This window comes from Vibrio furnissii CIP 102972 (genome assembly GCF_000176175.1).
In the GTDB taxonomy this organism is placed as follows: domain Bacteria; phylum Pseudomonadota; class Gammaproteobacteria; order Enterobacterales; family Vibrionaceae; genus Vibrio; species Vibrio furnissii.
In genome coordinates, this window is the sequence record NZ_ACZP01000021.1 from 1 (window position 1) to 57,671 (window position 57,671).

50 protein-coding genes, 1 other RNA gene and 1 pseudogene (1 of these 52 running past the window's edge) are annotated in these 57,671 nt (G+C 50.3%); 19 read left to right on the forward strand and 33 right to left on the reverse strand.

Annotation, left to right across the window (positions count from 1 at the left end; all coding sequences use genetic code 11):
- Positions 1 to 275 precede the first annotated feature (275 nt).
- Together ykgO and VFA_RS21595 are read right to left on the reverse strand one after the other, a co-directional pair.
- Positions 276 to 401, reverse strand: a complete 126-nt coding sequence (gene ykgO / locus VFA_RS21590; RefSeq protein WP_038152722.1) for a type B 50S ribosomal protein L36 — start codon at positions 399 to 401, stop codon at positions 276 to 278.
- Positions 402 to 659, reverse strand: coding sequence for a type B 50S ribosomal protein L31 (locus tag VFA_RS21595; RefSeq protein ID WP_004729223.1), 258 nt, complete (start codon positions 657 to 659; stop codon positions 402 to 404).
- A gap of 239 nt (positions 660 to 898) precedes the next feature.
- Here VFA_RS21595 and tsaA point away from each other — a divergent pair, with 239 nt between their 5' ends.
- The 5 genes from tsaA (at position 899) to VFA_RS21620 (ending at position 4,713) form a co-directional block, all read left to right on the forward strand.
- Positions 899 to 1,594, forward strand: coding sequence for a tRNA (N6-threonylcarbamoyladenosine(37)-N6)-methyltransferase TrmO (tsaA, locus tag VFA_RS21600; protein ID WP_004729226.1), 696 nt, complete (start codon positions 899 to 901; stop codon positions 1,592 to 1,594).
- Positions 1,595 to 1,740: 146 nt separating this feature from the next.
- A complete protein-coding gene (locus tag VFA_RS21605) occupies positions 1,741 to 3,456 on the forward strand; it encodes a proline--tRNA ligase (RefSeq protein WP_038152724.1) in 1,716 nt (571 codons plus the stop codon).
- A gap of 107 nt (positions 3,457 to 3,563) precedes the next feature.
- Positions 3,564 to 4,211, forward strand: a complete 648-nt coding sequence (locus VFA_RS21610) for a tellurite resistance TerB family protein (RefSeq protein WP_004729230.1) — start codon at positions 3,564 to 3,566, stop codon at positions 4,209 to 4,211.
- A gap of 104 nt (positions 4,212 to 4,315) precedes the next feature.
- A complete protein-coding gene (locus VFA_RS21615) occupies positions 4,316 to 4,519 on the forward strand; it encodes a YaeP family protein (protein WP_004729231.1) in 204 nt (67 codons plus the stop codon).
- Positions 4,520 to 4,521: 2 nt separating this feature from the next.
- Complete coding sequence (locus VFA_RS21620; protein ID WP_004729232.1) at positions 4,522 to 4,713, forward strand: DUF4250 domain-containing protein; 192 nt, start codon at positions 4,522 to 4,524, stop codon at positions 4,711 to 4,713.
- Between the two features lie 131 nt (positions 4,714 to 4,844).
- Here VFA_RS21620 and VFA_RS21625 read toward each other — a convergent pair whose 3' ends face one another.
- Together VFA_RS21625 and purL are read right to left on the reverse strand one after the other, a co-directional pair.
- Complete coding sequence (locus VFA_RS21625; protein WP_004729234.1) at positions 4,845 to 6,701, reverse strand: NADPH-dependent glutamate synthase small subunit; 1,857 nt, start codon at positions 6,699 to 6,701, stop codon at positions 4,845 to 4,847.
- Between the two features lie 425 nt (positions 6,702 to 7,126).
- Complete coding sequence (gene purL, locus VFA_RS21630) at positions 7,127 to 11,050, reverse strand: phosphoribosylformylglycinamidine synthase (RefSeq protein WP_004729235.1); 3,924 nt, start codon at positions 11,048 to 11,050, stop codon at positions 7,127 to 7,129.
- A gap of 307 nt (positions 11,051 to 11,357) precedes the next feature.
- Between purL and mltF the strand changes: the two genes are divergently transcribed.
- Both mltF and VFA_RS24190 read left to right on the forward strand, forming a co-directional pair.
- Entirely contained in the window at positions 11,358 to 12,917 is a 1,560-nt protein-coding gene (gene mltF, locus VFA_RS21635) for a membrane-bound lytic murein transglycosylase MltF (protein ID WP_004729238.1), read from the forward strand.
- A 299-nt stretch (positions 12,918 to 13,216) separates the two neighbouring features.
- Positions 13,217 to 13,348, forward strand: a complete 132-nt coding sequence (locus VFA_RS24190) for a hypothetical protein (protein ID WP_004729240.1) — start codon at positions 13,217 to 13,219, stop codon at positions 13,346 to 13,348.
- A gap of 183 nt (positions 13,349 to 13,531) precedes the next feature.
- Here the strand turns inward: VFA_RS24190 and tadA are convergent, their stop codons facing one another.
- Entirely contained in the window at positions 13,532 to 14,101 is a 570-nt protein-coding gene (tadA, locus tag VFA_RS21640) for a tRNA adenosine(34) deaminase TadA (RefSeq protein WP_004729243.1), read from the reverse strand.
- 27 nt (positions 14,102 to 14,128) lie between these two features.
- A complete protein-coding gene (locus VFA_RS21645; RefSeq protein ID WP_004729245.1) occupies positions 14,129 to 15,016 on the reverse strand; it encodes a LysR family transcriptional regulator in 888 nt (295 codons plus the stop codon).
- A gap of 163 nt (positions 15,017 to 15,179) precedes the next feature.
- On the opposite strand from VFA_RS21645, the gene VFA_RS21650 reads away from it, so the two are divergent.
- Complete coding sequence (locus VFA_RS21650; RefSeq protein ID WP_004729246.1) at positions 15,180 to 16,310, forward strand: S-(hydroxymethyl)glutathione dehydrogenase/class III alcohol dehydrogenase; 1,131 nt, start codon at positions 15,180 to 15,182, stop codon at positions 16,308 to 16,310.
- Between the two features lie 107 nt (positions 16,311 to 16,417).
- The gene (fghA, locus tag VFA_RS21655) at positions 16,418 to 17,263 is read left to right on the forward strand and encodes an S-formylglutathione hydrolase (protein WP_004729248.1); all 846 of its coding nucleotides are present in this window, start codon (positions 16,418 to 16,420) and stop codon (positions 17,261 to 17,263) included.
- A gap of 61 nt (positions 17,264 to 17,324) precedes the next feature.
- Here the strand turns inward: fghA and VFA_RS21660 are convergent, their stop codons facing one another.
- The 5 genes from VFA_RS21660 to VFA_RS21680 form a co-directional block, all read right to left on the reverse strand.
- Positions 17,325 to 18,884: an AbgT family transporter gene (locus tag VFA_RS21660; protein WP_038152727.1), complete on the reverse strand. Its 1,560-nt coding sequence runs from the start codon at positions 18,882 to 18,884 to the stop codon at positions 17,325 to 17,327.
- A gap of 293 nt (positions 18,885 to 19,177) precedes the next feature.
- On the reverse strand, positions 19,178 to 19,594 hold the full coding sequence (locus tag VFA_RS21665) for a type IV pilus modification PilV family protein (protein ID WP_004729251.1): 417 nt from the start codon (positions 19,592 to 19,594) through the stop codon (positions 19,178 to 19,180).
- Complete coding sequence (locus VFA_RS21670) at positions 19,584 to 20,912, reverse strand: hypothetical protein (RefSeq protein WP_004729253.1); 1,329 nt, start codon at positions 20,910 to 20,912, stop codon at positions 19,584 to 19,586. The genes VFA_RS21665 and VFA_RS21670 overlap by 11 nt, the downstream gene beginning before the upstream one ends.
- On the reverse strand, positions 20,909 to 21,550 hold the full coding sequence (locus tag VFA_RS21675; protein WP_004729255.1) for a PilW family protein: 642 nt from the start codon (positions 21,548 to 21,550) through the stop codon (positions 20,909 to 20,911). Before VFA_RS21675 ends, VFA_RS21670 begins: the two co-directional genes overlap by 4 nt.
- Positions 21,528 to 22,037, reverse strand: coding sequence for a GspH/FimT family pseudopilin (locus VFA_RS21680; protein WP_004729256.1), 510 nt, complete (start codon positions 22,035 to 22,037; stop codon positions 21,528 to 21,530). The genes VFA_RS21675 and VFA_RS21680 overlap by 23 nt, the downstream gene beginning before the upstream one ends.
- Before the next feature lie 96 nt (positions 22,038 to 22,133).
- On the opposite strand from VFA_RS21680, the gene VFA_RS21685 reads away from it, so the two are divergent.
- On the forward strand, positions 22,134 to 22,571 hold the full coding sequence (locus VFA_RS21685) for a type IV pilin protein (RefSeq protein WP_038152728.1): 438 nt from the start codon (positions 22,134 to 22,136) through the stop codon (positions 22,569 to 22,571).
- Between the two features lie 62 nt (positions 22,572 to 22,633).
- On the opposite strand, the gene dnaJ is transcribed toward VFA_RS21685, so the two are convergent.
- From dnaJ to grpE, 4 genes are all read right to left on the reverse strand, one after another.
- Positions 22,634 to 23,782: a molecular chaperone DnaJ gene (gene dnaJ, locus VFA_RS21690; RefSeq protein ID WP_004729260.1), complete on the reverse strand. Its 1,149-nt coding sequence runs from the start codon at positions 23,780 to 23,782 to the stop codon at positions 22,634 to 22,636.
- A 237-nt stretch (positions 23,783 to 24,019) separates the two neighbouring features.
- Positions 24,020 to 25,930, reverse strand: coding sequence for a molecular chaperone DnaK (gene dnaK / locus VFA_RS21695; RefSeq protein WP_004729262.1), 1,911 nt, complete (start codon positions 25,928 to 25,930; stop codon positions 24,020 to 24,022).
- Positions 25,931 to 26,165: 235 nt separating this feature from the next.
- Positions 26,166 to 27,440, reverse strand: a complete 1,275-nt coding sequence (locus VFA_RS21700; RefSeq protein WP_004729263.1) for a dicarboxylate/amino acid:cation symporter — start codon at positions 27,438 to 27,440, stop codon at positions 26,166 to 26,168.
- A gap of 323 nt (positions 27,441 to 27,763) precedes the next feature.
- Positions 27,764 to 28,366: a nucleotide exchange factor GrpE gene (gene grpE / locus VFA_RS21705; RefSeq protein ID WP_004729265.1), complete on the reverse strand. Its 603-nt coding sequence runs from the start codon at positions 28,364 to 28,366 to the stop codon at positions 27,764 to 27,766.
- A gap of 145 nt (positions 28,367 to 28,511) precedes the next feature.
- Here grpE and nadK point away from each other — a divergent pair, with 145 nt between their 5' ends.
- The 3 genes from nadK to bamE all read left to right on the forward strand — a co-directional run bounded on the left by nadK (position 28,512) and on the right by bamE (position 31,688).
- On the forward strand, positions 28,512 to 29,396 hold the full coding sequence (gene nadK / locus VFA_RS21710) for an NAD(+) kinase (RefSeq protein ID WP_004729266.1): 885 nt from the start codon (positions 28,512 to 28,514) through the stop codon (positions 29,394 to 29,396).
- 116 nt (positions 29,397 to 29,512) lie between these two features.
- Positions 29,513 to 31,174 carry a DNA repair protein RecN gene (recN, locus tag VFA_RS21715; protein ID WP_004729268.1) on the forward strand — a complete coding sequence of 554 codons (1,662 nt, stop codon included), beginning with the start codon at positions 29,513 to 29,515 and terminating at the stop codon, positions 31,172 to 31,174.
- Positions 31,175 to 31,328: 154 nt separating this feature from the next.
- Positions 31,329 to 31,688 carry an outer membrane protein assembly factor BamE gene (gene bamE, locus VFA_RS21720; RefSeq protein WP_038152730.1) on the forward strand — a complete coding sequence of 120 codons (360 nt, stop codon included), beginning with the start codon at positions 31,329 to 31,331 and terminating at the stop codon, positions 31,686 to 31,688.
- Between the two features lie 46 nt (positions 31,689 to 31,734).
- Here bamE and VFA_RS21725 read toward each other — a convergent pair whose 3' ends face one another.
- Positions 31,735 to 32,094 (reverse strand): RnfH family protein, encoded by a 360-nt coding sequence (locus VFA_RS21725; RefSeq protein WP_004729272.1) that lies wholly within the window; start codon positions 32,092 to 32,094, stop codon positions 31,735 to 31,737.
- Positions 32,091 to 32,525 (reverse strand): SRPBCC family protein, encoded by a 435-nt coding sequence (locus VFA_RS21730; protein WP_004729274.1) that lies wholly within the window; start codon positions 32,523 to 32,525, stop codon positions 32,091 to 32,093. The genes VFA_RS21725 and VFA_RS21730 overlap by 4 nt, the downstream gene beginning before the upstream one ends.
- Before the next feature lie 226 nt (positions 32,526 to 32,751).
- On the opposite strand from VFA_RS21730, the gene smpB reads away from it, so the two are divergent.
- The 3 genes from smpB to VFA_RS21745 all read left to right on the forward strand — a co-directional run bounded on the left by smpB (position 32,752) and on the right by VFA_RS21745 (position 37,765).
- Positions 32,752 to 33,240, forward strand: a complete 489-nt coding sequence (gene smpB, locus VFA_RS21735) for an SsrA-binding protein SmpB (RefSeq protein ID WP_004729276.1) — start codon at positions 32,752 to 32,754, stop codon at positions 33,238 to 33,240.
- Positions 33,241 to 33,307: 67 nt separating this feature from the next.
- Positions 33,308 to 33,674: a transfer-messenger RNA gene (ssrA, locus tag VFA_RS23565) on the forward strand.
- Positions 33,675 to 34,246: 572 nt separating this feature from the next.
- Positions 34,247 to 37,765, forward strand: coding sequence for an AAA domain-containing protein (locus tag VFA_RS21745; protein WP_004729280.1), 3,519 nt, complete (start codon positions 34,247 to 34,249; stop codon positions 37,763 to 37,765).
- A 251-nt stretch (positions 37,766 to 38,016) separates the two neighbouring features.
- Here VFA_RS21745 and VFA_RS21750 read toward each other — a convergent pair.
- Together VFA_RS21750 and VFA_RS21755 are read right to left on the reverse strand one after the other, a co-directional pair.
- Positions 38,017 to 38,457 (reverse strand): annotated as a pseudogene (locus VFA_RS21750) (restriction endonuclease); the annotation flags it as partial.
- 8 nt (positions 38,458 to 38,465) lie between these two features.
- On the reverse strand, positions 38,466 to 39,356 hold the full coding sequence (locus VFA_RS21755; protein WP_038152736.1) for a LysR substrate-binding domain-containing protein: 891 nt from the start codon (positions 39,354 to 39,356) through the stop codon (positions 38,466 to 38,468).
- 185 nt (positions 39,357 to 39,541) lie between these two features.
- Here VFA_RS21755 and VFA_RS21760 point away from each other — a divergent pair, with 185 nt between their 5' ends.
- The gene (locus VFA_RS21760; protein WP_004729287.1) at positions 39,542 to 40,804 is read left to right on the forward strand and encodes a D-amino acid dehydrogenase; all 1,263 of its coding nucleotides are present in this window, start codon (positions 39,542 to 39,544) and stop codon (positions 40,802 to 40,804) included.
- A gap of 59 nt (positions 40,805 to 40,863) precedes the next feature.
- On the opposite strand, the gene VFA_RS21765 is transcribed toward VFA_RS21760, so the two are convergent.
- Complete coding sequence (locus tag VFA_RS21765) at positions 40,864 to 41,412, reverse strand: fimbrial protein (protein ID WP_014205623.1); 549 nt, start codon at positions 41,410 to 41,412, stop codon at positions 40,864 to 40,866.
- Positions 41,413 to 41,829: 417 nt separating this feature from the next.
- On the opposite strand from VFA_RS21765, the gene VFA_RS21770 reads away from it, so the two are divergent.
- Positions 41,830 to 43,377 carry an alanine/glycine:cation symporter family protein gene (locus VFA_RS21770; protein WP_004729293.1) on the forward strand — a complete coding sequence of 516 codons (1,548 nt, stop codon included), beginning with the start codon at positions 41,830 to 41,832 and terminating at the stop codon, positions 43,375 to 43,377.
- A 109-nt stretch (positions 43,378 to 43,486) separates the two neighbouring features.
- On the opposite strand, the gene VFA_RS21775 is transcribed toward VFA_RS21770, so the two are convergent.
- The 7 genes from VFA_RS21775 to VFA_RS21800 form a co-directional block, all read right to left on the reverse strand.
- Positions 43,487 to 44,443, reverse strand: a complete 957-nt coding sequence (locus VFA_RS21775) for a bile acid:sodium symporter family protein (protein WP_004729295.1) — start codon at positions 44,441 to 44,443, stop codon at positions 43,487 to 43,489.
- Positions 44,444 to 44,503: 60 nt separating this feature from the next.
- Positions 44,504 to 44,653: a hypothetical protein gene (locus VFA_RS23950; RefSeq protein ID WP_004729296.1), complete on the reverse strand. Its 150-nt coding sequence runs from the start codon at positions 44,651 to 44,653 to the stop codon at positions 44,504 to 44,506.
- A 43-nt stretch (positions 44,654 to 44,696) separates the two neighbouring features.
- Positions 44,697 to 45,710 (reverse strand): OmpA family protein, encoded by a 1,014-nt coding sequence (locus tag VFA_RS21780; RefSeq protein ID WP_004729298.1) that lies wholly within the window; start codon positions 45,708 to 45,710, stop codon positions 44,697 to 44,699.
- Between the two features lie 11 nt (positions 45,711 to 45,721).
- Entirely contained in the window at positions 45,722 to 46,765 is a 1,044-nt protein-coding gene (locus tag VFA_RS21785) for a fimbrial protein (RefSeq protein WP_004729300.1), read from the reverse strand.
- 12 nt (positions 46,766 to 46,777) lie between these two features.
- Positions 46,778 to 47,527 carry a fimbrial biogenesis chaperone gene (locus VFA_RS21790; protein ID WP_004729301.1) on the reverse strand — a complete coding sequence of 250 codons (750 nt, stop codon included), beginning with the start codon at positions 47,525 to 47,527 and terminating at the stop codon, positions 46,778 to 46,780.
- 14 nt (positions 47,528 to 47,541) lie between these two features.
- Complete coding sequence (locus VFA_RS21795) at positions 47,542 to 49,968, reverse strand: fimbria/pilus outer membrane usher protein (protein WP_232281759.1); 2,427 nt, start codon at positions 49,966 to 49,968, stop codon at positions 47,542 to 47,544.
- A gap of 102 nt (positions 49,969 to 50,070) precedes the next feature.
- Entirely contained in the window at positions 50,071 to 50,586 is a 516-nt protein-coding gene (locus VFA_RS21800; RefSeq protein WP_004729305.1) for a fimbrial protein, read from the reverse strand.
- A gap of 488 nt (positions 50,587 to 51,074) precedes the next feature.
- On the opposite strand from VFA_RS21800, the gene VFA_RS21810 reads away from it, so the two are divergent.
- Positions 51,075 to 51,719: a winged helix-turn-helix domain-containing protein gene (locus tag VFA_RS21810; protein ID WP_004729306.1), complete on the forward strand. Its 645-nt coding sequence runs from the start codon at positions 51,075 to 51,077 to the stop codon at positions 51,717 to 51,719.
- A 102-nt stretch (positions 51,720 to 51,821) separates the two neighbouring features.
- On the opposite strand, the gene VFA_RS21815 is transcribed toward VFA_RS21810, so the two are convergent.
- The 6 genes from VFA_RS21815 to VFA_RS21840 form a co-directional block, all read right to left on the reverse strand.
- Positions 51,822 to 52,415 (reverse strand): acetate uptake transporter, encoded by a 594-nt coding sequence (locus VFA_RS21815; RefSeq protein ID WP_014205631.1) that lies wholly within the window; start codon positions 52,413 to 52,415, stop codon positions 51,822 to 51,824.
- A gap of 249 nt (positions 52,416 to 52,664) precedes the next feature.
- Complete coding sequence (locus VFA_RS21820; protein ID WP_038152741.1) at positions 52,665 to 53,477, reverse strand: TrmB family transcriptional regulator; 813 nt, start codon at positions 53,475 to 53,477, stop codon at positions 52,665 to 52,667.
- A gap of 20 nt (positions 53,478 to 53,497) precedes the next feature.
- On the reverse strand, positions 53,498 to 54,421 hold the full coding sequence (locus VFA_RS21825; RefSeq protein WP_004729311.1) for an ROK family protein: 924 nt from the start codon (positions 54,419 to 54,421) through the stop codon (positions 53,498 to 53,500).
- A complete protein-coding gene (locus VFA_RS21830; protein WP_004729312.1) occupies positions 54,418 to 56,211 on the reverse strand; it encodes a glycoside hydrolase family 13 protein in 1,794 nt (597 codons plus the stop codon). Before VFA_RS21830 ends, VFA_RS21825 begins: the two co-directional genes overlap by 4 nt.
- 15 nt (positions 56,212 to 56,226) lie before the next feature.
- Positions 56,227 to 57,060, reverse strand: coding sequence for a sugar ABC transporter permease (locus VFA_RS21835; RefSeq protein WP_038152777.1), 834 nt, complete (start codon positions 57,058 to 57,060; stop codon positions 56,227 to 56,229).
- A gap of 2 nt (positions 57,061 to 57,062) precedes the next feature.
- Positions 57,063 to 57,671 carry the 3' end of a carbohydrate ABC transporter permease gene (locus VFA_RS21840; protein WP_004729316.1) on the reverse strand. Its footprint extends 675 nt past the window's final position, so the window shows 609 of its 1,284 coding nt (coding positions 676-1,284); its start codon lies off the right edge, out of view — the gene reads right to left on this strand; its stop codon occupies positions 57,063 to 57,065.

Consider the following 57,671-nt stretch of genomic DNA (forward strand, 5'->3'; position numbering starts at 1 on the left):
TAAAAAAGGGCTTTTTTGGTGCAGGTTGGTTTATTGAAGCAGATGAACTCATCCGTTCCCTCCTTGTAGTAATTCCTGAGCAAATGTGACGAAAATGTCAAAAGCTGGCGCAGAGTACTTGAGGAAGGGAACAGATTAAAATCACAAATGTTACAAATGATTTCAAAACAAGAATAATGTAACGTAAACAAGCTAATTAATCAGATTATAAAACCATTAACAACACATAAGATAAAATAATATCAATGGACGCCATTATTAAATATGCCAATCACTTAGCGTTGCACGGCTTTAAACCTCGGATTAGTTTTGCAAATGACATACAAACGCCCGCGACGCTTGACGATCTGGCAATCTGGATGGCGATTTTTTGCGCTTTTGAGTGAACTCAGTACTTTCATTTATTGCTCCTTCGCCCCAAAACGGGAAAAACGACGATTGAAGTTAGCGATTCGGCCCTCTTGCTGTACCGCTCGCTGTTTACCGGTGTAAAACGAATGCGATTCCGACGACACATCGATCGCCATGTAGGGATAGGTTTTACCTTGCCATTCGATGGTTTGATCGGTTTGCAGCGCAGAACCAATCACAAAATAGTGATCGATGCTGGTGTCGTGAAACACCACCGGTCGATAGTTCGGATGAATGCCTGCTTTCATACTTTTCTCCTTGGTTGAATTGTTATGTTATAACATTTTAAATAATAGTAATTCTCACCTATGCGGTTTTGCAAGCGATTTGTCGAGAGGAATATGCTATTTTTTGCCAAGTTCATCGGCATACCAGCCCTCCGCTTCGGTAAAACAGCCACTTAGCGCGCTGGTACGATGTGATTTTTTTTCGGCGCGTGACGCGCAAAATTTGCCGCCCATCATTGGTCGGCGTGAAGTAGGAAGTTATGCACACCATCGATCCGATTGCGGTTATCGAAAGCCCGTATCAAGAGAAGTTTGCCGTGCCCCGTCAGCCACGTTTGGTACCGAGCGCCCGTGCCCGCGTCAAACTGTTGGGCGAAATCAACTGCCCAGAAGCCGTGCGCGGCATTGAGCAATTCAGCCATCTGTGGTTGTTGTTCTTGTTTGATCAGAACCTGCAAGCGGGCTGGAAACCGACCGTACGCCCGCCGCGTCTCGGAGGCAATGAGCGTATTGGGGTGTTGGCTTCACGCTCAACATTTCGCCCCAATGGCATTGGCATGTCCGCGGTTGCCTTGCGTGGCGTCAGCAAACAGGGCGATCAGATCTATCTCGATCTCGGCAGCGTCGATCTGGTGAATGGCACACCGATCATCGACATCAAACCGTATATTCCCTACGCCGATGCCATTGCTGATGCGCAAGGCGGCTATGCTGAAGCCGAGCCAGAGCTCGCGCAAGTGACCTTTTCCCCGGCCGCGCTAGAGGTGTTGCATCGCTCGCCTCATGGCGTAGAGCAGCAAGCCGTGATTCACGAAGTGCTGGCCCAAGATCCACGTCCGGCGTACAAAAAAAACAAACCGGACATGAAGGAATATGCGGTCAATTTGTACGATTTGAACGTGAAATTCACGGTGAACGGTAACTTAGTGACAGTGACCGCAATAGAACGCTTTTGACAAAAGCAATAGGCTGATATTATGAGCCGCTAATTTATTTTTAGTCGCGACCGATACCCTTGTGAATCCATTCAGCGGCCCAAAAGGCCAACTTGAACACTCCAAGGCGTTGCGATTCCTTAAAACTTTGAAAAACGGATACTTAAATGCGTACCAGTAACTATCTTCTTTCTACTCTGAAGGAGACTCCAAACGACGCAGAAATCGTGAGCCACCAGCTCATGCTACGTGCAGGTATGATCCGTAAGCTAGCCTCAGGTCTTTACACCTGGCTACCTACTGGTCTGCGCGTATTGCGTAAAGTCGAAAACATCGTTCGTCAAGAAATCGATCGCGCAGGTGCTATCGAAACGTTGATGCCCGTTGTTCAGCCGTTTGAACTTTGGGAAGAGACAGGGCGCAGCGAGAAGATGGGCCCTGAGCTGCTTCGCTTTACTGACCGTCACGTTCGTCCGTTTGTTCTTAGCCCAACAGCAGAAGAAGTGATTACTGCGCTCGTACGTAACGAAGTGAGCTCTTACAAACAGTTGCCGCTGAACCTGTACCAAATCCAAACCAAATTCCGTGATGAACGCCGCCCACGTTTCGGCGTGATGCGTGCTCGTGAATTCTCCATGATGGATGCGTACAGCTTCGACCTTGACAAGCAAGGCCTGCAAAAATCTTACGACGCCATGCATGCTGCTTACTGCAAAGCATTTGATCGCATGGGTCTGGATTACCGCCCAGTGCTGGCAGACAGCGGCGCGATCGGTGGTAACGGTTCGCAAGAATTCCACGTCCTCGCGGAAAGCGGCGAAGATTTGATCGTGTTCTCAACAGAATCCGATTACGCGGCCAACATCGAAAAAGCAGAAGCCTTAGCGCCAGCCGCTGCAGCCGATGCACCAACCCAAGCGATGACGCTGGTTGATACGCCAAACGCGAAAACCATCGCAGAATTGGTTGAGCAACACGGTCTACCAATCGAGAAAACCGTTAAAACCCTGTTTGTGAAAGCGTCTGACGAGGTCGATGCTGCGATCATTGCGTTGATCGTACGCGGTGACCACGAACTGAACGAAATCAAAGCAGAAAATCTGCCTGAAGTGGCCGCGCCGCTAGAAATGGCTGGCGAAGAAGAAATTCGCGCCCTAATCGGTGCAGGCCCTGGCTCACTGGGTCCTGTCGGTCTGGAACTGCCATTCATCGTGGACCGCACTGTCGCGGTCATGAGCGACTTTGGCGCTGGCGCCAACATCGACGGCAAACACTACTTCGGCATCAACTGGGGTCGTGACGTCGCGCTGGGTAAAGTGGCTGACCTACGTAACGTCGTGGAAGGCGATCCAAGCCCATGTGGCAAAGGTACCCTGATGCTAAAACGTGGCATCGAAGTGGGTCACATCTTCCAACTGGGCACCAACTACTCTGAAAAAATGAACTGTAGCGTGCTTGGTCCAGACGGCAAAAACGTGATTCTGGAAATGGGCTGTTACGGCATCGGTGTTTCACGTGTGGTTGCTGCAGCGATTGAACAGAACAACGACAAATACGGCATCATCTGGCCAGATGCGATTGCACCGTTCCAAGTGGCGATCGTGCCAATGAACATGCACAAATCAGAGCGCGTTCAACAAGCAGCAGAAAAACTGTACGCTGAATTGAGTGCCGCTGGCATCGACGTACTGTTTGATGATCGTAAAGAACGCCCAGGCGTGATGTTCTCAGATATGGAGCTGATCGGTGTTCCTCACACCATCGTGATCGGTGACCGCAGCATGGACGAAGGCAACTTCGAATACAAAAACCGTCGCAACGGTGAAAAAACTGCGATTGCCATCGACCAGATCGTTGAGCACATCAAAGCGCAACTGGCTTAATCGCCAACTGAGTTTGAAAAGCTGCCTTCGGGCAGCTTTTTTTATGCGATTAATCGTGGGTTCATCTGCCCCTTTCTAGACTGTCTAGACACTCAAGGAGGTGACTTATGGATCTGAAAGCGTTACTCAATCAAGCGCTGAATTCAGAATGGGGGCAAAAAGGCACCCAGCGCGCGCAATCCCTCACCCGCAATAAAAGCACACTCGCCACGTTCGGCGCCGGCGCACTTGGTGGCGGCCTGCTTGGCGTATTGATGGGCTCGAAGAAAAGCAAGAAGTTGGGCAAAAGCGCACTGAAAATCGGCGGCGCAGCGGCTTTGGGTGCCTTGGCGTACAAGGTATATAACGATTGGCAAGTCAAACAGCCAGCTTCTGCCCCTCCGGCGGCCACCTTCGATGAACACAATCCCCGCCATGAGTTACTGATCCTCAAAGCAATGATCGCGGCGGCCAAAGCCGACGGCCATGTCGATGAGCACGAAATGGCACACATCAATCAAGCTGTGCAGCAATTGGGCGCCGACGCTAGCGTACAAACCTTGATTGAGCTGGAATTGAAGAAACCGCTCGATCCGGCGGACATCGCCCGCCTCGCACAAACACCGGCTCAAGCCGCCGAACTCTACCTCGCATCGTGCTTAATCGTCGATGAGCAGAGCTTTATGGAAAAAGCGTACTTAAGCGAATTAGCGAAACAGCTTCGCTTGGACGACGCGCTGATCGCCGAACTCCATCAACAAGTCCGCGAAGAATAAATCGCCAATTGCACGCGGAATTTGCGCCAACGCAAACCGCAGTTTTGTCAGCGGGGAGCGGTGTGTGTATATTGGATGCAGAGACTTTTTTAGAGGATAAAATCATGCAAGTTTATGCGTGTTGTGATTTGGTGCGTGAGCTGTACGCACAAATTGGCAGTGGTGACCAAGGGTACGTGCCGCAGGCGATTTCTTGTGCCGTACGTGCGCTCAATGACATCGCCGCAGACACTTCCCTGCCCAAGGAAGCCCGCGAAAAAGCGGCGTTTGCCGCGGCGAACTTATTGATTTCTGATTTCGAGGACTAAACATGAATTTGGCGAACTTTGCCACCATGGATCCCGTGATGCTGATGAGCATCGTGAATATGAAGCTGCGTGATGACTTCGGCGGCGATCTGAACCAATTGGTGGCCTATTTTGAGATTGATCGTGCAGCGCTAGAAGCTCGCTTGGCGACGGCCGGGTTTGAGTTTTTGCCAGAAGCCGGCCAATTTCGTTAAGCGCGCTTTTCCACCAAGCCGCCCGATCCGCTCCCCAAGTTTCATCGAGCGGGGAAGCATCGAAACAGCAACGAGCCCGTCATGACGGGCTCGTTGTGTATTTAGACGCAGCACTTGCCGCCTTTCATGGCTCAGCTCAAATGCACGTCGTACTCGGTGGCATAGCAGCGCAATTTACACTGATTGCCCTCATGACAACCACAACTCATACAGCGCCGTGCCTCGTGGTATGCTTGCTCCGCGCTGAACCCAGTCTCAACTTCGGCGAACGAGGTCACCCGGCGCGCCATGTCGATTTCGGGCATTTTGGCGCGAAAGATCCCCTGCATCGCCCACTGATAATGCTGCGCTTTGACCGCATCACTGTTTCCGCGTGCCATGGTTTTCAAGCTCTCTTTCACGCGCTGCGCATGATCAGGGCGCACCAAATGTGCAGTGCGTGACGCATTGCGTGAGCGGAAAGAGCGCGTATACAAAGGCGCCATGTCACCACCGAGCGACGCATCAATGCTCTGCGCAGCCACGCGCGCATCGGCAATCGCTTCAATCGCCGTCGCCGGTCCGCGGCGCACATCACCAATCGCAAAAATATTCCCCACGCCTGAAAACATGGTGTGTTCATCCACGTCAATGGTGTTGTGGCGGCTGAGATTCAACGCCATCGCCTCGCCTTCTAAAAAGCGAGTATCGGTCTGCTGCGAGACAGCGGCAATCACCGTATCAAACGCCAATGTCTCCGTTTCGCCAGTTGGGGTTGGTGAACGTCGGCCGCTTGCATCGGGTTCACCCAAGGCCATTTTCTCTAACACCACCTGTTTGACTCGGCCATGTTCATCAGCGATGTTTTCAATCGGGTTGGTGAGGAAACGAAACGCGATGCCTTCATGCTCCGCTTCTTCGACTTCGTAAGGTTCAGCAGGCATGGCCTCCCGCGTGCGGCGATAAATTAACGTCACCTCTGCGCCACGACGCAACGCAGTGCGCGCACAGTCGATCGCCGTGTTCCCACCGCCAATCACGGCCACTTTCTTGCCCAGCGCCAGTTTACGCTCCAGCACATGGTCTTTTAGAAAATCCACGCCCAGAAAACACCCGGCCAAATCGCTGCCTGCATACGCCATCGCACTGGCTTGAGAAGCACCGACAGCCAAACAGACCGCGCTGTACTGCTGACTTAATGCCGACAACGTGAAGTCCTCGCCCAACACTTGGCCGGTATGCAGCGTCACCCCATGCTGACACAGCAACTCAATCTCTTGATCCAAAATGGCTTTCGGCAACCGAAACTCCGGAATACCGTAACGCAACCACCCGCCCGCTTGTGGCATGGCCTCAAAAATATCGACCTCATACCCTTCGCGACCAAGAAAATAACCGCAGCTCAGCCCACCCGGGCCAGCACCGACAATGGCGATTTTCTTCCCTTTGGCCGGTTTGCGTTCGGGCTGCAAGGATGGCGCCGCCGTAACATCGTAGTCGGCGGCATATCGTTTTAACTGGCGAATGGCTAGAGATTCATCCACATTGCGGCGCAAGCATTTGTGCTCGCAAAACGCCGGACACACGCGGCCTATCGACAGCGGCATGGGCAAGGTGTTTTTAATCACGTCGACAGCCTGTTGCAGCTCATTGTTGGCAATCAGAGACAGATACAACTGAACGTCGACTTTGGCTGGGCACGCCACCTGACATGGCGGCAGACTACAAGTGATATTGGGGTTATCCAACAACGTTTCGAGGCGATGTTTGCGGCGCAGCTCCAGTGCCGTGCTGTTGGTCGTCACCACCATTCCATCACGCGGCTTGCAGTCACGGGCGCTCACGATCCCTGCGCCGTCCACCTCGATGTCACACAAACCGCAATGGTGTTGAATGCCTTCCGAACCACATAAACAGGGAATGATCACGCCACACTGCTGCGCAGCAAGCCATAAGCTTTGATGGGGGTCAACGTGGCAAGGCTTTCCATTCAGGGTAATTAAGACCATAACAATCCTCAACTTAGACTGACAGTGGGAAATACAGCCGCAGTCCGTATCGACCTAGGGACTGATATGATTTTCGCGAGAACAAGAATCCTTTCTTTTCATCTTGGGATGGCTCCCTTTAGGCGTTATTTTTCGGTATTTCCCATCAACAACTGCATAGTGAGAGACATGATGTGATTTGCTATGCAGACTGAGACTCAAATTTTTTGATCCGATCATTCTTGCACAGCAAGGACGGATTACTTTGACTTTGCGCAAGAAAGTGAAATTCGCGAATTCGCCATGTAGAAGAAAAATTTTAACGTCTTGTTTATCAAGCAATAAAATTTCACATCAATTCATTCGCTCTCAAGGGAGGCCTGATAAATGGCATGCATAAAAAAGGCCCTGCCGAAGCAGAGCCTTTGTGTCGTCATGGTTTGGGATTAACCCAAGTTCTTACGCGCGTTTTGGAACATACGCATCCAAGCACCATTTTCGCCCCAGTGGTCTGGGTGCCATGAATTCGCCACAGTGCGGAAGACACGCTCTGGGTGCGGCATCATGATGGTGACACGGCCATCTTGTGTTGTCAGACCGGTAATCGCATTCGGTGAACCGTTCGGGTTGTTCGGGTATTGCTGCGTCGGCTGACCGAAGTTATCCACGAAACGCACGGCAACTGTACCAGATTGTTCAATCGCATTGAGGTGCGCTTCATCGCGAACTTCCACACGACCTTCACCGTGAGAGACCGCAATCGGCATACGCGAGCCCGCCATGCCATCGAAGAATACAGAATCCGACTTCTGCACTTCAACCAGACTAAAGCGCGCTTCAAAACGCTCCGATTCGTTGCGTACGAAACGTGGCCACAAATCTGCACCTGGGATCAGATCTTTCAGGTTAGACAACATTTGACAGCCGTTACACACACCCAGCGAGAAGGTGTCCTGACGGTTGAAGAACTGCTCGAACTGTTCGCGAGCCTGCACATTGAACAGCACCGATTTCGCCCAACCTTCACCCGCGCCCAGCACGTCACCGTAGGAGAAGCCACCACACGCGACCAGACCTTGGTAGGCATCCAGTACCGCTTGACCGGTCAGAATGTCGCTCATGTGAATGTCGACTGCGTCAAAGCCGGCGCGGTCAAAGGCTGCCGCCATTTCAACGTGTGAGTTCACGCCCTGCTCACGCAGAATCGCCATCTTCGGCTTCGCACCGGTATTGACCATAGGCGCAGCGATGTAAGGTGCCGCGACGTCTTCGTTGACATCAAAGCTCAGTGACACGTTCAGACCTGGGTCTGAGTTGTCTTTTTTCGCTGCAAATTCTTGATCGGCACACGCTGGGTTGTCGCGCATGGCTTGCATCTTGTGCGTCGTTTCCGCCCAGAGGGTACGCAGTTCGGTACGTGAACGTTGCAGAAGAACTTGTTCACCCGAAGTCACCACGAAGTCATCCGATGCGTCAACGTCACCAATCACGTGTGAACACGCTGCTAGGCCATGGGCCGCCAGTGTTGCCAAGACCGCATTCAGTTCATCGTTCTTAACCTGAATCACCGCGCCCAACTCTTCGTTGAACAGCGCCGCCAGTGCGTCATCACCCAAGGTTTCAATGTTGACTTTCACACCACAGTGACCCGCAAACGTCATTTCAGCCAGCGTGACAAACAGACCGCCGTCGCCTTTATCGTGGTAAGCCAACAGCTTGTCGTTGCGAACCAGCGTTTGCATCGCATCGAAGAAACCTTTCAGTTGCTCGGCGTTATCCACGTCAGCCGGCTTATCACCCAACTGCTTGTACACTTGCGCCAAAGCCGTCGCACCCAGACGATTCTGACCGTTACCCAGATCCACCAGCACCAGAGACGTTTCACCCAGTCCTTCCATGGTCGCTGGCGTACGTAGTTGTGGTGTGATGGTCTTACGCACATCTTCCACACGCGCAAACGCGGTAATGACGAGCGACAGCGGCGAAGTCACTTCTTTGTTTTCACCGTTCTCGTGCCACTTGGTCTTCATCGACATCGAGTCTTTACCAACCGGAATAGTCAGACCCAGCGCCGGACACAGCTCTTCACCGACAGCTTTCACCGCTTCGTACAGACCCGCATCTTCACCCGGGTGGCCGGCAGGAGACATCCAGTTCGCGGACAGTTTGATGTGTTTGATATCGCCGATATCGGTGGCCGCGATGTTGGTCAGTGACTCACCCACCGCCAGACGTGCCGATGCGCCGAAGTCGAGCAGAGCAACCGGCGTGCGCTCGCCCATTGACATCGCTTCACCGTGGTACGTGTCGTAGCTTGCAGCTGTGACCGCGCAGTTGGCCACAGGCACCTGCCAAGGACCCACCATCTGGTCACGCGCCACGAGACCCGTCACCGTGCGGTCACCGATGGTGATCAGGAAGGTTTTCTCCGCCACCGCCGGCAGACGCAGCACGCGATCCACCGCGTCATTGAGTTCGATACCGCTGCGGTCAATCGCCGGGCTGGTCACTTTCAGCGTGGTCGCTTCACGGTGCATTTTCGGCGGCTTGCCAAGCAGAATGTCCATCGGCATGTCGATTGGCGTGTTGTCGAAGTGGCTGTCTTCCAGCGTCAGATGACGCTCTTCCGTTGCCACCCCGACGACGGCATAAGGTGCGCGCTCACGCTGACAAATAGCATCAAATTCCGCCATGTGCTCCGGCGCAACCGCCAGTACATAACGCTCTTGCGATTCATTACACCAGATTTCCAGCGGGCTCATGCCCGGTTCATCGTTTGGCACGTCACGCAGTTGGAAAATACCACCGCGATCGCCATCGTTCACCAGCTCAGGTAGTGCGTTGGAGATGCCGCCCGCGCCCACATCGTGGATAAACGCAATCGGGTTGTCGTCGCCCATTTGCCAACAGCGGTCAATCACTTCCTGACAGCGGCGTTCCATTTCTGGGTTTTCACGCTGCACGGAAGCAAAATCCAAATCTTCTGCCGACTGACCCGACGCCATAGAAGACGCTGCGCCACCGCCCAGACCGATGTTCATCGCCGGACCGCCCAGCACGATCAGTTTCGCGCCAACCGGGATTTCTTTTTTCTGCACGTGTTCGTCACGAATGTTACCCATGCCGCCAGCAATCATGATGGGCTTGTGGTAACCGCGGATCTCTTCACCCGCGTGTGAGGTCACTTTCTCTTCATAAGTACGGAAGTAACCCAGCAGGTTTGGACGACCAAATTCGTTGTTAAATGCCGCGCCACCCAGCGGGCCTTCCAACATAATATCCAGCGCGCTCACGATGCGGCTGGGTTTACCAAAATCACTTTCCCAAGGCTGAACAAAGTCTGGAATACGCAGGTTCGAGACCGTAAAGCCAACCAGACCGGCTTTTGGCTTACCGCCGATACCGGTTGCGCCTTCATCACGAATTTCACCGCCGCTACCGGTTGAAGCACCCGGCCAAGGCGAAATTGCCGTTGGGTGGTTGTGCGTTTCCACTTTCATCAGAATGTGGGCATCTTCGTGGTGGTAAGTGTATTGACGTGAGTCCGGATCCGGGAAGAAACGGCCGACTTTCGAACCGGTCATGACCGCTGCGTTGTCTTTGTAGGCAGACAGCACGTGATCCGGCGTGGTTTCAAAGGTGCTCTTGATCATTTTGAACAGCGATTTGTCCTGATCAACACCGTCGATCGTCCAATCCGCATTGAAAATTTTGTGACGGCAGTGCTCAGAGTTCGCCTGAGCAAACATCATCAGCTCGATGTCATTGGGGTTGCGACCCAGCTTGATGAAACTCTCCACCAAGTAATCAATTTCATCTTCCGCCAGCGCAAGGCCAAGGGAAACGTTTGCTTCTTCTAGCGCAGCTCGGCCACCGGCCAGGATATCAACTTGCGTCAGCGGCGCTGGCTCAGCCACGCTAAACAGCGCTTGTGCCGCATCAAGTTCCGCAAACACCACTTCCATCATGCGATCGTGCAACAGAGCTTTCAGTGTCGTCACTTGCGCGTCCGTCAGCGCAGTTTCGCTCTCGACGTAGTACGCCGTGCCGCGTTCCAGACGTTTGATCGACGCCAGACCACAGTTGTGCGCAATATCAGTCGCTTTGGATGACCAAGGGGAAATGGTGCCCGGACGAGGCGTGACCAGCAGGAGGAATCCCTGAGGTTCATGTTCTTGAATGGTTGGACCGTAAGTCAGCAGCTTCTCTAACTTTTCCAGTTCCTGGCTGTCCAAGTCTGCTTTGAGATCTGCAAAGTGCATGAACTCAGCATAGATGCCAGTTACAGGCAGGTGTTGTTCACGACAAGTTTCAAGTAGTTTGTTTACACGAAACTCGGAAAGAGCTGGGGAGCCACGCAAAATTCTCATGTGCTTAGGTCTCTATATACAAGTGATTAAGATGTAATTGGAATAAATTCATATAAATAACAGCAATTTATATGGTCATTTGCGAACTTATACCGATTTCACCTCTCCATTGCGTGCGCATTATAGATGATTTTTTTTTGTGACGTAACACTAAAAGCAACCGTTTGCGTCATTTTTTTCGTTAAATTTGAATTACAACTCATTTGCTCAAAGATTCAACAACACGCCTCACATGCAGCCGCAAAACTTTGCCAAGTGTGTGGGGTTTGATATAAAGACACTACTTGATGTAAGAGATCCCGAATTAATGACCAAGCTTTCTTTCGCTGCTGCGAGTCGCGCCCTCTTTTTGGCTGCGCTGGCTCTACTGCTTGCTGGGTGCCAAATCGACTCTGAGCCGAAAAGTGAACTCGAGCAAATCCGCGCGCGCGGTGTCTTGCGTGTCGGCACCCTCAACAACCAACTCTCCTATTACATCGGTCCAGACGGCCCCTCGGGTCTGGACTACGAACTGGCGCGTGAATTTGCCCGTGAGCTGGGCGTCAAACTCGAAATGAAGCCGGCTTACCGATTGTCGAGCCTGTTTCCCGCGCTGAAAAATGGCGAAATCGACATCATTGCCGCCGGTTTAAGCCAATCCGAACAGCGATTGAAAGATTACCGAGCGGGTCCGGCTTACTACTACGTGTCACAGCAAGTGGTGTACAAAAAAGGCCAATGGCGCCCACGCAATATCGAACAACTGATCGCCAAACAGGATGAACTGTATTTGGAAAGCGGCGACGCGCCGATTTTCAGTGTGGTCAACGATTCCCATTTTGAAAACACCCTCGACTCGTTGAAAAGCACGTATCCGGAATTCCGCTATTACGTTGATAACAATGCTGATGTCAACGACCTACTCAAGTTGGTTTCTCAAGGCGAACTCAAATTCACCATGGCCGATTCAGTGGAAATTTCCCTGTCACAACGCATCTATCCCGACATCGCCACCGCATTTGAGATGACCGAAGATCAGCCAATCTCGTGGTTTATGCGCCGCTCTGATGATGAAAGCCTGTATGCGATGATGATTGAATTTTTCGGCAATCTGAAACAGTCCGGCAGCCTCGCGTCTCTGGAAGAGAAATACATTGGTCATATCGGCACCTTTGATTATGTCGACACACGCGCCTTTATTCGCGCGCTCGATTCCCGTTTGCCAAAATGGATGCCTCTATTCCAAAAATATTCGGAAGAGTTTGACTGGCGCCTGATTGCGGCCTTGGCGTATCAAGAATCGCACTGGAATCCGAATGCCAAATCACCCACTGGGGTGCGCGGCATGATGATGCTGACGCTTCCTACCGCGCGCAGCGTGGATGTCACCAACCGCCTGAATCCAGAGCAATCGGTGCGTGGCGGGGTGGAATATCTGCGCCGCATGATGGAACGCATTCCTGATTCGATTCCCGATCACGAGAAAATCTGGTTTGCGCTGGCATCGTACAACGTCGGCTACGGCCATATGATGGATGCCCGCCGCCTGACCAAACTGCAAGGCGGTTCGCCGGATGCGTGGGCGGACGTGAAAGATCGTCTGCCGCAGTTGCGTCAGAAAAAATACTTCACGCAAACGCGCTACGGCTACGCGCGAGGTGATGAAGCGCTGTCGTACGTGGAAAACATTCGTCGTTACTATCAGAGCATCATCGGCCACATGGAACAAAAACAGGTGACCAGTGTGGATTCAGGCACCGATGATCTACTGGTGATCACGCCAGAAGAGGAGATCATCGACGACAATAGCGATCTTGATGAGTCACTGGCGTCGAGCGAAGAAACCGTGTCCTCGGCCAGTTCAGCGCAAAATGTGAGCAATAAATAACCACTTGATTTTCAGTTGGGAAACCCAAAGATAGATGTGTGAACTTGATCGCTTGCGTGATTTCTCAAAGCAGTGACAATCAAGTGCAATCAAAACACGATAAGCTGTTATTTTTTTGGGTTCCCTGCTGAAGAACATCCTCACGCACGATGATGCGCTGGGATGACAGACCCAACAGAACGGACGTATTCAACCCACTGGACAGACGACATCTGGTCGCTGACCGCAAAGGAGAAGGCGGCCCTCTGTTCGGTCCGGAAAGGGGTTCTTCTTTGTCGTCCGTTGTAGGAGGGTGTTTTATGCTGAAACGTAAACGGCACTCAAAACTCCTAAGTAAAGCCGTCTCAGCCAACCGTCGCCGCCGTATGCTCGCCAATACCAAGAAAAAAGTGCTGGCTCGCCATCGTGCGTTCGTACAGTTATCGGACTGAAACATTCACGCGGCAAACATCTACCTCATGGGGATGTTTGCTCATCGTTGCCATTCCTCGTTACCTTATTTCCTCGTTGATCCATTTACTCGTGACCCATGACGCGTTGACCGAGCGTTGGTTTCGCTGCCCGCTCACCTTTCACGCCGCATCGTCACGCAGCACGGGGTCGATCTCGATGGGTTACTGCGCGTCGTCTTGATTCTGAGCAGAACCGGGGTGACACGAATCATCTTGAGCCGCCCGTAATTTCTCGGCCTCTTTTCGCGCTTTGATCTCTTTGCGGCGTCGTTGGAAAAATGCCTGTAACTGCTGGCGACACTCGTCTTCCAGCAAGCCTTTCTCCACCGTGGCGTAGTGATAAGCCGCTTGGCTGCTAAACAGGTCGAGCACCGTACCGGCCGCGCCCGCTTTGAGATCTGGCGCGCCATACACAATCCGTTTCACGCGGCTGTGCAGCAACGCCCCTGCGCACATCGGGCATGGCTCTAAGGTCACGTACAGCGTGGTCTCTAGCAGGCGATAGTTGTGCAGCGCTTCGCCTGCTTGACGCAAGACCTGAATTTCAGCATGCGCGGTGGCATCGCAAGCGCCAATCGAACGGTTCCACCCTTCGGCAATGATGTGACCATCTTTCACCAGCACCGCACCGACGGGCACTTCCCCTTCCGCTTCAGCTTGCTCGGCCAGCGCCATCGCGCGGCGCATGAATTGTTCATCTTCGGGAGAAAATGGGGCGCGTGTGTCTGTCATGGAAACCTCATTCAATTGGGGGCGGCATTATAACGGCATCGACGGCGCAGATAAATGCTGGGCCAGATAATCCACCAGCAGGCGCACTTTGGGCGACAAGTGGCGGTTTTGCGGATAGAGCGCCCACACCCCTTCCCGCTCATCGCGATAGGCGGGCAACACTTCGACCAAACGGCCGCTGGCCAAATGCGCTTCCACGTAATAATCCGGCAATTGCACCAATCCCATGTCTTTGAGCGCCGCATCAAGTAGCACCACGCCACTGGCGCAATGCACACGGCCGCGCACGCGAATGGCACGCGACTGCTGATTCTCTTTAAACCGCCAGTGATCGTGAGTGCCCACCAAACAGCTGTGTTGCGTCAATTCAGACAAAGTATGAGGCGTGCCGTATTGCGCCAGATAGTGCGGCGTGGCACACACGTACAGGTTGCGATTGCTCAAGCGGCGCGCGATGAAGCTGGAATCACCCAACTGCCCCAAGCGCACGGCCACATCCACGCCTTGCTCAATCAAATCGAGTTTTTGGTTGGTGAGCACAAACTCCAATTCCAATTGAGGATGCTGCAATAGAAAGTCATGCAGTAGCGGCGCGATTTTCTGCTCGCCATACGTCACCGGCGCGGTCACTTTGAGTTTGCCTTTGGGCGTTTGTTGCATCTGCGTGACTGTCAGTTCGGCCTGTTCCAACCCTTCGAGCAACGCGCGACATTGTTGGTAATACACCTGCCCCGCTTCCGTCAACGACACTTTGCGCGTGGTGCGCAGCAGTAATTTTACCCCCAAACGCTCTTCCAGCAGTGCGATGCGGCGGCTGACATTTGCCACCGACGTCGCCAAGCGCTGCGCTGCGCGCGTAAAGCTACCCGTTTCGGCAACGGCCACAAACTCGCTTACCCCTTCCCAACTTGCCATATCGCCTCATTCACTGCGTTATTATTACAATATCGTAAAAGTTATTCTCATTTTGACTCAATTATCACGCAGAGTAAAAGGACTATACTGAAACTCTTGGTAGAAAGCGCATTCAACGGCCTTTCTTCACACGAACCCTGTATCAATCAAAAGGAACCACTTCATGTCTCAAGACAAATTCATCAAATCTCGCGCCGCCGTCGCTTGGGGCCCGAATCAACCCCTGAAAATGGAAGAAGTCGACGTCATGCTGCCGCGCAAAGGCGAAGTGCTGGTGCGCATCGTGGCTACGGGCGTGTGTCACACCGACGCGTTTACCCTGTCGGGCGATGATCCAGAAGGCGTCTTTCCAGCGATCTTGGGTCACGAAGGTGGCGGCATCGTGGAAATGGTTGGCGAAGGTGTGACCAGCGTGGCCGTAGGCGATCACGTCATTCCACTGTACACCGCTGAATGTGGTGAGTGTAAATTCTGTAAATCCGGCAAAACCAACCTGTGTAGCGCCGTGCGCGCCACCCAAGGCAAAGGTTTGATGCCAGACGGCACCACACGTTTCTACAAAGATGGTGAGCCAATTTTCCACTACATGGGCTGCTCAACCTTCTCTGAATACACCGTGCTGCCAGAAATTTCACTGGCGAAAGTGAACAAAGAAGCACCATTAGAAGAGATTTGCCTATTGGGTTGTGGCGTCACCACGGGAATGGGCGCGGTCATGAACACCGCCAAAGTGAAAGAAGGCGACACCGTGGCGATCTTTGGTCTGGGCGGCATCGGCCTGTCTGCGATCATTGGCGCACGCATGGCGGGCGCAAGCCGCATCATCGGCGTTGATATCAACGAAAGCAAATTCGAGCTGGCCAAACAACTGGGCGCGACCGATTGCATTAACCCACAGAAATTCGACCAACCGATTCAAGACGTGATCGTCGAGATGACCGACGGCGGCGTGGATTTCTCATTTGAATGTATCGGCAACGTCAACGTGATGCGCCAAGCGCTGGAATGCTGTCATAAAGGTTGGGGCGAATCCGTCATCATCGGTGTAGCCGGTGCAGGCCAGGAAATCTCAACCCGTCCATTCCAATTGGTAACCGGCCGCGTATGGCGTGGTAGTGCTTTTGGCGGCGTGAAAGGTCGCTCACAGTTGCCGGGCATCGTGGAACAATACATGGCTGGAGAGTTCGGCCTGCAAGAGTTCATCACGCACACCATGCCACTGGAGCAAATCAACGACGCATTTGATTTGATGCACAAAGGCGAAAGCATTCGCACGGTCATCCATTTCAAATAATCGCTCACCCCATTAATGCGGGGCAAACCACATCACGTTGACGCAGTTGCCTTACGCGGCAGCGTCAACGGTTTGAGTGACCGTTTGTCCCCCATCAAGGAGTCTTCATGAGTTTAACCCACCTGACGCAGGCAAAAGTCTTTGATGGCTGGCACAAGCAGTACCAGCATTCGTCGGACGTGCTGAACTGTGACATGCGGTTTGCGATTTATCTGCCACCGCAAGCCTCCGCCAGCGCCCCAGTGCCCGTGCTGTACTGGTTATCGGGACTGACCTGCACCGATGAAAACTTTATGCAGAAAGCGGCCGCGTTTCAAAAAGCGGCAGAGCTTGGCATCGCGATCGTCGCACCGGATACCAGCCCGCGTGGCGACCATGTACCGGATGATGCGCAGGGCGCGTACGACTTTGGCTTGGGCGCAGGCTTTTACCTCAACGCGACGCAGGAGCCGTGGTCGGCCAACTACCAAATGTATAGCTACATCGTAGATGAGTTGCCGCAATTAATTGAAGCGCACTTTCCAGTCAATCAACGTAAAGCGATTGCTGGTCACAGCATGGGCGGCCATGGCGCGCTGACCATTGGCGCGAAAAACCAGAACCACTACACCTCGATCTCAGCGTTCAGCCCTATCTGTCACCCGATGGCAGTGCCATGGGGCCAGAAAGCATTTCGTCATTATCTCGGCGACGACAAATCAGCGTGGGCGCAGTACGACGCGGTCGAACTGTTTCAGTCGCATGCTGTACGCACGCCGATTTTGATTGATCAGGGCGAAGCGGATAGCTTCCTGCACGAGCAGCTCCAACCGGAAACCTTGGCCCAAGTCGCCAAGGAGAAAGGCCTTGATCTCACCCTGCGCATGCAGCCCGGTTACGATCATAGCTACTTCTTCATTCAGAGCTTTATCGGCGAACATTTGGCATTTCACGCGCAATACCTCAAGGCGTAAATCGCCGGCATTCAACGTCAAAAAGCCCGCAATTGCGGGCTTTTTTTGTACCGATGATGGATTAAAGCGTGTACGTGTACGGCGCTTGGATGCCCATAGGAATCCCCATCGCCCAATACGCCAATAGGAACAGCGTCCAACCAATCAACATCGCGATCGAGAATGGCATCATCAAAGAGGCTAATGTGCCGATCCCGGTCGACTTCACGTAGCGTTGGCAGTACACCACCACCAGCGGGAAGAACACCATCAACGGAGAAATGATGTTCGACACGGAGTCACCCACGCGGTACGCCGCTTGAGACAACTCAGGAGAAATTCCCACCGCCATCAGCATTGGCACCAAAATAGGCCCAATCAGCGCCCACTTCGCCGACGCTGACCCGACCAATAGGTTCACCATCGCAGTCAGTAAAATCATGCCGACAATGGTCGCTTCACCCGGAAGATTCAGAGTTTTCAGCCCTTCAGCACCGTACAGCGCCAGCATTGTACCAATGTTGGATTGACCAAAAGCAGACAGGAACTGCGCGCAGAAAAACGACATCACAATGTACGCGCCCATGGTCGACATGGTGCCCGACATCGCCTTGATCACATCATTGCTGTTTTTAAACGTGCCGGACACACGGCCATAGACGATGCCAGGAATGATAAACAGAATGAAAATCAGCGGCACGATCGACTTCATGATTGGTGCTGAAAACGCCGTAATTTCACCGTCTGGAGAGCGCAGCGCTGAGTTTTCTGGCCACAAGGCCGCGACCAAAAGTGCAATACCCAGCAACATCGCGCTGCCTGCGTAACGAAAAGCTTTTGATTCGATGGCGCTAAACGAGCCTAAATCTGGCGCGTCTTCGGCATCCTCATCCACGGGCATGCGTTTCAGGCGCGGTTCAATCACGCGCTCAGTCACATACCAGCCAATGGCCACGATGATGATCGACGACAGACCCGTGAAGAAGATGTTCGCCAGCGGGTTCACTTGATACGTCGCGTCCAGTACCTGCGCTGACGTTTGAGTAAAGCCTGCGAGCAGCGGGTCGATCCCCGACGGAATAAAGTTGGCAGAAAAACCACCCGAGACACCGGCAAATGCCGCCGCAATGCCCGCCAAAGGATGACGTCCGGCAGCGTGGAAGATGATACCGCCCAATGGAATCACCAACACATACCCCGCATCAGCGGCGGTATGCGACACGATGGCCACCAAGATCAGCATCGGCGTCAGCAGTTTCGCCGGCGTGTAGTTGAGCATTTTCTTCAGGCCCGTGGTAATAAAGCCTGAGGAATCCGCAACGCCAACTCCAAGCATGGCGACCAGAACAATGCCAAGCGGAGCAAAACTGGTAAAGGTGCTCACCATGTTGGCGAGAAAATGAGCCAGTGATTGCCCGGTCAACAAGTTGTTGATCTCAAGGACTTCACCCGTGCGTGGGTTCACCAGATCAAAACTGACATTCGACAGCAGTGCAGAGGCAACCCAAACGATCACCAACGCCCAGAAAAACAGAATCGCCGGGTCTGGGATTTTATTGCCGGCACGTTCGATAAAATTAAGAAAACCATCCATGCGACTCGAATTCGCCGGTGGTGTAGAGTTTACGGCTTGGTTACTCATCAGTAACTCCTGACAGATGTTGTTGCTTACGGCCTTAGTAATAGATGTCGGCTTGGCCTGCCCACGTCACACGATTCGTGTGTGCATGCGATCCATTCACACGCGAACATATAACGCTACTAAGCATTCTATTAGACCGCCCTTCAACAAGCACAAAATTCCAAACCGATTGAAACATCTAGAGACACATTTTGTATATTAGCTATATTTTAGCAACATAATTCACACAGCAGCTCAGCAAATGAGAAAACAAAATGCTAAAAAAGTGGCCAAAATCAATCTATCGAAAAGAGTTATTGATGGTATTGATTGTATCGTGATACGGCAGTTTGCAGCTCAATGCTTTGTGACTGGCCTTGTCGATCTAACCAAGACGCCGTGATGACAACCGTTTTTAACGAACCCGACACCGTCGCAGCCGGCACCTGCCAGCTCAGCGCGTATCCTGGGTGAGAGAAGTCCTCTCCGCTGACAATATCAGTGTCAAAATCAGCGTGCACCCATGACGGTGAAGCCGAAGAGGCACCGTGGGTACGAAACCATTCCAGTTGCTGCTCTGCAAGGTTAAGCGCCTGCACGCTGTGCAGCGCAAAATCAGCGCGCTGCTCAATATACGCTTGCAGTTTCACTAATCCCAATGCCCCCACGCCGATCAAGACAAACGCGATCATCACTTCAATCAAACTAAATCCCCGGTGTTTACTGCCCATGCCACGATCCTTGTTGCCATTTGAATTGACGAATTTTATTGAGCGGCACCTCGATCGCATCACGGTTAAACGTGAAGTTCATCGACGCCGTGAACACCGCATACGTACCCGGCGCATCCATTACATAGCCTCCGGTGGGGAAAAACGCACCATTTTGAAAATACGCGGTGTTTGACACCGACACGGCCGGCACAACATCGGGATCGTGATCCACTACACCCGCAAGGTTTGTGGTTTGGGTCGTATTGAGCGACTTCCACGCATCTTCACTGGGTGTGAAATCCGGCGAGCCATCATCAGCGGCCGAGATAAAGTGATAAATCATGCCTTTGAACGTGAGTGAACCATGCGTCGATAGCAAGCCGTTGTGCACCACCAGAATCACACCGTCCAACGTTGAACTAGCCCCATCAATGGCCGTACTGACCGCTTCGAGGTCATCACCATCCATGTGACAACTGCCATATATCCACAAGAGATCGTGACCAGCACTAATCTGCTGCGCAATTTTATCGCCACAGTCACTCACGATCTCGGGAGTGGGAAGCGCACTTTGATCCATCAGCATTTGACCATTTCCGTCAACTAAACTCTCATTGGCAATTTTTTGAAAATGACGATCGGCCATCACTTCAAACCAATCACTGCGCGGCGCACCAAATAAGTCTTCAAATGGGGTTTGACCGCTATCTTTGACAAAATCACGTTTCAGCCCTGTGGGCGTCGAAGCCCCTGTCGCAGTGAGTTCAGTCAGATAATCAGGGTGGCAAGATTGTCCAAGTGGATACCCTTCATAAGGCAAATCCGAATTCAACAAGCCATCATTTTTTAGGGCACCATTCACCAGAAAATCTTGGCTGTAACGCAACATGGTGCAGCCCCATTGACTCTCCCCCAGACTCAAGCCAGGGTCGGGGCGCATCGCCAACCCGCCTGCAAAGTAGAGATTGGAGGTCGCTTTCAACACGCCAGAGGCCGGCGCTGGATAACGAATCGTTTTACTCAGTTGGCTGTAGCCATAGGTTGCGGTGACGGCCAACTGCCCCGGTGCGGGCGTGTGATACCCAAAGGCCACGTCGGGACAATCGACATAACTGGTGGCCGATGGCAACACGCGCTGAGTCTGCGTCAGACTATACACACACTCCAATCCACCTTCGGCGCGCCAAAATTGTTGTTTGGCTTTGACTTCGTTCTGCGCACGTTTGATTTGGAAAAACAGATGTTTATACATGCCGAGCGTCACCACTAGCGCCACCGACAGGAGAATCGATGTCAGTAGCAGTGTGGCAACACCGCGTTGAGAATGGTTTATCATTGCCAGTTCCTCTGCTGAATGTGAAAGGAAAGGGATTGGCTGACGCTGGGATTCTGAGTTAAAGCTGCCGTGAGTGAAACCGTGGTCACGGCGCCACTCACGCGGTCGGAAACTAACGTGTCGGTGCGTGCGCTAAACGCCATAACGGAGATCTGGCGCGCATCAAACAGGGAATAACAATTCCCGCTAAATCCAGAATCTGCTGCTGACGCCACACTCAATGGTACGGGCTGCTGTTTTTCACACAGTTTCAACTCCGTCGTGCCGCCTGCGGCACTTTGCTGACGATAGACCACATTGCGATACGCTGATGATGCACCAGACATCACCTGATAGACGTAACCCAGCAGAGGCGGCGCCGCTTCGGTGTGTACGATACGAGTGGCACCAGACAGCAAGACCGATTTGCGCTGCACGCCACCGTAACCGGCTTGATACAGATCTTCTTTCATCACTTGCAACACGTTGGTCATGTTTTGCAGCAACAAAATTTCCTGACTGCGTTGCGCGGCACTGCGCTGGCTGGAGATAAACACCGAACCGACAATGCCAAGCGCCATCGCACCAACCAGTGCTGCAATCATAAACTCAATCAGCGACGCGCCGCCAAGGCGCCTAGTTGCATTTCGGATAGCCATACACCGCTCCTTGTTCACCGCACACGATAATGCGGCTGGCACCAAATGACGTGCTGAGTTTCAATTGCTGAGTGGCATCGGCGACAGGCGAAAAAAACAGACTGCCGTTTTTGACCTTGCCGCGCACGCCATCAAATTTCACTTGATCGGAGGTGAAATCCGACGTGACCTTGATATGACGAAACGGCTGCCCACTCATCACCAGCAGCGCGCTGCCCGCGCTCACCGAATCACTGTCGTTGAGGATGATTTGCCATAATCCGGTGCTAGATGGATTGCTATCCATCACGATGTGTGCCCATAAATCCTGATTCCGAAACACCGCTTCGGATTTGGCTTGCTGTAGGAAGCCTTGCAATTCAGACGCTAAGGTTTGCATCTGATGTTGCTGCGAAAAGCGCTGAAAATTTGGCGCAGCAAAGACCAACATCGCCGACAACACCGCCACCGTGATCAGCAGTTCCAATAAAGTAAACCCGCGAACCATTTCCCAAAACCTTTTGCAAACAATGAGATGAATGTGAATCAACTTGCACCGATGCTAGCAGTATCCACAATAGAGGCAGGCGGATTCAGGGAAGTAATGGAAATGATTCGAACAAATCGTTGCAACAGGCGGCAATCCCATTCGTTGGGTATGACACTGATCGAATTAATGATCGCGGTTGTGATCGTCGGGGTGTTGGCCAGCATCGCCTACCCGGCCTATACCCACCATGTCAAAGAAGGTCATCGCAAACAGGCCATGGCCGATATGGCGCGTATTCAGCTTTATCTAGAAGAGCACTACAATGGTGCTTACAGTACCAGCGGAGTGATCTCGGCGGGTACGTGTACCTTGTGTGATGGGGATAGCGATCGCTACGCTTGGTCGGTGACCCTGAGCAGCACAGGTTATGTGATCACAGCAACGCCGCAAGCCGCGAAAGGGCAAGATCAGGACCAATGTGGCGACCTTGGTTACAGCAAACTGGAACTCAGTAGCAACGGCACCCGTTCACCGGACGCATGTTGGCACTGATCCCCAGGCACAAAAAAGCCTGCGAACGCAGGCTTTTCTCATTCAATGTGAATGGCGCATCATTAGCTGGTTAAGTCGTCAAAAAACTTCTTCACGCCATTGAAGAAACCTTCAGATTTCGGCTTGTGCTTGTTTGCCGCTTCACCGCCGCACGATTCTTCCAATTCACGCAGCAACTCTTTCTGACGCGCGCTCAGTTTCACCGGCGTTTCTACCACCAGTTTGACGATCAGATCGCCGATGGCGCCACCGCGAACACTTTTCACGCCTTTACCACGCATACGGAACATGCGGCCCGTTTGCGTTTCTTCCGGCACTTTCAGATTCACACGGCCATCAAGTGTTGGGACTTCCACTTCACCACCCAATGCCGCCATCGCAAAGCTCACTGGCACTTCACAGTACAAGTTGTTGCCGTCGCGTTCAAAAATGTGGTGCTCTTTAACGTGCACTTGTACGTACAAGTCGCCCGCTGGTGCGCCCATTTCTCCGGCTTCGCCTTCACCCGCAAGGCGAATACGGTCACCCGTATCCACACCGGCAGGAATTTTCACGTTGAGCGTTTTGCTCTTCTGTTTACGGCCTTGACCATGACACTCGTTACAAGGGTCTTTAATGATCTTGCCTTTACCGTGACAGGTTGGACAGGTTTGCTGAACCGCGAAGAAGCCTTGACGCATCTGCACTTGACCGTGGCCATGACAGGTGCCACAAGTTTGCGCCGACGTACCTTTCTTCGCACCGCTACCATCACATGCTTCACAGTGCACCAGTGTTGGGACTTCAATCTCTTTCGAGCAACCGCGTACCGCTTCTTCCAGCGTCAGTTCCATGTTGTAGCGCAGATCGGCACCACGTTGTGGGCGCGGCGCACCGCCACCACGACGACCGCCACCGAAAATGTCGCCAAACACATCACCAAAGATGTCGCCGAAATCCGCACCGCCGCCGCCAAAGCCGCCACCACCGAAACCACCGCCGCCTTGTTCAAAGGCTGCGTGGCCGTATTGGTCATAAGCGGCTTTTTTCTGCGGATCCGTCAGAATTTCATACGCTTCTTTTACTTCTTTAAACTTATCCGCAGCGCTGGCATCACCCTGATTGCGGTCTGGGTGGAATTTCATCGCCAGGCGTTTGTACGCCTTCTTAATATCACGCTCAGAGGCATCACGGCTAACGCCTAATACTTCGTAAAAATCACGTTTTGACATGTTCTAGATCACCAATCTGTTACTGCAAACGGTTCTCGCTGTACTTAGCGCCGCTTGGTGTTTTGTATCGATATAGATAAAAAGTGCATCTTTCTTAGCTATAGCGATAAAGCTGACAAACAGACGGGCGTAAGAGTTTCCCCCAACGCCCGCATCAAACTTCGAGTATCCTTTTCAACAAAGGACGAAGGTGAAGGGCTTGAATTCTCTCAAATTCAAGCCTTCGATGACAATCAATTATTTCTTGTCGTCTTTCACTTCTTCAAACTCTGCGTCGACCACGTCATCTTCTGGAGAAGCAGACTGTTGGCCAGCGTCAGCACCTTGTGCTTGAGCTTTCTGCTGAGCGATTTCCATCAACTTTTGAGAGGCCGTCATCAATGCTTGAACTTTCGCATCGATTTCTGCTTTATCTTCGCCGCGTTTCGCTGTTTCCAGCTCACTGATTGCCGCTTCGATTTTCTCTTTTTCGTCTGCTGGCAGTGCGTCACCCGCTTCTTCAACCTGCTTACGAGTTGCGTGGATCATCTGGTCAGCTTGGTTACGTGCAGTCGCTAACTCTTCGAACTTTTTGTCCGCTTCTTTGTTCGCTTCTGCTTCTTGAACCATTTTTTCGATTTCTTCGTCGCTCAGGCCACCCGATGCTTGGATCGTGATGTTCTGCTCTTTACCAGTTTGTTTGTCTTTCGCTGATACGTGCAGGATACCATCCGCATCCAGGTCGAAAGTTACTTCGATCTGAGGCATACCACGTGGTGCAGGCTGAATGCCTTCTAGGTTGAACTGACCCAGCGACTTGTTGTAGTTCGCTTGTTTACGTTCACCTTGCAGAACGTGAATCGTTACTGCGTTTTGGTTGTCTTCTGCAGTTGAGAACACTTGATTCGCTTTGGTTGGAATCGTGGTGTTTTTCTCAATCAGTTTGGTCATCACACCGCCCATGGTCTCGATACCCAGAGACAGCGGTGTTACGTCCAGCAGCAGTACGTCTTTCACGTCGCCTGACAGTACGCCACCTTGAACTGCAGCACCCACAGCGACCGCTTCATCAGGGTTCACGTCACGACGCGCTTCTTTACCAAAGAACTCAGCCACTTTTTTCTGAACCATTGGCATACGAGTCTGACCACCCACCAAGATAACGTCAGTGATGTCGTTTACTGATAGGTCAGCGTCAGCCAGGGCGACTTTCAATGGTTCCAGAGAACGTTGAACCAAGTCTTCAACCAACGATTCCAGTTTCGCACGAGTCACTTTGATGTTCATGTGCTTAGGACCAGTTGCATCCGCAGTGATGTAAGGCAAGTTCACATCAGTTTGCTGTGCTGAAGACAGTTCGATTTTCGCTTTCTCTGCCGCTTCTTTCAGACGCTGCATCGCCAGTGGATCGTTCTTCAGGTTGATGCCTTGTTCTTTGTTGAACTCGTCAACCAAGTAGTTGATCATGCGGTTATCGAAGTCTTCACCACCCAAGTGAGTGTCACCGTTGGTTGCCAATACTTCGAAGGTTTTCTCGCCTTCAACTTCATCGATTTCGATGATTGAAATATCAAATGTACCACCACCCAGGTCGTATACTGCGATCACGCGGTCGCCGCCCTGTTTGTCCAAACCGTAAGCCAGTGCAGCTGCAGTTGGTTCGTTGATGATACGTTTTACTTCAAGACCTGCGATACGTCCGGCATCTTTCGTTGCCTGACGTTGTGCATCGTTGAAGTAAGCTGGCACTGTAATAACCGCGCCAGTGACTTTCTCGCCCAGGTAATCTTCTGCAGTTTTCTTCATTTTTTTCAGAACTTCTGCTGAAACCTGAGGCGCTGCCATTTTTTGGCCTTTCGCTTCTACCCACGCATCGCCGTTGTCTGCACGCACGATTTTGTAAGGCATAATTGAAATGTCACGCTGTACTTCTTCGTCTTCATAACGACGACCGATAAGACGCTTAATTGCAAATAGCGTGTTTTCCGGGTTGGTTACAGCTTGACGTTTTGCTGGCTGACCAACTAGCGTTTCACCATCTGTGTACGCAATTACAGAAGGGGTTGTACGCTCACCCTCTGCGTTCTCGATTACGCGAGGTTTGTCGCCGTCTAGCACAGCAACACATGAGTTAGTAGTACCTAAGTCAATACCAATGATTCTACCCATCAGGCTATCTCCGAATAAATTCTATGTTCGTTTTGCTATACCCCTAATGTGGGGATGGAGAATCGGGTTTCAATCCCCGCTCACAAACAAAACTGTGTATGTTTGCTTCTCGTATGCCCCATAGATAAGGGCGACAAATACCTTTTCAAGGGTAAAAACAAAAAAAGTTTGAATTTTTAGTAAGAAAAAAGCGAAGCCTTGGCTTCGCTTGGATAAATAGAGGTCAATTTCTGCCTTAACGCGATTCTGTCACCAGCTCAGCTTGCGCGTCATCTGCGGTTGCCAGTTCCCCTTCACTCTTCGCCACGATGGTGTTCACAGCGGTATCTCCCACCACATTTGACGAAGTACAGAACATGTCATTGATACGGTCGACCGCTGCAATGATCGCCAATCCTTCAGGTGGCAGACCCAGTTGGTGCAGCAGTACGCCCACCATCACCACGCCACCACCCGGAACACCGCCGGCACCAATTGACAGCAACAGAATGGTTAAACCGAGGGTAAAGATGTCTGCCGAGTTGATCGGCTGACCAAAGGCGTTCGCAACAAAAATCGTTGCCAGCGCAATATAGATAGACACACCAGACATGTTCATGGTCGCGCCCAGCGGCACACCAAAACCCGCGACAGACTTAGACACTTGCAGCTTTTCAGTCAGCGTGCGCATGGTCACCGGAATGGTTGCATTCGAGCTGGCCGTCGACAGAGAGAACAGCACCTGTTCACGAGTCGCGCGCAAGAATTGTTTGGGTGAAACGCTCGTCGTCATCCCCACAACCATCGGGTAGAAAACGAAGATCCAGAACACCAACATCGCCACCACCAAGGCCACGTATCCCGCCACCGACATCAGCGTGTGTGCATTTAAAGTTGCACCCAGTTGCGTCATCAGCGCGAACACACCGTAAGGCGCGAGGCTCATCACCAAGCCCACCAGCTTCATCATGATTTCGTTGGCTAATTTAAAGGTACGAATCGCAGGGCCACCACGTGAATCCAGCGCCTGAATCGCTAACCCCGTCAAAATGGCCATGAAGATGATTTGCAGCATGTCGCCATTAGCAAACGCTTGTACTGGGTTGCTTGGCACAATGTTGACCACCAGCGAGAAAATATCCGGCGTTTCGGTCGTTGTGAGTTTCACCGCTTGAGACACAGTCCCTGCCAAGTTCGCATCCGCACCCGGTTGGAAGATCATGCCGACGGTCAGTGCCGCTGCAATCGCAATGACGGTGTTGATGATATAAAGCGCAAAAGTTTTAGTGCCTAAACGGCCAAAAGCGGAGATGTCTTTTAGATCAACGATGCCACACACGATGGACACATACACCAGTGGCACCACCAGTAACTTGATGAGCGAGACGAACATGCCGCCTGCACCTTCTGCGGCACCTAATAGATACACGTCGAACAGGGAAACACCCTGAAACAGGTATTGAATGGCGGTCCCGAGAACCAGACCAGCAAACAAGCCTAAAAAGATTTTCGATGAGAGCGATTTATCCATCGTTCTACTCCAGTTTGTTGTGTTGAGTATTTATCGTTATAAAGTCGTTTATGTCACAAAAGGTGCTAAACGTCCGCGCATCATACACACAGTGATAACAATCAGAAGTATTTATTTACAAAAATGTTACATGGCGCAAATTAGAACATTTACTGAAAAACAACGATCTCAACAGGATTTATCTCTAACCAGCTGTTTCATAAGCTATTCAGGAATACCTAACAACACTAATTAAGCCATCCCTGATACACCAAGCATTCCAACGTGTTTTTCAAATAAAAAAAGAGAGGCATAAGCCTCTCTTTTCATACACAGTCAGTAGATTATTTCGCTACCATCACCATCGCAGGGCGTACGACGCGACCATTCAGCTCATAGCCTTTTTGCATCACAAACATCACGGTGTTTGATGCGTGATCGGGACTTTCCTGAATCGACATCGCTTGATGGAATTCTGGGTTGAATGCTTCACCTTCTGGGTTGATCTCTTTGAGGCCAAATTTCGCGACCGCATCCACGAACGTTTTATGTGTCAGCTCCACACCTTCCAGAATCGGTTTCACCACCTCGTTCTCACCATCCGCAGCTTGAATCGCACGTTCCATGTTGTCCAGCACGGGCAGCAGCTCTTCAATAAAACGGCTCAGCGCATATTTACGCGCTTTGTCGACCTCTTGTTCGCTACGGCGGCGCATGTTTTCAACATCAGCACGAGCACGCAGTACCGCATCCTGTTGCTCCTTCACGCGCTCTTCACTCGTTAGCAGTGCAGCTTCTAACTGAGCAATTTTCGCTTCCTTTTCATCAAGCTCGTCTGCGCCTTGATTCCAATCGATATCAGCATCAGTGCCAACGGCTTCCGCTTCTACTTCAACCGCACCTTGTTGCAGCTCTTCGTCTTTGATCTTATTTTCTTCGTTGCTCATGATATCTCCAAAACTCTTGACACTTAATGTGCTTAGGAGTTGAAATCTCTTAGTTTCCTGACACAAAAATTCGCATAAAAGCGTAACTTGCCTTTATTATGGGGATGAAGAATTCTGATTCAAGCCTAATTCGGTTGGAAAACTTATGAAAAACCCGTTTGACGTGATCGCCATCATCGGAAAACCGAGAGATCAACAAGCGATTCAGACACATAAAGATCTTTATGATTGGTTAACGTCTCTTGGTAAGACCGTGTTCATTGATGAGCGACTGCGCGAAATTTTGACCGAGATCCCATCAGACCATTTCGGCAGCCTGATTGAACTGGGAAAAAAAGCCGATCTCGCCATCGTGGTTGGCGGCGACGGCAACATGCTTGGCGCTGCTCGCGTGCTATCGCGCTTTGACATTTCGGTGATCGGCGTGAACCGAGGCAATCTTGGCTTTCTCACCGATCTCAATCCGGAAGATTTCCAAACGCGGCTGGCCGATGTCCTAAACGGCAACTACATGGAAGAAGAACGCTTTCTGCTCGAAGCCGAAATTCATCGCCATGGCCAAGTCAAAAGCCACAATGCAGCGCTCAATGAAGCAGTGCTGCACCCGGGCAAGATTGCGCGCATGATTGAATTTGAAGTTTACATCGACAACAACTTCGCGTTCTCTCAGCGTTCCGATGGCATCATCGTCTCAACCCCGACCGGGTCGACGGCGTATTCGCTCTCCGGCGGCGGCCCCATTTTATCGCCAAGTCTCAATGCCATTACCTTAGTCCCCATGTTCCCTCACACCTTGTCTTGCCGCCCATTGGTGGTCGATGGCAAACGACGCATCAAGCTCATCGTGTCTCCAGACAACCGGGGAACGCAGGAAATCAGCTGTGATGGTCAGGTGTCGTTGTCGGTCTCTCCGGGGGATGAAATTCATATTTATCAAAGCCCGAACGTACTGCGACTGATCCATCCTGAGGACTACAGCTACTACCATGTCCTGCGGAATAAACTGGGGTGGTCCAGCAAGCTATTTTGAGTTTGCTCACACTTTATTTCGCCACCTAAAAATTTTCACCTGGGTAACTTTACTGTATAAAGAAACAGTATATACTGTTTTCTTATACAGTATTGTTCAATTATACAGGTGCAAAAATGCTGGCCCATTTAAGTGTGAATAACTTTGCGATTGTGAAATCTCTGCAGCTTGAGCTGTCAAAAGGAATGACCACGATTACCGGAGAAACCGGTGCAGGTAAATCCATTGCGATAGACGCGCTGAGTCTGTGTTTGGGGGGCCGCGCAGAAGCCAGCATGGTGCGACAAGGGGAAGAAAAAACCGAAGTCAGCGCCGCCTTTGTTCTGGATAACAATATTCACGCCACTCGTTGGTTAGAAGATAACGATCTCTTGGATAGCAAAGATTGCATTCTGCGTCGTACCATCACCAAAGATGGCCGCTCACGAGCATTCATCAATGGCAGCCCGGTGCCCCTGTCGCAACTCAAATCCCTCGGTCAACTACTGATCAACATTCACGGTCAGCATGCGCATCAACAACTGATGAAACCGGAATATCAGCTCGCGATGCTGGATCAATACGCCGGCCACATCGACCTACTGAAAAAGACCCGCCTCAGCTATCAAGGGTGGCGTCAAGCCAATAACCAGCTCAAGCAAATGAGAGAAAATAGCCAGCAGAACCTGGCGCAATTGCAGTTGCTGGAGTATCAGATCAAAGAGCTCAATGAGCTGGCGATTGGCGAAGACGAATACGCCGAACTCGAACAAGAGCACAAGCGTTTGGCCAATAGCGGTGATCTGGCGATCAACTGCCAAAAAGCCATCGACCTTTTGTACGAAGGCGACGAAGTGAACGCACTCAGTCTGTTGCAATCCACCAGTGCCACATTGATTGAACTGGCAGAATTGGACAGCAAACTCAGCGCGCTGCCAAACATGATTTCAGATGCCATGATTCAACTCGAAGAAGCCAACAGTGAGCTACGTGGCTACCTCGACAGCATTGATGTTGACCCAGAGCGCATGGCGTTTGTGGAAGAGCGTTATTCACGCATCATGTCACTGTCGCGCAAACATCACGTTTTACCCGATGCGCTGTATCAACATCATCAAGATTTGCTGCAACAAATTGCGCTGCTCGATTGCTCAGAAGAGAAAATGGATGCATTGGCAGATGAAGTCGACGCGAAGTATCAGTTGTTTGTGACCGCAGCAGAGAAACTACACAAATCGCGCAGCCGCTACGCCAAAGAGCTTGATAAGCTCATCAGCCAAAGCATGCACGAACTCAGCATGGAACATGCGCAGTTTAAAATTGACGTGTGTAATCAAGGGGGGCCTTCTCCGCTTGGCTTTGATGCCATCACCTTCTTGGTCTCCACCAACCCCGGCCAGCCTTTGCAGCCAATTGCCAAAGTGGCCTCTGGTGGTGAACTGTCACGGATGTCACTTGCCATTCAGGTGATCACCGCGCAGAAAGTCGATACACCAAGCCTCATTTTCGATGAAGTGGATGTGGGGATTTCAGGCCCAACCGCCGCTGTCGTCGGGAAAATGCTGCGCACGCTGGGCGAGTCCACGCAGGTCTTGTGTGTCACGCACTTGCCCCAAGTGGCCGGCTGTGGTCACAACCAATTGTTCGTGGCAAAACAGACCAAAGGCGGCAAAACCGAAACGCAGATGGTCAAACTCGATCACGAACAACGAGTGGCAGAGTTGGCTCGTTTACTAGGCGGTAGCCAAATCACCGAATCGACTCTGGCGAACGCTAAAGAGCTGCTGATTGCTGCCTAGCGCACAAAAAATGAATTTTTTGTTCACGCTTTGCAACCTAATTCAAAATTCGTAGTCTCAACAAGCTCAGAGGACACGGGATGTTTTTACATCTGCCCTGAGCTTGTTTATTATCACCCCAGTTTTGAGTTTCATCAGCTATAGAATTTTAAATATGCAGTTTACCAAGTGGCTTGTCGCCCTTCCTCTGGCCTTGACGATGTTGTCTGGCTGTAGCGTTCTAGAACGTCTGGTTTATCGTATCGACATTAACCAAGGCAACTACATCGAACAACAGGCCGTTGACCAGTTGAAATTCGGTATGTCGAAAGAACAGGTCCGTTTTGTACTGGGTTCACCCATGTTGGTTGAAAACGGTTATCCGGATACCTGGTACTACATTTATCACCACACCGCAGGGCACGAAGCATCCATTCAGAAAAATCTGGTGGTCAACTTCAACAATGGCGGCACCTTGGTCAATATCGCGGGTGACTTCCAGCAAAGTGACAATTTCTTTGAAAGCTTGAACTGATCAGGCATGAAAAAAGCTCGCCAAGGCGAGCTTTTTTGTATGTGGCTTAATCTGCGTCTGATTTACGCGAGGCATTGGGTTTGCCTCCCGTGACAGGATCCGCCTTGCCGGCCGCTTTCGCTTGCTCGGCACGCTTACGACGAATCTCTTTTGGATCCGCCAGTAGCGGTCGGTAAATTTCAATGCGATCACGGTCGCGTACCGTCGCATCCAACTTCACGTTGCGGCTAAATACACCCACTTTATTTTTGCTCAGATCAATTTCCGGATACATCTGCAAAATGCCTGATGTTTCGATGATCTCTTCAACCGTCATCGCTTTATTCACCACCAGCGTAAGGACGCGCTGTTCCTGTGGAAGTGCATATACCACTTCTACGTGAATCATGTCTGACTCAATACTCATAGCGCATACACCTGCTTGGCTCGCTTGGTAAAAGCGTTCACCATATTCCCCGTCAACTCGTTGAACACCTTACCAAACGCCATCTCAATCATCTTGCTAGAAAATTCAAATTCCAGCTTCAATTCCACTTTACACGCTTGCTCATCCAACGGCGTAAAATACCAACCACCGCGCAACGTTCGAAACGGGCCATCTACCAAATTCATGATGATAGACTCGCCGTGATTCAATTCATTGGATGTGGTAAATGTCTTGCTGATACCCGCTTTCGACACATCTACCGACGCAACCATCTTATCGTTCGATGCTTCAATCACACGCGAACCGGAACATCCCGGTAAAAACTCCGGATAACGAGCCACATCATTCACTAAATGAAACATCTGATCTGCACTGAAAGACACCAGAGCAGAACGACTGACTTGCTTCATCTTTTCTCCTCACATTACCCAGAATTCTTGTTCAACTCATCATTTGTACGGATGATCCCACCGCAATCGGTCCGTTGGGAATATCACATTGCAGCGATTGTACGTTTATCCCCGCACGACCTCAAGTTACTGCATCAATCCCTCTTGAGCTCTGTTGCCGTTAACCTTATGCTACGCAAAGAAAAGCATTTCCTAACCTTTCACCAATCCGTATAATGCGCCCACTATGGTAAAGAAAAAATCAAACACAAAAGCGGGTAGCAACACTATCGCGCTGAACAAAAAAGCTCGCCATGAGTATTTCATTGAAGATGAAATCGAAGCTGGCATGGAGCTCCAAGGCTGGGAAGTTAAATCTCTACGCCAAGGCAAAGCCAATATCGCAGAAAGCTACGTTTTCTTGCGTGACGGAGAAGCGTTTATCTCCGGTATGACGATTACACCACTGCAGCAAGCATCCACGCACGTCGTCGCAAACCCGACCCGTGTACGCAAGCTGCTCTTGTCACGTCGTGAACTCGACAACCTGTTTGGTCGTATCAACCGTGAAGGCATGACTCTGATCGCCACTGCGCTTTACTGGTCTCGCTCATGGGTGAAAATCAAAATCGGTGTCGCGAAAGGTAAAAAACTGCACGACAAACGTGACGATTTGAAAGAAAAAGATTGGCAGCGTCAGAAAGCTCGCGTCATGAAGAGCAACAACCTGCGCTAATCTTAACCACTTGAACGCATATGGCTGGACAGCAAAAGCTTTTCTGGTAGTATGCGAACAATACCTTGGGGCTGATTCAGGATTCGACGGGAATTTTGAAGTCTAAGGTGCATGCCGAGGTGCGGTAGGCCTCGTTAACAAACCGCAAAAAAATAGTCGCAAACGACGAAAACTACGCACTAGCAGCTTAATACCCTGCTCAGAGCCCTTCCTCCCTAGCTTCCGCTTGTAAGACGGGGAAATCAGGAAGGTCAAACCCAATCAAGCTGGCGTGGATTCCCCCACCTGAGGGATGAAGCGCGAGAATTAATTCAGGTTAGCCATTCGTTAGCGTGTCGGTTCGCAGGCGGTGGTGAAATTAAAGATCGACTAAGCATGTAGTACCAAAGATGAATGGTTTTCGGACGCGGGTTCAACTCCCGCCAGCTCCACCAAACGTTTGGAAAGGGCCAACTCGAAAGAGTTGGCCCTTTTTGTATTTCTATCTTCATGTTTAAACTATTTGTTCTAGATTTTGGCACTCAAGCCTGTGCTATTTATCGATATCAAAACACAGCGCACCAACAAGAAATTTTGATGCAAATTTTTCTAACGACGAAGATGCACGGCATGAACTTCTAAATAACTTCTTTCATTACTTGCGTTCTCTGAATAATTAACAGTCGCTCGATGAGCCAATTTTTATCAACTGAGAAACTAAAGATGGAGTTTTGTGTTATCGAGAAAACAAACGTTGTTGTCGTCTGGCAATCCATTCGGACAATGGTTTGGCCTTCAAACACGCCCCTTATTCATTATGTTTAATCGACAGGATTTTAACTGATTCGAAATTCAGTTGATTACAGATCCCCCCTTTAACTCATCATCAAAGAATTCGCGCCTACTAATTTTTATTCACACATTACTTCCATCAAATAATCGACCAAAGTTCCAATAAAAACGTTCTGTATGAAATACAATACTGTTTTTAAATCACACATTTAAAGCAAAGTTTCCAAGGTGAGGTATGAATAATCAGGGCTGGGTTCACTATTGGCGTAATTCGCTTGCCGATGCCGACAGCGCGAAAGGTGCATTAAAAAAGCAAGATCTGACGAATTATGAGCGGACGACAACTAACGAATTCAAAGAAGGTAGGCTGGAACCGGGTTCTCCCTTGCTAGAAGAGCTGTTTCGCAATGAACCAGATACCCTCACCGCTGTACAAATTCATCTTCGCCCAGTCACCTACTATCTTAGGAAGGTTCATGGCAAAGATTACAGCGGCAATATGCCAGGGGTACTGACGCCAATTATTTGCTCTTTGTGGATCAATCGTGAAGGACTAATGTTTCCCCACACCGCGCCATTCATACCTCGTGATTTACTTGCTCCTCAAGGGACGGACACCTTTACTATAGCTGACGTCGATAAACTCGATAAATTCCTGACAGTGCACGAAATAACAGCCCAATCGGCTGAAGGTATTCCAACCAAATTCGAACAAGAAGAACAGTATCTGAACCATCAAAAAGATTGGCAAAACTATTACGGGCTCACCCAAAAACTGTTTGCCGACTACTGCGATAGATCCCGAATCGAGCAGTTCTACGAAGACATTGAAAGTCGTGGTTTAGTCAACAAAATCAGCGAGTGTTTAGGGGCCTCAAGACATATTTTAAAACTGTACGATAACCTCTGTAATTCAAGCAAAGACTTGCCTCTGCTTGATAGTTACGCGGCAAAAACAGTAACCAACCACGATGCGTGTCTTGATGTATCTCAGACAGTGAATCTGCGTTTTGGTCACTCAAATCGTCAATTCCCGTTAGCTAAAGCGCAATGCGATGCTTTGGCCCACACCTTAGCCCTGCAGGAAGGCGATATTCTTGCGGTCAATGGCCCTCCTGGCACGGGTAAAACAACGTTTGTTCTATCTGTAGTCGCATCATTGTGGATTGAATCGGCGCTAAAAGAGAGTCAGCCACCGCTCATCATTGCAGCATCGACGAATAACCAAGCCGTAACCAACATCATTGATGCTTTTGGTAAAGATTTCGATGAGGGCGACGATGAGCTATCAGGCCGATGGTTACCCGACATTTTTAGCTACGGAGGCTACCTGCCATCAGCCTATGGTGAATCGGAAGCTGCCAAACGCTACCAAACTAAGCATTTCTATGAAAAAGTCGAACAATTGGATTTTCTCGATCAAGCCCAAGCGCATTATTTGGATAGAGCAAAACAGGCGTTTCCACAACAGAATTTTGCTGATGTAACGCAAGTTAAAATATATCTCCTTGTCGAATTACGCCAACATCAAACCCAGTTAGATCAAATCCAAAGCAATTGGCATCACTACAACCGCCAACTGAATGACATCCATTCACGCCTTGGGGACAATCCACAACAAACATTGGCAGATCAACAACAAGCGGTTTCTAATGCGCAAGCATTGAAAGATAACGCCAAAGAACGGTTAACTGCATGGCGAACCTACCTAGGCAACGAATCTACATGGTTAACTCTGTTTAGGTGGCTATCGCCAATCAAGAACAAACTTGAACTTCAGCGCAAAAATTTCATGTTCAGCCTTATTGAGCACGATGAAGAACACATTGAAAATCTGTCATCAGATCGATTTGAGAGCCTACTCAAGCAAGTATTTTCTAGCAAAAAAGATGATTTTGACGATCAAAATAACCGATATCAATCTTGGTTAGAGCAGTATCAAAAGTTTGAGCAATCACAGCAAAATTGGCTTGATTCTATTAATCACCTTACTGAGAACGCTCCAGAACAAACCATTCCACAACTGGCCGACATCGATTCGGTTTTGGATATCACGACCCGTTTTCGAATGTTCCGCTTAGCTGTCCATTACTGGGAAGCATGCTGGTTACTGAGTTGCAGAGATATGGGCCAAGAACTGAACAAGCAGGCCCGGAAAACAGGCTTGAAAACAGTTCGTCCTCGTTGGCAGCGGCGGATGATGCTCACCCCTTGTATTGTATCAACGTTCCATTCTCTGCCTTCTCATATGACTTATCAGTCTCACGTTGGGAATAATGAGTTTGAAACAGACTATCTGCTTAATGAAATAGACCTTTTGATCGTTGATGAAGCTGGCCAAGTGGCCCCAGAAGTTGCCGCAGCCTCATTCGCACTCGCCAAAAAAGCCTTGGTGATCGGTGATATTTACCAAATCCCGCCGATTAGAAATGTGAGCTCATCGATTGATCGAGGTAATTTAAAACAACATAAAGTGATCAAATCAGACGATGAATACACAGCCATTCAAGAGGCAGGCCGAAGTGTCGTGACTGGCAGTGCGATGCATGTAGCCCAACAAGCAAGCCGTTTTCATTATATGCAAGAAGCGGAACCTGGCATGTTTTTGCAAGAACACCGACGCTGTTATGATGAATTAATCTCGTACTGCAATGAACTTTGCTATCAGGGCATCCTGATCCCCAAGAGAGGACAAGCAACTGAAGATAGCCTCTACTCTCCTTTCAGTCATTTACACGTCGACGGTATCGCGGAGTCATTTAGCGGCAGCCGACGCAATAAACTAGAAGCAGAAACTATCGCTGCATGGCTACATGCTAATAAAGCTAAAATAGAGAATTACTACGGTGAACCACTGGCCAAATGTGTGGGTATCATTACGCCATTTTCAGCTCAAGTGAACCAGATCAAAACCGCGTGTCATGCCTACGAGATCAAAGCAGGTAAAGGGAAAGATCAACTCACCGTTGGCACCGTTCATTCCCTTCAAGGTGCTGAGCGCAAAATCATCATTTTTTCTCAGGTGTATACTAGACACAACGATGGCGGGTTTATCGACATGGATCCTTCAATGCTTAACGTCGCTGTCTCGCGAGCTAAAGATGCATTCTTGGTCTTTGGTGATTTGGATATCATCGAAGCGGCTCCATCATCTTCTCCACGAGGATTACTGGCCAAGTATCTCTTCACTGACGAGCGGAATGAGCTTGAGTTTAGTGTTGGTCAGCGTCCCGATTTATTACAAATATGCGGCCATCCAAAATTGCTCACCAATGCCGAGGAGCACGATGCGTTCTTGTCTAAACTGTTGGGGGAAGTACAACGAAGCATTGATATCGTCTCACCTTGGTTACTGCTAGACAAACTGCAATCAACTGGGCAACTAGAACTACTAAAAACGGCACTGCACAAAGGTGTTCAAATCACCATACACACCGACAGACATTTCAATACCACGGTCGCAAATCACCCAGATACCAATAAGGTAAAAGCGTTTCAACATTGTTGTGCGACCTTGGAACAACTTGGTATCGTTATCAACGTGATCAATGGTGTCCATAGTAAAAGCGTTTTTGCTGATGATCGGTATATGGCTGTGGGGTCATTCAATTGGTTTAGTGCAAGCAGAAGCGCAAAATATGCCAATATCGAAACATCATTGATTTATGTCGGTGAGTTAGAGAAGGAGATTAAAACCCAGCTCGACTTCCTCAATAGTCGCAGCTGCAGCACAAACAAGCAGCCCGTGACGTAGACACAAAGCGTCACACTTGTTTATCACAAGTGGTTTTAGTACCAAGATAAAACTCGAATCATAAAAAACATTAAATATCATGCATTTAAACAAACACGCCTGATGACACCGGGCCAAACGTTTGGAAAGGGCCAACTCGCAAGAGTTGGCCCTTTTTGTATCTACATCGTTCAGACCTAAGTACAATTTGAGCTGAGTACGACAACCTTCGTATTGCTTCTAAACACTGGGATGCTCAAGCCCAGAGACTCTCAACAATCACAGGTATACCGACACTTCGGAAATGCTGTGCAGCCGTAAAACGATTTGCCTGCATTCTGGCCTTTTTTCGCGATACGCACGACCAGCTCAGAATGACAATTAGGACACAACTTAGGAGGAAATTGAGGAGATGGTTCTTCAATCACCGGCTTTTGCGTCAAGCTGCGTCCCTCTTCGATCATGTGAACTAATTCGCTCCCGTTGACTAGCCACAACCGTTTACCTTGAGCAAAAGTGATCGCTTCAGCGGTAAAATCACCAGAGGTCACGATGATCATTTTGCTGGCCTGATGTTCAATCATCACACCATACATCTCTCGCAACACTTGGACCCCAACCTTTCGCGCTTTCCAATGCTTACATTGAACAAGGCTGAGTTCACCATCTTTGGTGAGCCAAGTATCGACGCACCGTCTATCCTTTCCGTCATCATTCCTTTTCAGCAGCCTTCAATCTGCGCTTTCAGCCAATCGCGGAAGATGCGGGTGGTGTCGTTGGCGGTGTGGGTGATGAGGAAATAACCGGCGTTGGCCGCGATGGGGGTAAAAGGCGTGACCAGTTTGCCGCTGTCGAGTTCATTGGTGATGAGCGCCATACGTGCCATGGCAATACCCACGCCCGCTTCGGCGGCAGACATCGCCATGTCGGTACGGTTGAAGAAATGGCCGCGTTGGGTCGCGAGTTCCAATCCCATCTCGGATGCCCAATACAGCCATTCAAAATCGCGCGGCGCTTTGGCCCACGGCATGGCATCGTGCAGCAACACCACATCCTGCCAGCCAGCGGCATGGCTTAATTGCGGGTGCGCTGCCAGATAAGCCGGGCTCATCACCGGCAACAACGATTCTTCCATCAACATTTCTGCATTTGGTTTGGGGTATGGCAGCGGGCCGTAGTCAATTGCAAGATCGAAATCTCGGCGATCACTGTCCACCAGCGCGCCTTCGGCAAACATTTGAATCTGAATGTCTGGGTTGTGGCGATAAAAGTCATCCAGGCGCGGTACTAACCATTTAAAGGCCAGCGACGGCGTCAGCTTGAGGCGAATCTCTTTGCGATTGTCACGCTGGCTAAGGCTTTGTATTGCTGAATCAATTTCCTGAAAGCTACGTTGCAACACCGTGAGCAGCGTCTGCCCCGCTTCGGTTAAACGTACGCCTCGTGAATGTCGTTCAAACAGACTAAAACCTAGTTGCCCTTCCAATTGCAACAATTGCTGGCTAATCGCCCCTGTAGTCAGGTGCAGTGCTTTCGCTGCACTACTGAAACTCGGGTGCTGCGCGACCTGCATAAAGGTATGTAACGCGGAGACATTGTGGCTTTTTAACATGGCTTGCTTAATACCGCTTGCTTATAAAAAAACTAAACACTGGTGATAAATATTATCGATTGTTAAGAAAAGGTAAAGCAAAGAAACTACTCCCCACAAACAAGAAGTCGCCCTATTGATGTCGCGACTTCATAAAACAGTCAGTCGTTTTAAACAATCAACAGCCTTTGTCATAGGAAGTCGTTATGGAAGTTATCGTATTAGGGAGTGGTGTGGTCGGTCTCACTTCAGCATGGTACTTGTCTCAGGCAGGACACAGCGTCACGGTCGTCGACCGACAGCCACGCAGCGCTGAAGAGACCAGCTTCGCCAACGCCGGACAGATCTCTTACGGCTATTCCTCCCCATGGGCGGCGCCGGGCATTCCGCAAAAAGCGGTCAAATGGTTGTTTGAAAAACACGCGCCCCTGAAAATTAAACCGTCACTGGATCCCAAACTGCTGGGTTGGATGACTCAAATGCTGGCCAACTGCCAACTGTCGCGCTACCAAGTCAACAAAGCGCGCATGCTGGCGATTGCCAACCACAGCCGCGCGTGCCTGACCCAACTGAACAAAGAGCACAACGTGCAATATCAGGGTCGTCAGCAAGGCACGCTGCAAGTGTTCCGTGATGAAAAGCAGCTGGTCTCGATTGAAAAAGACATGCGTTTGCTGGAAGAGAGCGGCGTGCGTTTTGAACTGATGAACGTCGACTCATGTATCGCGCAAGAGCCGGGACTGTCTCCAGTGAAAGACAAACTGGTGGGCGGCTTGTACCTGCCGGATGATGAAACGGGCGACTGCTACCTGTTCTGTCAGCAAATGACGGAACTGGCGAAAGCTCACGGTGTGCGTTTTGAGTTCGATACCCAAATCAAATCGCTGGCGACGGAAGGCAAAAAGATCGTCGGTGTCCAAACCAATAAAGGCCTGCTGAAAGCCGATGCGTACGTGGTGGCGTTGGGCAGCTTCTCTACGGCGATGCTGAAACCGCTGGGCATTGATATTCCGGTTTACCCCGTGAAAGGTTACTCACTGACTGTGCCAATCGTAAATCCAGAACTGTCACCACAATCAACCGTCATGGATGAAACGTACAAAGTGGCACTGACCCGTTTTGATGACCGCATTCGTGTGGCGGGCACCGCAGAGCTGGCGGGCTTTGACCCATCGATTCCAACTGCACGTAAAGAGACGATTGAAATGGTGGTGCGCGATCTATTCCCACAAGGGGGCGATTTCGACCAAGCGCAATTTTGGACTGGCTTCCGCCCAATGACGCCTGATGGCACGCCCATCATCGGTGCGACGCAGTTCGATAACCTGTTCACCAACACTGGTCACGGGACGCTGGGTTGGACCATGGCTTGTGGTTCCGCACATCTGCTGGCAGACATCATGACTCGCGGCAAAGCGGAGATCGACACCAGTGGCCTGAACGTGTTCCGCTATCAAAACGCCTCTTAACCGAGCACGTTTGAACGCAACCTGCGCCAGCGTGATGCACTCATGCTGGCGCGGTGGTTTTATTGATAAGCCACTTTCAGCAGCGCCCAAGATTGCGCGCGACCGACCGTGACGGGTGAGGTGGTCACATCCGTGTTGGCTTCATAGGCGGCGGCAAAGTGCGTGACGTTCTCGCCATCGGCCAGTGTTTTCATAGTCGCAACAGCACCATTATCCAGCGGCTGATGATTGTAGAAAAGACGCACCCCGATGCCCTGAGCGCCGCCATCGACCTGAAATAGCTTACCGCTGCTATCTGGGTTGGCATAAAAGGTAAAGCTGGCGATCTGGGCAATATTGGTATCGCAATCGGTGAGACGAATCGTGAACGGCACGGGCTGCGTGCGATCACCTTTGGCTTTAAACACATGGGTTGGGTATTGGCCCAATTGAACGGTTTGATGAACGCTGTCGGAAGCGAGGCCGCACGCCGATTCAACAATCTCGCCTGTGAAATAGACTTTGGTGACGTTGTCGGCAAGCACTGAAGAGGAAGAAAAGACACCCAAAGCCGTGAATAACGATGGGGCCACCACACGCAAAAGACTTTTGTTTATTTGAATCAACATAATGTTACTCCATTAAAAGAATCAAAGCCTTACATCAAATTTAGGTGAGATTTTTCCACAATACAATCTTCGCTTCAGAGTTTGGGAAGCGGATCGAACTCCGCATTTGAATGCTGTTTAATTTTTAATCAGAATAATCATCTAATCTTTACCCCGCTTTCAGCACAGCACTTTATAACGAATAGTTATTCATACCTAGACGTATTGTTTACGTACTTAATGCGATAAGACACAAAACGCTCACTAATTAATCAAATGCTAATAAAGCCAGCCAAAATTTAACATTACTCCAGAGTTTTGTGTTCCATATCACGCTCCTGCGCATTACCAGACAAATCAATTAACATTTGAGTTACAAAAAGATTAATATGTTGAACGCAAAACAAACACAACTATCTTTAAACAGGGAAAATACTCATGCAGTCATTTGTTGATTTTCTAAATGGAATTATCTGGAGCCCGGTATTGATTTACCTTTGCTTGGGTGCCGGTTTGTTTTATTCCATTTTGACCCGTTTCGTTCAGGTCCGTCATTTCTTTGAAATGTGGCGCTTGCTGCTATCTGGCAAAAGCTCATCCAAAGGGATTTCATCGTTTCAAGCCCTAGCCGTCTCACTGTCAGGCCGTGTGGGGACAGGTAACATCGCTGGCGTTGCAGCAGCGATCGGCTTTGGTGGCCCAGGCGCCGTCTTCTGGATGTGGGTGGTCGCCTTCTTTGGCGCCGCAACCGCATACGCAGAATCGACGCTGGCACAGATTTATAAAGAAGAAGACGACGGCGAATTCCGCGGCGGCCCAGCGTACTACATCGAAAAAGCGATGGGTCAGAAATGGTACGCTTGGATTTTCGCGATCGCGACCATCTTCGCATGTGGCGTGCTCCTGCCGGGTGTACAGTCGAACAGTATCGGCAACGCCGTGGAAGCCGCATTTGGTGCAGGCCCAATGATTGATACCGGGATCGGTACTTACAGTTTCGCAAAAATCTTTACTGGTACGGTTGTCTCTATCTTGTTGGGTTTCATCATCTTTGGTGGTGTGAAACGAATCGCCAACTTCACGCAAATCGTGGTGCCATTCATGGCGCTGGCGTACGTGATCACCGCATTCGTGATCATTCTGCTCAACATCGGTGAAGTGCCACGCATCTTCGCCATGATCGTGGGTGACGCATTCACGCCAATGGCGGGGATTGGTGCTGCCATCGGCTGGGGTGTAAAACGTGGTGTGTACTCCAACGAAGCGGGCCAAGGGACCGGCCCACACGCAGCAGCAGCGGCTAGTGTTGAGCACCCAGCTCAGCAAGGTCTGGTTCAGTCGTTCTCGATCTACATCGATACGCTGCTGGTCTGTTCTGCAACCGCGTTTATGATTCTGATCACCGGTGCGTACAACGTACACGGCGGCGCAGAAGGTGCGTTCTTGGTGCAAAACATCGCCGCAGACATCAGCGCCAACGGCCCTGTGTTTACCCAAATGGCGATTGAAAGTGCGCTGCCTGGCGTGGGTAAACCCTTCGTCGCCTTTGCGCTGTTCTTCTTCGCCTTTACCACGATTCTGGCGTACTACTACATCGCAGAAACCAACATTGCTTACATCCGTCGTACCTTCAAAGTGGACGGCCTGATGTTCATCCTGAAACTGGCGATCATGGCGGCCGTGTTCTACGGCACGGTTAAAACCGCAAACCTTGCGTGGGCCATGGGTGACGTGGGTGTTGGCCTGATGGCTTGGCTGAACATCGTGGGTATTCTGATCATCTTCTTTATGGCGAAACCCACCATGGCGGCGCTGAAAGATTATGAAGATCAGCAAAAGCAAGGCGTGAGTGAATACATTTTCAACCCGGTGAAACTGGGTATTAAAAACGCCACGTATTGGGAAGAGAAGTACAAGCGCAAAACCGGCAAAGAACCGAGCGCTGAGGTGGAAGACACTCAAACTGTTGAGCAGCCTTCAACCTAATAACTTAAAAAAAGCAGTGGATAACACCAAACCAAAGGGCCAACGATGTTGGCCCTTTTCTTTTCCGGCTCGTGACCGTCAACACGGCCCGAGTTGATGATGACCGCGCTTATTGGGTGTCTGATGCGCTCACGGAAGATGTCGCCCCTGCGCGATGGTCTAACGGACGCTTGGCCCAATATCCCGCCAATAACGAACCTGACAAGTTGTGCCAAATCGAGAAAATGGTGCCGGCAACCGCAGAGGCGGGCGTAAAGAATTTCATCGCCAGCGCCGTCGCTAAACCTGAGTTTTGTAAGCCCACTTCAAACGCCACTGTGCGGCAAATGCTCTCATGGAACCCTAAAGCGCGGCAAATCGCGTAACCGGCAGCAAGGCCAATGCTATTGTGCAAAATAACCGCCACCGCAACAATCGGCCCAATGGTGGTCAATTGCTCAGCATTCAACGCCACCACAATCGCAATGATCAGCACAATCGCCACCATGGATACCAAGGGCAAAATCGGCTCCAGCTTTTCCGTCACGGTATGCAAGAAGACATTCAGCAGCAACCCCACGCCGACCGGCACGAGCACAATTTTCACTAGGCTCATCAGCATGCTGAGCGCTGGCACATCCACGCTTTGACCCGCGAGTAACTCCACCAACAACGGCGTGAGCGCCACGCCCAATAAGGTTGAAATCGACGTCATGGTGATCGAAAGCGCCACATCGCCTTTGGCGAGATAACACATCACGTTCGATGACGTGCCCCCTGCCACACTGCCCACCAGCACCATGCCGATGGTCAGCATCGGGTCGAAGCCGAGCAGCACGCTGATCAGCAACGCCGCAAGCGGCATCACCGAGAATTGCAGTACAAGGCCAATGCCAATCGCTTTTTTATTGGCGACCACATTGAGAAAGTCTTTCGGTCTTAACGTCAGCCCCATGGCCAGCATAATGATGGTCAGGAGCGGCACGATCTGGCTTTTCAGCGACACGAAGGTCGCGGGAAATACGTAGGCGCAGACGGAGAACAGCACCGCCCACAGCGGAAACAGCTGAGTAATTGTCCTTAACATGGTTATACATTCCTGTTGTGTGTTGTGTTTTTTATAGTGTGTGAAATATCACCAACTAAGCTAACTCAGCTCTTTGTCTTGAAACAACCTGTTTTTCATTAAGGACTTATCTTGTTTCACGCCCCAATAGGCGTCAACGTGGGCAGCAAAGCGGTCAGCAACGTCAGTACGAAACCAGTCGTTGCTGGGGCACGCCTTCACGTGACGCATTTGCTCCATACGTCACGTGGGCGCTAACCATCACGAGATTTGCTTAACGGGAGGACACCTCGGCGGCGCGGCGCACATCGATAGTCACTTTGCGCGCGGCTGGATTGTCTGCCTCTCCTTGCGCCAGATGGGTCAGCGATGCCGCCACCACAATCTGCGCGGGCTTGACGCCGTGTTGCATGAGGTAAGTTTGTGCCGCTTGCGCTCGGCGCAGCGCCAATTGGTGGTTATAGCGACGATACGCCATGCGTGAATCCGCGCCGCCCGTTATATGAATCACATAATCCGGCTGCATCACCAGCGCGGCGATGATCGTATTTAGCTGCGCTTTCACCGCAGGCGTCAGCTGATATGAGTTATACACATAATCATCACTGGCCCAGACGTGTTCAAAACGTAATTCCTCCGGTTCGACAGGGGGTGACTGCACCTCAGCGACCACCGCCACCGGGCGCGGCGTGAGGATCGGCGCCGCATAGGTGTTGCTCGCCCAAGGTTTGACCACCACAGAAAGGCTAATTTGGTCGAGATCGGCATGCGTTTTACGATCGTACATCGGGCTCACCAACGCCAGATTGAACACACGCTCATACTGCACCCGCACGTCAATATTTTCGTGCAACTGGTAATCCCCGCCCACCGTGAGCATGGGCGCCACGCCGGTAAAGCGCGTGTTGCTGTCATAGAGGGCGTTGTCGGTCTGTGAGTGATACACATAACCGCCCACCCCAGCGCGAAGGCCCAGTGCTTGCCATTGCAACAGGGTTTGGCTCGCCACCACGTCCCAACCTCGAACGGTCAAGTCTTTGCCATCGGAATAATCGCGATAGCCAATTTCAGCGCTCAGCGACGGAAAGGCATACCCAACCCCATAGCGCAGCTGCGTGATGTTGTCGCTCGCAGCGACATCGCTGCCACGCAGTTCGGCTTTTCCGCCACCGGCAAAAAAATACAACCCCGATCGATCCCAAGACTCATGGGGCGCTTCGGCGGCCAGTAGGCTGTAGGAGACCAGCACCGTGATGATGGTCATCCACACAAAAAATGTTTTGCTCATCCTGTTCCTTCCTACAAGTAAGACACGGAGTACACCACCATGCCCTCAAAGCTGCCCTTGTCGATGGCATTGGCATCACGCGCATACAACACCGCGCGGTACCGTTCATAGCCGATTTGTTCAATTTCAAACCCAGCACCAATCGGCTCATTGAGTTCGACGCGTTGACCGTTCTGATCTTCAATTCGAATCGCCACCCCTTGCATCGGCTGACCATCCGAACCAAACACCGGCACGTATTGGTTGTTGCCCGTATCGCGAATGTTGCTGAAATAGCCGCGCAGCTTCACGGCCTGACAATCCGAGCCATATTTGACATTGCGCACCACAATATTCAGCGGTTGAGTCACGCTGTTGCGCACATCATTTTCAGTCAACAAGCCAAAGTCGATATCGTCATTTTGCAGTTCAATTTCGACCTCGCATTTGGATGGCTGTAACACATCCATGTTTTCAATCACACTGAAATAGTTGGCGTAACGGTTGTTGTAGCCCTTCTCACCATCGACCTGAAAAATGTTCAGCGCCGAGCTGTAACCCGTAAATGTTCCCGAGGCGGTCACGATGATCGGTTGAAAGGTGATCACTTTGGTGATCTGGGTGCGCGACTCACACGCCGAGTTCGATTCGCCCGTTTTACACCGCTCAACCACAAAGCCGCTCACGGGCGTTTTGGCTCCGTAAATATCCATGCCCTGATAACGAAAGCCGATTTTGATCCCCGGAATATCCGGCACGCCGATGTCGCCCGTTTTGCCCGGCCAGAAATAGACTTGCTCATCATTCTTTTTCAACGTTGGGTGATTGGACGCGTCTTTGTAACAGGTGATGCTGACGGTCTGAGTCGCGCCGCGCCACACGATTTGATCGTTGGGCGCGATCTCCGGCACCGACGCCGATGGGTCGATATAAAACCGGCTCGAACCGCCAGGCCCGCTGCCGCCAAAGACGCCGCCTGCATCACTGCTATAACAGGCGAGCGCCCATGCCGACGACCCACCCAAAGTGCATCCCAAGGCAAACATGAAAAGTAGAACCACGCGAATCGCTTGCATGTCACAACACTCCTATTTCACGCGATCAACAAACTGACACCGCTGATTGCCACATTGATATCGATTGGTGATCAGCGCGCCGTAATCGTTGATGTGGGTGATGAAGTATTCCCCCTTCACCGCCATGGTTAGTTTTTCGCGGCTGAACGGTTTTAGCATGATCGACTCAAACCCTTTGACCGGATTCGATTGGTTGTCGGTGATCGAAAAGTAAGTGGCATAAAACGGTGAGTTGTTTTCCAGCCATATCTCCTCCTGCACCATCTCAATCGAGGTCGCTTTGGCCTGCGCCAAATCGATGTTCTTGATTTGACTCAGCGCGGCCGGGCGATAAAACAGTTTGATGACCGATTCAATGGCAAACTGAATCGAGCCGCCGGTTTGCCCCACTCGACTCTGCGCGCTTGACGCCATCTCTTTCGGTGGCACTTCACGTACGTGGAAATAGAACACGCTTTCACGATCGCTTGGCAATTCATCCAACCCCGACACTTTTTCAATCCGCAATACGGCATAATCGTCGCTGTTAATGCGCACCAGCGGCGGCACGACCATAAACGGTTCAAGTATTTCATTGCCCTGTTCATCACTGATCCAAGCCTGTGACAAGTACGGCTGTTCAGCCGGATTTTTCACCCGCACGGTTTCCAATGCGCTCTGCTGCGGAAAAATGATCCGCGTGCGATCGAGCGCCAACGCTGCGTGTGCACTGGCAGCCAACACGCTCCAAAGCAGCGCGACCCAAGTGAGATGTGTTTTCATATCGCCTCAAACATTTAATGACAGTTCAGTAAGCGAATCGAACGCTCACCGTGTTGTGGAGTTTCCATCGCGATGCGACAGGATTGGGCTTGCCCCCAAATCACCCTCAATTCGCTCTCTTGATTGACGCCAGAGAGATAAACCGCTTGCGCCGTGCCGACGAGGCCGACCTCTTCTTGATTGCGTTCGTCGATCACCGATGCGCCAAACGGAATGGGGTCACGCGAGACCAAGCGCGCCAAATAGCTTTCGCCCTGACGAGCACGAACCGACTGATAGCCGATCGCTCCTTCTGTCAGCACCACGCTTTTGACTGAATCCAGCACCTCAACGTGTTTCGGCAGCGCCTTGTAATCGACCGTGTTCTGGCTTTTTTGATACGGCGTGATCCCGTTGACCAACGCTAAACCAAACGCATTCGATTCCTGTTTGCCCGTGCCTTGAATCGTCACATCAGGCACGCTGGTGTCGAGTAGCAGGCGTGTGTCTCCAGCCGTTAAATTGCTGTAAGCCAAGCCATGTTGAGTCATCAACACCGTACCGGACGCACTGGCGTTGACCTGCTTGTACGCATCACTTTGTACGCTGCCGCCGAGCGACGTCGAGACATACGCAAAGTTGCGCTGATAGTTGCCGCTCACGCCAACCGACTCGCCTTCATACTCATCAAATGCAAGGCGATAGTTGGCATTGCGCGCGTTATCACGCCCCGCATAAGACAGGGTTTGCGCGTAACGATCGGCCGTGTGGCGCGACTGCATCGACACGGTGTGGCTGTTGCCAAGGGGAATGGAAATCCCCACCGACCACCCGTTCTCATCCTGACTGGCGTCGGTGCTTTGCCAACCTTGAGTATCGCTGTAACTGACGTGACGACTCTGCGCGCGATACACGTTGGCATTGAGATAGAACATCAACCCATTGACCGACAACGGCTGCGACACGGTGAGGTCGTAGCGTTCCGAGCTGCGGCGAGAATCCCAGTAATTGCGCGCGTTGTACGAGAAAAACAAATTGGTGTTGGCGATGCTTTGCGTCAGCGTGATGTACTGTTCATCTTTCTTGTTATTGTTGGCCTGATACAACAAGGCCTGATTTCGCGCATCAAAGCTGTGCAGGTACTCATCGAACTCGTAGAATTTCTCCTGAGAAAAGCGATAGCCCGCAACGCGCATCCCCAATCCCCAATCGGTGAGTGTGTTGTTGTAACTCACGCCGATCGAGGTGCCCGATAACGATTCACCATCCGGCAATTCAGTGTTGGCAAACGACACATCCGCAGACAGCGCCCCCATGCTGCCAAAGTTCACCCCAGAACCGAGGGTGTAAACCTGATAGTCGCTGGAGAGTAACGTGCCGCCAAACAGCGACCATTGGTTATTCAGGCCATACGAACCTTCCGCCGAGACGAAGCCGGGCCGATGTGCATAGATGTCGCGATCCGGCGCGCCAGCCGACAGGCTGTAACGAATGTGCCCGGGGCGCGTCAAATACTGCACCGATGCGCCGTTAACCTGATACCGCTGCACACTGCCATCTGCCAGCCGAATTTCGACATCGATTTCGCCTTGGCTCGACTGCGACAGATCGTCAATCACATACGGGCCGGGATTCACATTGACCACTTTCAGCACGCGCCCTTGCTGAGAAAGGGTGATGACCGCAGGGGCTTCAACGGTTCCGGAAATCACCGGCGAGTAGCCACGCAGGTAAGCGGGCAACATCTGATCGTCACTTTGCAGCCGCACACCATTCATGCGAAACGACGCGTAGATCTCCGAACCAAACGCGGTGTTGCCAAAACTCAATTTGGATTTTATGTGGCGCAATGGTAGGTAGCCGTAGTATGAGGTGAGCTCGCCTCGGGTTTGCGACGATTGCTGATAATTGGCACGCAAACGCACAGGCCCCGCGTTGACACCGACCACGCCAAAGGTCGTCCAATCATCAAACCAATCGCTATCCTGATTTTGTTTGGTGGCAAAGTAATTGGAGTGATAATCAAAGAACACACCGCCGATGCCGTCGTCCCATAGATTTGAATTCACAAAACCATTTTTATATTCTTCCGCCAAATATTCCTGCGGCAAGGTAATATCCATTCGACCTTTGGTTAAATCGGTCTGGATATTTGAAAATGCCACTTGTGAGAGCTGATAACATTCCTTATTTTCAGGCATGAATGTCGACAAATATTTTCCCAAACCAAGTGAATTAAGTGGCATACGTTCAATCATTGCTTGGGTCACACACACCTGTTCAGAGACAACGGATATTCTTTCGGTATAGAGATAATCCTGATTAAAGAAAATATCGAACTGATATATTCCATCTGGAATATAGTTCGCTTGATTAAATTTACTCAGATCGACCACACTGGATGATTTAATAAAATGGCTATTAAATTCAGCACCCGATGTAGAAAATGAAGCAATAGTCATACTGCCCAAGAGCATAATTGTTAACTCTAAGCGCATTGGGAATATCCAGATTAAACGGCAGGTACACAGCCTCGAGCGCCGCCCGAAGCTGTGGCAATCTTATTATTGGTAGCTCACGCGAAGCAGCGCCCACGATTCCGCATTACCGGCGGTCACCGGATTAGCCGTGACATCGACGTTCGCTTCATACGCAGCCGAGAACGACGCAATGTTGGTGCCATCTAGCAGGGTGTTGCTCGCCGCAACTGCGCCGTTATCGACCGGTTTGCCATTGTGCAGAATACGCACGCCAATGCCGGTGGCGCCGCCTTCCACGCTAAACAGTTTGCCGGTGGCATCTTGGTTCGATAGGAAGGTAAAGCTCGCCGTCTTGGAGATGGTGGTATCACAATCCGTCAACTTGATGTTGAACGATACCGGTGTTGAACGGTCGCCTTTCGCTTTAAAAATGTGCGTTGGGTGCTGACCCAATTCGATGGTTTGATCGATGCTGTCAGGTGCCAAACCACAAGCCGCCTCCACAATTTCTCCCTTGAAATAAACGTTGGTGGCGTTGTCTGCAAGCGCAGGCGCAGACAACGTCGCACCAACCATTGAAACCGATGCTGTGGCGACCATTAACAGGTTTCTTTTCGTTTTAAAAAGCATGAATTAACTCCGTTATAAATATTATTTCTATCTATTTTAAATAATCATTAACCCATTCAATTAATCAATTCATTCATTATTCATTGACCAATTCAATGGAACTCGTTGTTTATTAAGCTACGCTCATGACTGATGGCGTCATACGACACAAAAGCCGCAACAAACGCAGCGAATGAATTACAACAAGAAACGGACAATCAACCCAATGAAACACCCTTTTTCACAGTGATTCATATAAAAAAACATAAATTAATGACATGTAATATGCAAAAACAAGAAAATATAAATAGAATCCATGCGAATGATGTGGATAACAATATTTAATTCTGTGACATTCAAATAGACCAAACCTTTCCATACATAGATAACAAGGGATTATAATGAAAGAGTTTGAAGGCTATATATATCAGCCGACTTTCAACATATGTCAGTACGAGTTCAGCGATGGAAGTGTATTTTTGCCTGAGCAATTCAGCATCTTCTCCACCGATGGGGAACGATACCTGATCAGTTACAATGAGTGCGTCGCACTGTGCACCTTGCTCGAATATCAGAACACATTTGTGATGCGCAAAACCCTGCTTCATGCCATTTGGGGCAACCGAGGGTTATTGGTGGATGAAAACAGCCTCAACCAGTGTATCTCTCGCCTTAGAAAGCAAATCAATCACAGTTGTTTAAAGCAGGTCGTTCAAATCGAAACCCTGCCTAAAATTGGCTACAAAATCGTGACGGAGACCAAACGAAAGCACGCCACTAACCGCCCCAAAAAGCCCCGCCCCCCCATCACCAAACCTCATCACGAGTACCGTAAAAAGTTACTGTTGGTGAGTGCGCTCTCTTTTTCATCCATGATTGGCGCTGTGGCTTATCTGACGATCAGTCCATCAGGGCATCGAATCTCTAATCTATTGAGCGATGAACTGAGTCTGTTATTTGATGACGACGAACGGGAATATGTTGAAAAGACGCAGTCGATTGATGGGGAGAGTAAAACCATTTACTGCTTTAACAATACCAAGGGAAAGGCAATGGCAGTCAGTGGCTCGGCGCGCACCATTTGCCTGTTTAAAGATGAATCCGCCGTCCCGATCCAGGAATAACGTCTCCACGCTCAAACCGCATGCTCGGAGGTGGGCCACTTAAAGTTCAATTGGGGTACAAAAAAGGCTGGCACCTGGCCAGCCTTTTCCTGATACGTTTAATTACGCAGCGATTTCTTGTGCAACCGGAGCCGCTTTTTTCTTCTCACCGATTGGCAGAACCACGCGGCCGTACTCGTTGTTAATCACTTGCGCCATCGCGAAGTATACTGCGCTTGCGCCACAGAAGATGCCTTCGAAACCTGCGATCATGCCGATGAATTCGCTACCAGTAAAATCACGAATCGCTAGCAGTGCAAACAGGATGGTCAGTGAACCGAACACCACTTGTTTTGCCACTGGGTAGCACAGTGAACCGATGAACATGAATCCTGTGAAGATGCCCCACAATGCGAGGTACCAACCCATGAACGGTGCAGGACTTGCTGGCAGACCCATTTTTGGCATCACCAACAGGCCAACCAGCGTCAGCCAGAACAGACCGTAAGAAGTAAACGCCGTTGTACCGAATGTATCACCGCGCTTAAAGCACATGATGCCTACAATCACTTGGCTCAAACCGCCGTAGAAAATACCCATCGCAAGAATCATCGAATCGATTGGGAAGAAACCTGCGTTGTGAATATTCAGCAGAATAGTCGTCATACCGAAACCCATGAGACCGAGCGGCGCAGGGTTGGCTAATTTAGTAGACATTCAAGTTACCTTACAAAAGTGTTGATAAAAAATACGCGCGGATTTTAATTACGCATAAATAAAAGTATAGAACTCAAAAATGAGATCTAAGATTACCAAAATACAAACACCGCAAACCCGAACGATAGATAACGCCAATCAACTGATAAATAATAACTTTTATAAAAACAAAAAGGGCCTTCCACATAAGAAAGGCCCGAGAGCGATAAAAAATAAATTATTTACAAGATATTTCATCCCAAAACAACATCAGCTCGAGGTTTGTACCTGAGAGATCAGGCGGCCATCTGCCACCATGTTATTTTCCAGTTCATGTACGGTTGCGATTCGGCAACGCTGATCTGGAGCCAGCTTCTCATACTCCGTGAGATAAATATCACTGTGGATATGCTCTGCCATCATTTTGATGATTAGGCGGTTATTAGAGTAGAGCCCCTGCGTTTCCTCACGGTGCGAAAAAATCATGGCCTGTTTCATGTCTATCACCATCATGAAACGGTGCGACGGATAACGTTGCTCCGGGTTTTCAGAGCGCGAATAGTGCTCAATTTTTGGATGTGGCAGTGTCAGTCGGTTGAAGGAAAAGACGATAACTCGAACGCCTCGTTCTATCGCCTGAGAGATTTCGTCGGCGAGTAAATCAAGATGAAAATCTGTATTCAGATACACTTCGACTTGCGCCAGATTGAGCAGCTCTCTGGCTTTCTGCAGCAGATTCTCGAATCCGGAGACATTGTAAATAAACTCTTTCTCTTCCTGGAGCATCATACGTGACAGCTCCTTTTTCAGGATATGAATGTCCTCTATAGTCTTTTTCTCAATCTGATTGAAGATCAAATCGGGAGACTTTGCTTCATATTCTTTGGTTTCACCGTCGGATAAGAAAATACAACCATTTTTGTATAAGTTGTCGATCGATGAATATACCGAAGAGCGGGAAAGAGAAATTTCTTTGGCTATCTTGTAGCCACTGGCACGGCCATTTTTCAATAAATTGATGTAAACCAATGCATCGGTCTTGGTAAAACCAAAGCCCATCAGTTTTGTTACCAGTTCGGTCACGGGGGTTCCTCGGTGATGCTTCACACTATTTTTCCTGTCAAGGTTAGCACTCCTCGTGATTCGAATGTAGGGCGTTTTAACGTTTTTACGCTATGTATCGAGCTTGCACCCTGTGCAAAGCGGAATTCATCACCGCACAAACACACGATCTCAGGCAAAACCTCACAGGGGCAATAGCGACTCAGAGAACTTTTTAGTGTCAACGCCAGATCCCTCCGCAGTATCAGACTGCCGCTGAGGATAAGTAGCGCAGGCCGAAAGCACGTCACCGGATCACATAAGGCACGGGCAAGCTGATCGACCCAGATCCGGTATATTCGAGCAGACCAGCCGTGAGTATCCTCAATTCCGTTGAGAATATGACTGGCTGAGTCGCTCTGCAACGAAAGCTGATGATACTGACGTTCGACCCCTTTTTGAGACACATATTGCCGTACACACTCATCACTGCCACACCAACAAAGCGGCGTAATACCATCGATGAGACTCTCATACCCTTTGAGTGGCTGGTGTGCCCAACACAAATCGAGCACATTACCCTCTGGATCACGGTGCCAAAGTTCATCGGCGACACACAAATCACAACCGTCGTCCAACACCGCACTCAAAATGTTTCCCTTTGGGAGGTCCCCAACCTGAGTTAATGCGATCACCGCGGGCTCAAACAGATGACAAGGGATCGCAAGCTGGGCGGTTATCGACTGAGCCAATTCTGCCTTTGATTCCTTATGGTCGGCTTGCCAGCAATCGGGCATAACCGTGAGCCCAATCTGTGTAAAAGGACCAAACATGCGCTGCATGCTCCGCGCCATTTTTATGATCAAATCCGTTGTTGATTGCGGGCTATGCAACGTCTTTTGTTGGTTACGATAGATAAGATTTTTATTACTGTCGAACAGAACACTACGAACCCACTCTGAATCAACAGACAGTCCAAGTTTCATAATACTTCCTGTGATACAAGGTTACGCAATTCGAATCCAAAGGCTGGCAGGATAATGTCAACGCCGTTGACGCGACACGTACTCGGCTGGCCACTATTATTCATGACCACCTGCAAAGACCCTTTGCAAAACGCAATCACATGCGAATGCTCAACCGGGATCCATTCCAAATAGGGCTGATTGCACTCAGGGTAGCGCTTTCGCAACAAAATCAGCTTTTGAATAAACGCTTTAAATTCAAGATCCTGATATTTTTCCTCCCAAATCATACATTTTCGGTTAAGTTCCAACCCCATGCCCTTCTTCCCATCCATACCTATCTCTCCACCGTAATAAATACATGGAGACCCCACCTGAGTGAACATGAACAAGTAAGATAGCTTCGCCTTACGTTTGTCGTTTTGACACAGCGTCAATAGGCGAGTGGTGTCATGACTTTCCAGCAAATTAAACATCGCCTCATTGACATTGCGCGGATAGGCAAGATACGACTTTGTAACCGCATGCATAAAGGCGCTCTTTTCGATGGCTCCAAGAGCAAAAAAATCAGTGACGGCCTGCGTCAGCGGATAATTCATCAGCGAATCATATTGATCCCCCCGCAACCAGGGAATCCCTTCATGCCAGATTTCACCGAGGATATAGCAATCCGGTTTGATGCTTTTAACTAAGCGGCGAAAGTCTCGCCAGAATTCATGATCGACCTCATTAGCGACATCGAGACGCCAGCCATCAATATCAAACTCTTCCAGCCAATGACGGGCAACATCAAGCAAGTACGCGCGACACGCTGGATTTTCAGTCTTGAGCTTGGGCATTTCAGCCACATTCGCAAAGGTTTCGTAGTTGAGGTTGCTGTAGTCCCATTCTGATCGCGGCTTCTCGGGGTAAACAGGAAAGCGTTTGATCCAAAACCAATCGGCATACGGCGATTTTTCGCCTTTTTCAACCACATCCAACCACAAGGGCGACTGATGACCAATATGGTTAAATACCGCATCCAGCATCACTTTCATGCCTCGCTGATGAGCCTCTCTCACCAGCGCCCGAAATGCTTCATTACCACCGAAATGGGGATCAACATTGTAGTAATCGACCGTGTCATACTTATGGTTCGCTGGTGCAGTAAAGATCGGACAGAAATAGAGACCGTTGACCCCGAGATCCTGTAAATAGTCCAGCTTCTCAATGACGCCCCATAAATCGCCCCCCATAAAGTTACGACTGGTTGGCTGGTTACCCCAAGGTTCAACACCAGTCGGAGAAATATCGGGGCGCCCGTTGTGGAAACGTTCAGGGAAAATCTGATACCAAACGGTATCACGGACCCACGTCGGTGTTTTCAACACATCGACTGGGTTAATGTAAGGGAAACAGAAAAAATTGCTTAAGTTACTGAGTTCCACTTCGGCCTGTAAGACTTCGCGAATATCTACGCAGTGCTTTTCACCGAACAACAGTTTTTCACCATCTTTCCCATGAAGAATGAAACCATACCGAGCGCGTTTTTTAGGCGGAACATATGAGGCAAACCAGTGATCATGATGCTCGCTGCATCCCTCCCGCAGCATGGGCACTTCAGTTCCCCCAATCCAGCCGTGCGCGTCGCTGCCGCCTAAGTTCCCCCCATCTAACCCCCCCTCAGCCCAGGTGTAAGGATCGCCGATCCACAAAGTGACTTTATCCACCTCACCTTTTGCACTGCGGAATCGAATGTGTAATGTCTGGTCATCATAGGCGTAACTGTCTGCACTTTTTGCCAAGTGTGTCAGTGAGCTTCTTGTAATCATAATGCTTCCTGTAAATTATTCTTTTACCGCACCACTGACCAAACCGGTCGTGATGTGTTTCTGAGTCGCGATAAACAACAGGGTTATGGGGATGGCAACCAGCAACGAACCAGCCGCAAAAAGTGTAAAGTTTTCTGAAGAGTTGGACGTAATCCAGCTGAAGATCCCAATGGCCAGCGTCATCTTTTCTTCACTGCGTAGAATGAGTGTCGGTAGGATGAAATCCATCCATGGCCCGGTGAACGAGACCAATGCAACAAACACTAAAATCGGCTTCGCCAAAGGCAATATAATTTCGATGAATATGGTCATGTGCCCTGCACCATCAATCTTGGCAGCTTCATCTAACGACGTCGGTATCGCGTCAAAATAGCCTTTCACTAACCAGGTCATAAATGGCAGAGACCCCGTGACATAAACAAATAGTAAACCGAGGTAAGTATCGATCAGCCCCATTTTAGACAGCAGGATGTAAATGGCGGTCATCGACAGAAAAGCAGGAAACATTTGCAACACTAAAATGCTCATCAACACATTCCGTTTGCCCTGAAAGCGATAACGAGAAAAAACAAACGCAGTCATGGTGACAACCACCAATGAAATCAACATATTTGCGGTCGCCAGAATAAAGGTGTTTTTGTACCACTCTAAGTAAGGGGTATCGTTAAACAACGTCATGTAGTGGTCCAGCGTAAAACTGAAGTCCGTAAATGATGAACTGAAAAGGTTATTTCCGGGTTTAAACGATGCAAGCACAGTCCAAATAACCGGCCCGAGAACCAACAAAGCATTCAGTGTCAGAAACAGATAAACAATGCCAGTCGCAAGTTTGTTCAGCAACGAATTCATCATCACACCCCTACATCATCTTTAAACGAATTCATTCGCCGGAATTGCCAAACCGCAATCACCGATAGAAACAGGAAAATCACAATAGAAATCACCGAAGCAATTTGGTATTGCTGAAAATCCAAAGTGAGTTTGTAAATCCAGGTAATTAATATGTCGGTATGACCCGCGAAACGATATTCCGGATTAATCGGCCCCCCTTCCGTCAACAGAAAGATCGCACCGAAGTTATTAAAGTTATGTGCGAAGGTCATCACTAAAGACGGCGCGACTTGATGCAATACCATCGGCAATGTTATCTCACGAAACTGCTGGAATTTATTCGCACCGTCAACTTCACTGGCTTCGTACAAATCGCGTGGAATATTGGTCAGAGCACCGGAAATCAACAACATAAAATATGGCGCCCCCACCCAGACGCTGACAGCAATGACCGTCATCTTGGCTAAATAAGGATCAGAAAGAAAAGCAACCGATTCAATGCCCCAAGAATTGAGCAGAGCGTTCACGGGCCCGATGCCATTGAGCAATAAACGAAACATCAACAAAGTGACAAAGGCAGGAACCGCATAAGGAAGAATAAAAACGAATCGCCATAATTTCTTAGCTCT

Excerpts from the sequence above, each read along its gene's own strand:
- VFA_RS21830 (WP_004729312.1), bottom strand. The coding sequence starts at position 56,211 with ATGATTACAAGAAGCTCACTGACACACTTGGCAAAAAGTGCAGACAGT.
- purL (WP_004729235.1), bottom strand. The coding sequence starts at position 11,050 with ATGAGAATTTTGCGTGGCTCCCCAGCTCTTTCCGAGTTTCGTGTAAAC.
- VFA_RS21645 (WP_004729245.1), bottom strand. The coding sequence starts at position 15,016 with ATGGCAAGTTGGGAAGGGGTAAGCGAGTTTGTGGCCGTTGCCGAAACG.
- recN (WP_004729268.1), top strand. The coding sequence starts at position 29,513 with ATGCTGGCCCATTTAAGTGTGAATAACTTTGCGATTGTGAAATCTCTG.
- fghA (WP_004729248.1), top strand. The coding sequence starts at position 16,418 with ATGAGTTTAACCCACCTGACGCAGGCAAAAGTCTTTGATGGCTGGCAC.
- dnaK (WP_004729262.1), bottom strand. The coding sequence starts at position 25,930 with ATGGGTAGAATCATTGGTATTGACTTAGGTACTACTAACTCATGTGTT.
- VFA_RS21620 (WP_004729232.1), top strand. The coding sequence starts at position 4,522 with ATGAATTTGGCGAACTTTGCCACCATGGATCCCGTGATGCTGATGAGC.
- VFA_RS21775 (WP_004729295.1), bottom strand. The coding sequence starts at position 44,443 with ATGTTAAGGACAATTACTCAGCTGTTTCCGCTGTGGGCGGTGCTGTTC.
- VFA_RS21760 (WP_004729287.1), top strand. The coding sequence starts at position 39,542 with ATGGAAGTTATCGTATTAGGGAGTGGTGTGGTCGGTCTCACTTCAGCA.
- bamE (WP_038152730.1), top strand. The coding sequence starts at position 31,329 with ATGCAGTTTACCAAGTGGCTTGTCGCCCTTCCTCTGGCCTTGACGATG.
- VFA_RS21675 (WP_004729255.1), bottom strand. The coding sequence starts at position 21,550 with ATGGCTATCCGAAATGCAACTAGGCGCCTTGGCGGCGCGTCGCTGATT.
- mltF (WP_004729238.1), top strand. The coding sequence starts at position 11,358 with ATGACCAAGCTTTCTTTCGCTGCTGCGAGTCGCGCCCTCTTTTTGGCT.
- VFA_RS21825 (WP_004729311.1), bottom strand. The coding sequence starts at position 54,421 with ATGAAACTTGGACTGTCTGTTGATTCAGAGTGGGTTCGTAGTGTTCTG.
- VFA_RS21835 (WP_038152777.1), bottom strand. The coding sequence starts at position 57,060 with ATGAATTCGTTGCTGAACAAACTTGCGACTGGCATTGTTTATCTGTTT.
- VFA_RS21680 (WP_004729256.1), bottom strand. The coding sequence starts at position 22,037 with ATGGTTCGCGGGTTTACTTTATTGGAACTGCTGATCACGGTGGCGGTG.
- VFA_RS21625 (WP_004729234.1), bottom strand. The coding sequence starts at position 6,701 with ATGGTCTTAATTACCCTGAATGGAAAGCCTTGCCACGTTGACCCCCAT.
- VFA_RS21815 (WP_014205631.1), bottom strand. The coding sequence starts at position 52,415 with ATGTCTACTAAATTAGCCAACCCTGCGCCGCTCGGTCTCATGGGTTTC.
- VFA_RS23950 (WP_004729296.1), bottom strand. The coding sequence starts at position 44,653 with ATGCGTCACGTGAAGGCGTGCCCCAGCAACGACTGGTTTCGTACTGAC.
- tadA (WP_004729243.1), bottom strand. The coding sequence starts at position 14,101 with ATGACAGACACACGCGCCCCATTTTCTCCCGAAGATGAACAATTCATG.
- VFA_RS21795 (WP_232281759.1), bottom strand. The coding sequence starts at position 49,968 with ATGACTATTGCTTCATTTTCTACATCGGGTGCTGAATTTAATAGCCAT.
- VFA_RS21615 (WP_004729231.1), top strand. The coding sequence starts at position 4,316 with ATGCAAGTTTATGCGTGTTGTGATTTGGTGCGTGAGCTGTACGCACAA.
- grpE (WP_004729265.1), bottom strand. The coding sequence starts at position 28,366 with ATGAGCAACGAAGAAAATAAGATCAAAGACGAAGAGCTGCAACAAGGT.
- VFA_RS21785 (WP_004729300.1), bottom strand. The coding sequence starts at position 46,765 with ATGCAAGCGATTCGCGTGGTTCTACTTTTCATGTTTGCCTTGGGATGC.
- VFA_RS21670 (WP_004729253.1), bottom strand. The coding sequence starts at position 20,912 with ATGATAAACCATTCTCAACGCGGTGTTGCCACACTGCTACTGACATCG.
- tsaA (WP_004729226.1), top strand. The coding sequence starts at position 899 with ATGCACACCATCGATCCGATTGCGGTTATCGAAAGCCCGTATCAAGAG.
- VFA_RS21770 (WP_004729293.1), top strand. The coding sequence starts at position 41,830 with ATGCAGTCATTTGTTGATTTTCTAAATGGAATTATCTGGAGCCCGGTA.
- VFA_RS21700 (WP_004729263.1), bottom strand. The coding sequence starts at position 27,440 with ATGGATAAATCGCTCTCATCGAAAATCTTTTTAGGCTTGTTTGCTGGT.
- smpB (WP_004729276.1), top strand. The coding sequence starts at position 32,752 with ATGGTAAAGAAAAAATCAAACACAAAAGCGGGTAGCAACACTATCGCG.
- VFA_RS21725 (WP_004729272.1), bottom strand. The coding sequence starts at position 32,094 with ATGAGTATTGAGTCAGACATGATTCACGTAGAAGTGGTATATGCACTT.
- VFA_RS21790 (WP_004729301.1), bottom strand. The coding sequence starts at position 47,527 with ATGAAAACACATCTCACTTGGGTCGCGCTGCTTTGGAGCGTGTTGGCT.
- VFA_RS21595 (WP_004729223.1), bottom strand. The coding sequence starts at position 659 with ATGAAAGCAGGCATTCATCCGAACTATCGACCGGTGGTGTTTCACGAC.
- VFA_RS21685 (WP_038152728.1), top strand. The coding sequence starts at position 22,134 with ATGGAAATGATTCGAACAAATCGTTGCAACAGGCGGCAATCCCATTCG.
- dnaJ (WP_004729260.1), bottom strand. The coding sequence starts at position 23,782 with ATGTCAAAACGTGATTTTTACGAAGTATTAGGCGTTAGCCGTGATGCC.
- VFA_RS24190 (WP_004729240.1), top strand. The coding sequence starts at position 13,217 with ATGCTGAAACGTAAACGGCACTCAAAACTCCTAAGTAAAGCCGTCTCA.
- VFA_RS21800 (WP_004729305.1), bottom strand. The coding sequence starts at position 50,586 with ATGGTCGCCACAGCATCGGTTTCAATGGTTGGTGCGACGTTGTCTGCG.
- VFA_RS21660 (WP_038152727.1), bottom strand. The coding sequence starts at position 18,884 with ATGAGTAACCAAGCCGTAAACTCTACACCACCGGCGAATTCGAGTCGC.
- ykgO (WP_038152722.1), bottom strand. The coding sequence starts at position 401 with ATGAAAGTACTGAGTTCACTCAAAAGCGCAAAAAATCGCCATCCAGAT.
- VFA_RS21780 (WP_004729298.1), bottom strand. The coding sequence starts at position 45,710 with ATGAGCAAAACATTTTTTGTGTGGATGACCATCATCACGGTGCTGGTC.
- VFA_RS21665 (WP_004729251.1), bottom strand. The coding sequence starts at position 19,594 with ATGGGCAGTAAACACCGGGGATTTAGTTTGATTGAAGTGATGATCGCG.
- VFA_RS21610 (WP_004729230.1), top strand. The coding sequence starts at position 3,564 with ATGGATCTGAAAGCGTTACTCAATCAAGCGCTGAATTCAGAATGGGGG.
- nadK (WP_004729266.1), top strand. The coding sequence starts at position 28,512 with ATGAAAAACCCGTTTGACGTGATCGCCATCATCGGAAAACCGAGAGAT.
- VFA_RS21765 (WP_014205623.1), bottom strand. The coding sequence starts at position 41,412 with ATGTTGATTCAAATAAACAAAAGTCTTTTGCGTGTGGTGGCCCCATCG.
- VFA_RS21650 (WP_004729246.1), top strand. The coding sequence starts at position 15,180 with ATGTCTCAAGACAAATTCATCAAATCTCGCGCCGCCGTCGCTTGGGGC.
- VFA_RS21755 (WP_038152736.1), bottom strand. The coding sequence starts at position 39,356 with ATGTTAAAAAGCCACAATGTCTCCGCGTTACATACCTTTATGCAGGTC.
- VFA_RS21745 (WP_004729280.1), top strand. The coding sequence starts at position 34,247 with ATGAATAATCAGGGCTGGGTTCACTATTGGCGTAATTCGCTTGCCGAT.
- VFA_RS21730 (WP_004729274.1), bottom strand. The coding sequence starts at position 32,525 with ATGAAGCAAGTCAGTCGTTCTGCTCTGGTGTCTTTCAGTGCAGATCAG.
- VFA_RS21605 (WP_038152724.1), top strand. The coding sequence starts at position 1,741 with ATGCGTACCAGTAACTATCTTCTTTCTACTCTGAAGGAGACTCCAAAC.